The sequence below is a fragment of the Vibrio sp. 1978 genome, assembly GCF_033344345.1.
On record NZ_JAWPOP010000033.1, the window covers coordinates 1 to 50,280 of the forward strand.

Genomic DNA, 50,280 nt, shown 5'->3' on the forward strand with positions numbered 1-50,280 from the left:
GGTGGCTACGACGGGATTCGAACCTGTGACCCCATCATTATGAGTGATGTGCTCTAACCAGCTGAGCTACGTAGCCAAAACCATATTTTTTGTTCTCAACGCTTTGTTGCCTTGTCGTTGGGAACGGCGCGCATTATGCGAAGTTGAGTGAGATCCGTCAACAGTTTTTTTTAATAAATTTCGGAAAAAACCTCGTTCGCTTCCTTTTTAAACAAAGAGGCGTGTTTATGATCTAAAACTGGAAATAAATTAGCTTGCAGTTGCGTAATTTATTTTTGTTCATTTACTTAAGGTATTAAAAAAGCCAGCTTAACAGCTGGCTTTTAGTGTAAATGAAGTGTTTAGAATTCATTCATTTAATTAAACATTGAAGCGGAAGTGTACAACATCGCCATCTTTTACGATGTAGTCTTTACCTTCTAGACGCCATTTACCTGCGTCTTTTGCGCCATTTTCACCATTGAATTGGATGAAATCGTCGTAACCGACTACTTCTGCACGAATAAAGCCTTTCTCGAAGTCAGTGTGGATCTTACCTGCCGCCTGAGGCGCAGTTGCACCAACAGGGATTGTCCAAGCACGTACTTCTTTAACACCTGCTGTGAAGTAGGTGTGTAGAGTCAGTAGTTCGTAACCAGAGCGAATTACACGGTTCAGGCCCGGCTCTTCGATCCCCATATCTGCTAGGAATTCTTCGCGATCTTCATCTTCTAGTTCAGATAGTTCAGATTCGATAGCTGCACATACAGGTACAACGACATTGTTTTCTTTTTCTGCGAACTCACGAACCGCATCTAGATATGGGTTATTTTCGAAGCCATCTTCGTTTACGTTTGCAATGTACATAGTTGGCTTCAGTGTTAGGAAGTTTAGGTAGCCGATTGCTGCTAACTCTTCTTTAGATAGCTCAACTGTGCGTGCCATGCCGCCTTCAGTTAGTACTGGTAACAGTTTTTCTAGGACGGTTAGTTCAAATTTTGCGTCTTTATCGCCGCCTTTTGCCTTCTTCGCGTTACGTTGAATCGCTCGCTCACAAGAATCAAGGTCAGCCATTGCAAGTTCAAGGTTGATCACTTCGATATCTTCGATAGGTGAAACTTTACCTGAAACATGAACAATGTTTTCGTTTTCAAAACAACGTACAACGTGGCCAATCGCGTCTGTTTCACGGATGTTAGCTAGGAATTTGTTACCTAAACCTTCACCACGTGATGCACCAGCAACAAGACCAGCGATGTCCACGAACTCCATCGTCGTTGGAAGAACTCTCTGTGGGTTAACGATCTTAGCTAGTGCGTCTAGACGTAGATCTGGCACAGGAACCACACCAGTGTTTGGTTCAATGGTACAGAACGGGAAGTTTGCTGCTTCGATACCCGCTTTAGTTAGTGCGTTGAACAGAGTTGATTTACCTACGTTAGGTAGACCAACGATGCCACATTTAAAACCCATGATAGTAACCTTATTCAGCTTTGAACGTGTGGAGGCGATTTTGTGCTTTAGATAGGCCATCCTTAATCAGGATATCTAGACAACGAACAGCCTCATCAGCTGCTGCATCTAAAAGCTCTTGCTCTTTAGCTGGCGCTTTACCTAATACAAAACCCGCCACTTTATCTTTGTGTCCCGGATGACCAATGCCAATACGAAGACGATAAAAATCTTTGTTATTGCCCAGTTTGCTAATGGTGTCACGCAGACCGTTGTGTCCACCGTGCCCCCCACCTTTTTTAAACTTAGCGACACCTGGCGGTAAGTCTAGCTCGTCATGAGCGACCATGATCTCTTCAGGTTTAATTTGATAAAATTTCGCAAGCGCTGCGATCGATTTACCTGATAGATTCATGAAGGTGGTTGGGATAAGCAAACGGAGATCCTGGCCATTGACCATAATGCGTCCTGTTAGACCAAAAAACTTTGGTTCGTTCTTCAGTGTAACGTTGTGAACGCGTGCTAATTCTTCTACAACCCAAGCGCCCGCATTGTGACGAGTTCTGGCGTATTCTGGTCCTGGGTTAGCAAGACCAACAAGAAGTTTGATTTGTTGACTCAAGGTTAGGATCTCTCTGGAATCTCAAAAAGCGCAGTATGATAGCACAGAAAACTCGCGGTGGGCGACCAAGGGATTTTCTAGTTATCAGTACAAATAAAAAAACACCCCAAAGAGGGGTGCTTTTTAAATCAGTGTAACTGAAATGTTCGTATTAGTTGAACATTGCAGAGATTGACTCTTCATTGCTGATACGACGAATCGCTTCAGCCAGCATGCGAGATAGGCTTAGTGTTGTCACTTTACCTGTTGCAGCCATCTCTTTAGACAGAGAGATAGAGTCAGTTACTATAACTTGGTCAAGAACTGAGTTCTTGATGTTATCCGCAGCGTTGCCTGAGAATACTGCGTGAGTAGCGTAAGCGAATACACGCTTAGCACCGCGCTCTTTTAGTGCTTCAGCTGCTTTACATAGTGTGCCACCTGTGTCGATCATGTCATCAACGATCACACAGTCACGACCTTCAACATCACCGATTAGGTTCATTACTTCAGAAACGTTTGCACGTGGACGACGCTTATCTACGATTGCGATGTCGATGTCGCCTAGTGCTTTTGCTGTTGCACGAGCACGAACAACGCCACCTAGGTCAGGAGATACCACTACAGGGTTATCTAGACCGCGAGCCTGCATATCTTCAAGTAGCACTGGCGTGCCGAAGATGTTGTCTACAGGTACATCGAAGAAGCCTTGAATTTGCTCTGCGTGTAGGTCGATAGTTAGAACGCGGTCAACACCAACGTTAGATAGGAAATCAGCAACAACTTTTGCAGTAATTGGCACACGCGCAGAACGTACACGACGGTCTTGGCGAGCGTAGCCGAAGTAAGGGATAACTGCAGTGATACGGCCTGCTGAAGCACGGCGCATTGCATCAATCATAACAACCAATTCCATTAGGTTGTCGTTAGTCGGTGCACAAGTGGATTGAATGATGAAAACATCGCTACCACGAACATTCTCATTGATTTGAACTGCAACTTCGCCATCAGAAAAGCGAGAAACAGATGCATCACCAAGAGAGATGTAAAGACGATCAGCAATACGTTGGGCTAGTTCAGGTGTTGCGTTACCAGCAAATAGCTTCATATCAGGCACGGTGGAAACCTCGGGTTTGCGTCCAGTTTAAATAGGTCGGTGTGAGGCTGATTGGTATTCAGCCAAAGTCTCTTTTAATGGCGAAATATTGCGCCCTTGAGCGACAAATGCCGAGACTTTATCAGAGAGTTGTGCAAGGATAGTTTCTGCTTCAGATTTGCTCGAAAATTCAGCAAAAACGCAAGATCCTGTCCCCGTCAATCTTGACGGCGCGTATTGTAGCAGCCAAGAAAGTTGCTTATCAACCTCTGGGTAGAGCATTCGTACAATTTTTTCGCAATCGTTTACGCTTGGCGTATTTAAAAGTGTTTCTAGATCTCGTTTTGGGGTGTTTCGCGTTAGATCTGGATGACAAAAAACGTCGACGGTTGCGATAGATACATTCGGTCTGACGACTAAATACCACTTTTCTTCGGGATAAGCAGGAGAGAGTTTTTCACCAACACCTTCAGCAAAAGCTGCAAATCCGCGCACAAATACGGGCACGTCTGCGCCTAGTTTTAAACCTATTTCAGCCAGTTCGTCGTCAGTTAGATTCAGTTGCCATAAGTAATTCAGTGCCACTAATGCTGTAGCTGCATTCGATGAGCCCCCACCAATGCCTCCACCCATAGGCAGCACTTTCTGTAGCTCAATATGCGCGCCAAAAGGGCAGTTTGAGTAAGCTTGAAGCGCGGTTGCTGCTTTCCAAATTAAATTGTCTTGAAGAGGCACACCTTCTATCTCTGGAGAAATCGTAATATCACCAGAATGGTTCGCTTGAATGGTGAGCTCATCGCCGTGATCGACGAATTGGAATAAGGTTTGTAACTCGTGGTAGCCATTCTCTGTACGGCCGTTGATATATAGAAAGAGATTCAATTTCGCTGGTGATGGCCAGCGTGTTGAAAGTTCAATCATTGGGTGATGTTCCATTTTGTGATCACTAGATTTATTTTGACATCAGCTGTGGTGAGTTTCAGCTTATTTGGCAGAGGGAGAGACTGTTCATGCCATTGAACGTCGCCATATCGTTGATAAGCGATACTCCAATCATTTAAACCAATTTGTTTGTTTAACGCTTGCAGTGTATTGGTTGGAGACAGTTGGAATTTGTCGGCATCGGTCGGTAGACCTAATAGCCAGTCAGGCATGTGATCGACGGGCATCATCAACCCTGTAAGACGGTAAATCAGCTGGTTAGCACTGCGAGAAGAAAGGACCTGATCATCGTAAGTTTCTACTGTGGCGCCTTGTGGGGTGATGGTGAGCTTTAATGCCGTTTGTCCGAGAATCGTTGTTAAACGCAACTGGCTTAGTGCTGAAGAATGTTTCCAGTAGAAGTTTAAATTTTGTCTTTGGTCTGGGCCAATATAACCAAGTTTCCCCGTTGCTTGAAAATCTTGGATGGTTTCGAGTCGCTGCTCATGAGCTTGCCATTCAACGCTGGTAACACTTTCAGGAACGGACGAACAACCAGCGAGCAGTAAGCTCGACAAGAAAAAAAGAATAAAGGAGCGTAACGTCATGTTTGATGGCTTATTAATCAGTTTCATCGGGAATCGCTCACAACTATAGCATTGAAAAGTCGCACTTAGGAAAACAAATCCGGCTTACCCTTTCAATAAATGCGTGCTTACAGTAAAATTCTGGACCTATTTTATAACCTATCCCAGAGATACCACGTTAGATGTCCTTGCTTGCTATTGGAATTAATCACAATACAGCGTCTGTCGACTTGCGAGAGAAGGTGGCGTTTGGTCCGGATAAACTCGGCCCTGCACTCGAGCAACTTAGAGAGCACGAAGCGGTTAACGGCAGTGTGATTGTTTCAACCTGTAACCGAACTGAGTTGTACTGCGATGTTAAGCAAGGAGCGCGAAACAAGTTGATCGATTGGCTTGCTCAATTTCATCAAGTGAGCCGCGAAGATTTAATGCCGAGTTTGTATGTTCATGAAGAACAAGCTGCAATAAAGCATTTGATGCGCGTATCGTGCGGTCTTGACTCTCTGGTGTTGGGTGAGCCTCAAATTTTAGGGCAGGTAAAGCAAGCATTTTCTGACTCGCGAGATCATCAAGCCGTCGATGCCTCGATTGATAAACTGTTTCAAAAGACGTTCTCAGTCGCCAAACGGGTGAGAACAGAGACAGATATTGGTGGTAATGCCGTGTCCGTGGCTTATGCGGCATGTACACTGGCAAAACATATTTTTGAGTCGTTATCAGATTCAACCGTGCTTTTAGTTGGTGCGGGTGAGACGATTGAATTGGTCGCGAAGCATTTAGCGTCCAACGGTTGCACAAAAATGATTGTCGCGAACCGCACTAAAGAGCGCGCGCAAGGCTTAGCGGACCAATTTGGCGCAGAAGTGATCAGTTTGAACGAAATTCCTGAACATTTGGCGAAAGCGGATATTGTGATTAGCTCAACGGCGAGCCCATTGCCTATTATTGGCAAAGGTATGGTCGAAACGGCTCTAAAGCAGCGCCGACATCAACCTATCTTGTTAGTCGATATTGCGGTGCCGCGAGATGTAGAGTCGGAAGTCGGTGAACTGAACGACGCATATCTGTATTCTGTTGATGACTTGCAATCTATCATCGACAGCAACATTGAGCAGCGTAAAGTCGAAGCGATTCAAGCTGAAGCGATTGTTAGTGAAGAAAGCGCTGCGTTTATGACATGGTTGCGTTCACTGCAAGCCGTCGATAGTATTCGCGACTATCGCAAATCAGCCAACGAAATTCGTGAAGAGTTACTGAGCAAAAGTTTGCAATCTTTAGCGGCAGGCGCAGATCCGGAGAAAGTGCTGCGCGAGCTGAGTAATAAACTCACCAACAAACTGATTCACGCTCCAACTCGCGCATTGCAAAGTGCAGCAGAGCAAGGCGAACCAGCAAAATTAACGATTATCCGCCAAACACTTGGCTTGGATGATCTATAACTCACGCTTTTTATTAAGAAAACGACACTATGAAAGCCTCTATTCTGACTAAGCTAGAAACGCTAGTAGAACGTTACGAAGAAGTTCAACATCTTCTTGGTGATCCTGATGTAATTGGAAATCAGGACAAATTCCGTGCTCTATCAAGAGAGTACTCTCAGCTAGAAGAAGTAACCAAGTGCTTCCAAGCTTATCAACAAGCACAAGAAGATCTTGTCGCCGCTGAAGAGATGGCAAACGAAGACGACGAAGAAATGCGTGAAATGGCGCAAGAAGAAATCAAAGAAGCGAAAGCGACGATTGAGCGTCTTACTGATGAGTTACAGATTCTTCTTCTGCCAAAAGATCCGAACGATGATCGTAACTGTTTCCTAGAAATTCGTGCAGGTGCGGGTGGCGACGAAGCGGGTATCTTCGCGGGTGATCTATTCCGTATGTACAGCAAGTACGCAGAAAAGCGTGGCTGGCGCATCGAAGTCATGTCTTCAAACGAGGCAGAGCACGGTGGTTACAAAGAGATGATCGCGAAAGTAAGCGGCGACGGTGCGTACGGCGTGTTGAAATTTGAGTCAGGCGGTCACCGTGTACAGCGTGTTCCAGCAACAGAGTCTCAAGGTCGTGTGCATACTTCTGCTTGTACAGTAGCAGTAATGGCGGAAATCCCTGAAGCGGATCTGCCAGAAATCAAAGCAGCAGACCTGAAAATCGATACGTTCCGTGCATCTGGCGCGGGTGGTCAGCACGTTAACACCACGGATTCTGCAATCCGTATTACCCACTTACCAACGGGTACGGTAGTAGAGTGTCAGGATGAGCGTTCACAGCACAAGAACAAAGCGAAAGCAATGGCGGTTCTTGCTGCTCGTATCGTTCAAGCGGAAGAAGAGCGTCGTGCCGCAGAAGTGTCTGATACACGTCGTAACCTTCTAGGTTCTGGTGACCGTAGTGACCGTATTCGTACATACAACTACCCACAAGGTCGTGTGTCTGATCACCGTATCAACCTGACCATCTATCGTTTGAACGAAGTGATGGAAGGTGACCTGCAGAGCTTGATTGATCCTGTGATTCAAGAGCACCAAGCAGACCAACTTGCGGCGCTCGCAGAGAACGGCTAATCGATGAGCCAAGTTCAATCGATTGAGCAAGCACTGAAAAGTGCGACGGCGAAACTGGCAGAAGGCGGCAAAGAGTCGCCTTCTCTCGATGCAGCTGTACTCCTTTGCCATGTCCTTGGCAAACCACGAACTTACCTGCTGACCTGGCCAGAAAAAGCGTTAGAAGCAGAGCAAAAATCTCAGTTTGATGCTCTACTTGAACGACGTTTAACTGGTGAACCCGTCGCTTATATTATTGGTGAGCGAGAGTTTTGGTCTTTACCGTTTAAAGTTTCTCCTTCTACCCTGATACCTAGACCGGATACAGAACGTTTGGTCGAGGTTGCACTCGATAAGACCTACGAGCAAACTGGGCCTATTTTAGATCTTGGAACGGGGACGGGGGCAATTGCTATCGCACTCGCATCTGAAATGCCAAAACGTCAAGTGATGGGCGTAGACCTTAAGCAAGAAGCGAAAGCACTTGCAGAGTACAATGCTGAGCAGCTAAACATCAAAAATGTGACCTTTGCTCAAGGCAGTTGGTTTGAGCCTATTACAGAAGGTACGAAGTTTGCTTTAATTGTCTCCAACCCGCCATATATTGATGAAAAAGATCCACATTTATCCCAAGGTGATGTGCGCTTTGAGCCAAAATCTGCATTAGTTGCTAAAGAGAATGGCTTAGCTGATATTCGTCATATCTCGGATCTTGCTCGTCAGCATCTTGAAGTGGGCGGTTGGCTGGCATTTGAACATGGTTATGATCAAGGTGAGGCGGTGCGTGAGATAATGCGTGGCTTTGGTTACCAACAGGTCGCTACGGAAAAAGATTATGGCGGTAACGATCGAGTAACGCTTGGTTGTCTGGCCAGTTAATCATGGAAGTCAGCAAACACTAACTAAAAAGAGAAGAAAAATGTACGTAGCTCTAAAACACATACACTTAGTGACGATCGCTCTCAGTGCGACGCTACTATCGATCCGATTCGTGTTAATGATGATGAACTCACCGAAGCGAAATAATCGCTTTTTGAAAGTGTTTCCCCACATCGTTGATACTGCATTGCTAGTGTCAGGTATCGCGCTTATTTTCATTACGGGTTTCATCCCGTTTACCGATGCCGCACCGTGGTTAACAAACAAAATCACCTGCGTACTGGCGTACATTGCGCTTGGATTCTTCTCATTGAAACTTGCGAAAAACAACCTACTGAAGATATTTGGCTTTTTCGGCGCATTAGGTTGGTTGGTCATGGCTGCAAACATTGCTGTGTCTAAGAGCCCTACGTTATTTGGATAGACGTCATGTTAGAGTTTTTTGACGAAGATTTTGACAATATACCGTTGGTGGAAGGTGCGCTTGAGCTAAACAAAGCGATTAACCCAGAAACCAAAGTACATTGGGCGAAACAAGAGTTAGAGCGTCTTTACAAAGATGCAGAAGCCACGCTTGTTCATGAAACCGATGAAGAGCAACGATTTGATGCATTCCTACGACTGTTTTTCCACGAGTGGGGATTCAAAGGCGACGAGCAGGAATACTTTATTTCGGACAACAGCTTCATCGATAAAGTGTTGGAGCGCAGAAAAGGTATTCCTGTGAGCTTAGGTTCGATTTTGTTATACCTAGGCAAAAAGCTGGGGTTCCCGTTGAAGGGAGTTACTTTCCCTACTCAGTTCCTGTTAAAAGTCGACTGGATGCATAAGAAGCCAGACTACATCAACCCATTTAATGGTGAGTATGTAGGTGAAAGGATTCTTCAAGCTTGGCTTATTGGCCAGGAAGGACCGCTAGCTCAGCTAAAGCCTGAACATTTTGAGGAAGCTGACAACCCAACAATTATTGGTCGCTGGTTGGCGTTGATTAAAAGTGCGATGTTGCGCGAAGAGCATTATACGCTGGCATTACGTTGTACGAATCTTGCTCTAACGTTTGTGCCAGATGACCCATACGAAATTCGTGACCGTGGTTTTATTTTCCAACAGCTAGAGTGCCCTCAAGTAGCGGTATCAGATTTTCAGTACTTTATTGACCAATGCCCTGACGATCCGGCTTCTGAGCTACTAAAATCACAAGTTAATGTGATGAGTGAAACGCACGTCACACTTCACTAATTTTATCGATGTGCCGAACTGTGGCGTATCGTGGACAGAAAAAGAGAATCAAAATGGAACAGAAAATCGTTAATATCGGCGACATTCAGGTTGCTAACGACAAGCCATTCACCCTATTTGCAGGTATGAACGTTCTTGAGTCTCGTGATCTTGCGATGCAGATCTGTGAGCACTACGTAAAAGTAACGGAAAAACTTGGTATTCCTTACGTATTTAAGGCGTCGTTTGACAAAGCAAACCGCAGTTCTGTTCATTCATACCGTGGTCCAGGTCTGGAAGAAGGTATGAAAATCTTTCAGGAGCTGAAAGACACTTTTGGTGTAAAGATCATCACGGACGTTCACACTGAAGCGCAAGCTCAACCTGTCGCTGACGTGGTAGACGTTATTCAGCTTCCTGCATTCCTAGCTCGTCAAACTGACCTTGTTGAAGCTATGGCCAAAACAGGTGCGGTTATCAACGTGAAGAAACCTCAATTTATGAGCCCTGGTCAAGTGGGTAACATCGTTGAGAAGTTCGCAGAATGCGGTAACGACAAGATCATCCTATGTGAGCGCGGTTCTTGCCACGGTTACGATAACCTAGTTGTAGACATGCTTGGTTTTGGTGTGATGAAAAATGCTTCGAAAGGTAGCCCAATCATCTTTGACGTAACGCACTCACTACAAATGCGTGACCCATCAGGCGCAGCATCTGGCGGCCGTCGTGAGCAGACAGTTGAGCTTGCAAAAGCGGGTCTAGCGACAGGCATCGCAGGTCTATTTATCGAAGCGCACCCAAACCCAGACCAAGCGCGTTGTGATGGCCCATCTGCACTGCCTCTAGACAAGTTAGAGCCATTCTTAGCACAAATGAAATCGCTTGATGATCTAATCAAGAGCTTTGCAGATATCGATATCAAGTAAACGCCAGATGACTGGTGGTAACAAATACTATAGCCAACCGAGTGTTGGCTATTTTTTTATCTGAAAAACTGTAAATTCTCAAACTTGTTACTGATGAATTTGTTATTGCTAAACAATGCATCATAATTATTAAATCAATGTGTTAGGGTGCACGTGGTTTTCAAATAGATCGAATGCTTAAAATGTGCGTCAGTAATCCCAATAAGAAAAAGGTAAATAAATGAATCAGCGTCTGATGATCAAAACTGTTTTGAGTGCCGCTATCTTGGCCTCGTTAGCTGGGTGTGCTACGCAACCTGCACCAGAATGGAATGCCGATACAACCTATAAATTGACCGTGTTGCACACTAACGATCATCATGGTCGCTTTTGGCAAAATCGATACGGTGAATATGGCATGGCGGCGCGTAAAACGTTAATCGATGATTTGCGCGAAGAAATACAGGCTGAGGGGGGGAGCGTGTTATTGCTTTCTGGTGGTGACATCAACACAGGAGTACCTGAGTCTGATTTACAAGATGCCGAGCCGGATTTTAAAGGCATGAGCAAAATTGGTTACGATGCGATGGCTCTAGGTAATCATGAGTTTGATAATCCATTGGACGTGCTATTCAAGCAGCAAGAGTGGGCAAACTTTCCGATGTTGTCTGCCAATATTTACGATAAAAATACTGGCAAGCGTTTATTCCAACCATACGCGATGTTTAACAAGCAGGGCATTAAAATTGCGGTCATTGGTCTTACAACCGAAGACACAGCGAAACTTGGCAACCCTGAATTCATTGAACAAATTGACTTCCGTGACCCAAAAGAAGAAGCCAAGAAGCTGATTGCAGAACTGAAAGAAACAGAGTATCCAGATCTGATTTTTGCTGTCACGCATATGGGACACTATGAAAATGGTAATAGAGGCATCAATGCTCCTGGCGATGTGGCGTTAGCTCGTTATTTGAATGACGGCGATCTCGACATGATCGTTGGAGGACACTCACAAGAACCTGTGTGCATGGAAGGTCCAAACGTTATCAAAAAGAACTTTAAACCAGGTGATGAATGTCAGCCCGATAAACAAAATGGTACCTTTATTGTTCAGGCACACGAGTGGGGGAAATATGTGGGACGCGCCGATTACGAGTTTCGTAATGGCGAACTCTCGATGGTGAGCTACGATCTAATCCCTGTAAACTTGAAAAAGAAAGTTAAAGTTGATGGTCAGTCGCAACGAGTCTTGATCCAAGAAGAGATTAAACAAGACGAAATGATGCTTGAGTTTCTTCGTCCTTATCAAGAAAAAGGTCAGGGCAAACTAAACGTGAAGATTGCAGAATCTAACGGTAAGCTTGAGGGTGACCGCAATGTGGTTCGTTACCAGCAAACAAACTTAGGCCGATTAATTGCAACGGCTCACATGGAACGTGCGAAAGCAGATTTCGCCGTAATGAATTCTGGTGGTGTTCGAGATTCGATTGCTGCGGGTGATATTACTTATAAAGACGTGCTCACTGTTCAGCCATTTGGCAATATGGTTTCTTACGTTGATATGACGGGTAAAGAGGTATTAGATTATCTAAATGTCGTTGCAACTAAGCCTGTTGACTCTGGTGCTTATGCACAGTTTGCCGGCATTGCGATGAGTATCAATAATGGTGAGGTAACCAATGTGTTTATTGGTAATAAGCAACTTCGCTTAGATGGTAATTACCGCTTTACCGTACCAAGCTATAATGCTGCTGGTGGAGATGGTTACCCTAAAATCGACGATCATCCAGGGTATGTAAATACAGGTTTTACCGATGCTGAGGTTTTGAAGGATTATTTAGAAACACATAGCCCTATTGATGTTAATGAGTATGCCCCTTCAGGTGAAATCACGTATTTAGTTGATACGGCGATTGATCAGTAACCCAACAGAGAAAAAGCGATTGACTCAAACTCGCTGATATCATTAACTAAAAGCGCAGATCCAATTCAATCTGCGCTTTTTGTTTTTATGAGGAGAATCTTGATGACTCCGGCCATTAATCTTGCGAAAAAGAAAAAAATTCCACACACGATTCATCAGTATGAGCATGACCCTAGAGCCGATAGTTATGGCTTGGAGGCTGCTGAAGTACTGGGGCAGGATCCGAAAACAGTATTTAAAACCTTGCTGTTCTGCTTGAACGGGGAGCCAAAGAACCTTGCGGTTGCGATTATCCCTGTTGACCAAAAGCTGAACCTAAAACTGGCGGCGAAAGCAGCGAAGGGCAAAAAGGCCGATATGGCTGATCCGGAAATCGCCCAAAAGACCACAGGTTATGTCGTTGGTGGAATTAGCCCACTAGGGCAGAAGAAAGCCTTACCTACTTTTTTGCACGAAAGCGCAGCAGAGCAAGACAAAATCTGTGTGAGTGCTGGTAAACGTGGTTTAGAAATTGAGTTAGCCCCGAGAGATTTGCTGAGCTTAACTCGTGGTCAGTTTGCACCTCTTTGTTTGTAAACTCATGACAAATAAAAAGGACGCTCATGAGCGTCCTTTTTTGATCTTGCCTGTCAGTGAAGCGTTACTTCTTCAGACTCAATGTACCACCAGTGCGTTTAGCTGGTTTGCTTGGTTTCGCGGCATTTGGGTTCATGTAATGCTGCTTAGGCTTACTCAGTGATTGAGGCTTGTTTGCTGAATGCGTATTGCTCGATGCATCTGGTTTACGGTGCGATTTACCATGCTCGCCTTGCGGTCTGCTGCGTTCACCTTGTGATTTCGCTTTGTAATGTTCTTTAGCTGGACGTCCGCCTTCATCATCACGCTGACGACGCTTTTGTTGACCTTTTTTCGAGTTTGGTGCATGACGGAATTCATCAGCATTGTTACCGCGGAAAGTTCGTGTCTTCTGGTTACGACGAGCAGTAGAATCTTGGTTTTCTTCACGGCTATCAAACAGCTTCGCGTCGGTCGCTTTACGAATGTTGCGACCTCTAGAGTCTGTTTTTGATGCTTCTTCTGTACCTACCGAGCCTTCACACATTGCTAGGATCTCTGCCACTTCTTCGTCACTTAGATAACGCCATTTCCCATTGGGAATACCATCAAGAGAGATATTCATGATGCGTACGCGACGCAGCTTGAATACTTCATAGCCCAGCGCTTCACACATGCGACGGATCTGACGGTTAAGTCCTTGAGTGAGCACAATACGGAAAGAGAATTTAGTTTCTTTCGTTACCTTACAAGGTAGGGTGACTGTGTCGAGAATCTTAACGCCACTCGACATCTGTTTGAGAAACTCGCCTGTAATTGGCTTGTCCACGCGTACGACGTACTCTTTTTCGTGGCTGTTGCCTGCGCGAAGGATTTTGTTCACGATGTCGCCATCGTTGGTCAAAAAGATCAGACCATCAGAGGGTTTGTCTAAGCGGCCGATCGGAAAGATACGTTTTTGGTGGCCGATGAAATCAACGATGTTTCCAGGGACGTCTCTCTCAGTTGTACAGGTGATGCCTGTTGGTTTATTGAGAGCGATATAAATCGGCTTCTCTTTTGCTGCCACTGGCTTACCATCCACACAAACATCATCACCAGGTAGCACTTTTGTCCCCATTTCAGGTTTGTTGCCATTAATGGTGACACGGCCTTGCTCAATCAGTCTGTCTGCTTCACGGCGTGAGCAAAACCCCGTTTCACTGATGAATTTATTTAATCGTTTAGCGTTGTCTTGTGACATTTTTGTCTCCTAACGTTTCACAACGGCGAATGAAGCTCCCTTCCTTTAAGGGGAAGGAAGAATAAGGGCGGGCATTCTAGCATTAGGGTGAAATTTAGCCTAACCGTTTTTGGTGACGTTCGCGGGTTTCTAATTTCTTTTCCGCACTTTTTCTAAGTAGGACGTAAACGGCTCCAGTTCCACCGTGAAAGCGTTGCGCACTATGGACGCATTGGACTTCCTTTATTTGTCGTAGCCAACTGCTAACAAAGCTTTTCATCATTGCAGGTGGATTTGAGCGTTCTCCTCGACCATGGACGATAACGACCGTTCTAATGTCCATTGATAGGCATTGCTTTAAAAACGTCACGACTTCATCACGTGCTTCTTTCAATGTTTTACGGTGCAAATCCAAGCGAGCTTGGATTGGATACTTACCAAGGCGAAGTTTGCGGTAAACCCCGTCCTGTACACCATCACGTTTGAACTCAACAAAGTCCTCTGGCTTGAGCATTTCAGCGTGATCAAGTGATAGGTATTCTGGGTCATCTTCCGTTAACCAGATTGCTGCTTCGCGTTTTGCGAGCTGTGCTTCTGTTACTTGGTGTACTTTTTTGTGTTCGGTGGTGTCTTGAGTGATTGGCTTTACATCGCCCATCATCTGTTGAAATAGATCAAAATCGTCGTCGTGAGACATAGCAGTAATCTCATTAAGAACAGGGAAGAATAATAGGATTATATCAATGAGTGGTGCATTGAGATCAAATAAAAAACCGGAGTAGGCAAGTAACCGACTCCGGTGCAAAGCGTTTCTAGAGCTAAGCGAGATCTAGTGAGGAGATTTGTCGTTCATGATCTTGTATATGAAGAAACCGCCGTAAAATAACATCAGACCAATTGCCCCAAAAATTACTATCATTGACGATAGACCCACTGCATTACCAAATAGGAGATCAAGCCAAAAGTCCATACGTTTCCTCCAAGATGTTCCCGACAGGAATAAACTAAATGGCGGTGTCTTGTTGCACACTGATCTGGATCAATTATGTTGCTAAGGTTAATAAACTGTATTTTGTTGTGAGTTATCAGTCACATTTTACGTGCTAGTGTTCAGTTATTCATCAAACGAATTAAGACCTAAGGTTTTTTTGTAAAAAGCACTTGCGCCACAGTTCAGAATCCGTAATATACGCATTCGTTGACGGGGACAATTCCTCAGTTAAACATCTCGGTGAATAGCGCAGCTTGGTAGCGCATCTGGTTTGGGACCAGAGGGTCGGGGGTTCGAATCCCTCTTCACCGACCACTTTTAGAAAGCCTGCTCAATGAGCAGGCTTTCGTCGTTTTTAGCGCTAGTAATTTTAGACTTCAATAGTATCGAATCAAATTGGGGTTCGCCTGATGTTCGAATATGGCACTTCACCGACACGTATTGAGAGGAAGGCTCTACAGAAATGTAGGGCCTTTTCATTTTTTAGAGTGAGTAAATTTATTACTTGATGTCACACGAGATAGTATTGATAGGAGTTTCAGAAGTAGTGAAGCAGACATAAGCGGTCTTTGGGTGATTTGGACCAATCTTGACGTAACCCGCTTTTAAATCGTCTTCATCAAACGTTACTGAGTGAGATTTGCTTGTATTTCCATCATAGTAAACCGCTTCAAAGCCTTGGTTCATCATATGTGCAACGCGATTTCGAGTGTGGGCTGTTGAAAACGTGATGTTCGCGCAACGCATCATTGGTTTTTCGGTAATAAGAAATTGACCACTCTCTTTATCTAAAACACCGCCTTTTACTTCCGGAGTTATATCAATAGCTTGAAAAGATTCTACGTTGCATGGCGGTTTAGCATAAGACAGCGAAGAAGTGAGCATAATTCCAATCGTGTATAGGAATAAATATTTAAATTTCATATGAGTTGTTTTGTATCCACTTAGCTTAACGGCGTTTTATAAGAAAGTTTGAATGAATTTTAAATGGTTGTATTTAAATAATTATATTTAAATGGCATTTTTCAAACAATCACTAGATATCACAATTTGCTTGGCGCGTCTTACCCAGTGGTTTGATGTTAAATCCCCGATTTTTAAGCAGTTCAATCAGGTTATCTTTACCTACTAAATGCAAGCCACCAACAACAACGGTGTAACGACCCGATTGCTGAGGTAGAACACTGCCAGTGTCGAGTTTTTTAGCCCAATCTCGATTACGCTCGTATAAAAAGGCTTGGTTAAACTCTTCTGTTGTATGATCGGTCAAAGAGGCTTCGACCAACATGCTACCATCACCACTCTTCCAACTCTCTATCAAGCATTGAACCAACTCTTCTCCGCCATCATATTCTTCAATTGATGAGAGAAGTATCTCTTTACCGCCTTCTGATTGACCTGCGATTAAATCGATTTGGAATTGCACGGACTCTAGTGGAATGACCGGGATTTGCTTTTTATCAGCGAGTCCTATTAAGTGCATGTCGACCCCTTTATCAGAGACATACCCCAGTTTGTTGACTAAAGCGAGTTGGATGGTGAATGCGGCCATCCAAGGTGGGGAATTTAGGAGTTGAGTTTCTGGCAAACCTAAATCTTGGGCAATTTCAATTAAGTGGCGACGTTGAGCTCTGTCTAAAACATCTTTAGAAAGAATGGTTGTTTGTGGGTAAACCAAGCCTTCAGAATTCCTGACGTCTGCTTCAATAATCAACCCTGTGCTTTGGCTTAAATGCTGGATGACCGTTCTAGGGAGTGGGTACATCGTTTTATCCCCCACATGTACCGAGCCAATAATCATAAGTTCGGTTTCCCCTTTTTTTGCTAACCAATGCTGTGGCTCTGCATAAGATGAAAAAGGAGTCAAAGTAACAAGTAGAGATGATATGAGCGTCAAGAGACGAAACATAGAATGGTCCTCAGATAAGATACCTTTAAACTTTATACGCAAAATAGCGTGAGGTTAAGTGCAATTTCTCCAGTGGGGTATTCGACAAAATCGTCATTTCTAAAAATATTGACGAGTTTTGACGACGAATAAATGAGAGTCACTTCACGAAAGGTAAATAGGTAATTCGCTTACTAATGGCTCACAAAATAATTAGGCGTGATCCAAATCTTACAAAATCAGTCGTAACTCATGAATATAAGTGACCTAGATCGCAGCAAACTCGTCAAAACAAGTTGTTCGATTTTGACGTGTATTGTAACTCCATGAAAATTAGGTTTTTATTATTTTTTCTGAGTGTCATTTTTTGAACTGGATCACTTCCTATTTCTATTTATTTTACGCTTAGAAATAACAGGTTGTATGTTGAATGTAACGGTTAGGCACCTCGCATTTGAGGGGCCGAGATTTTTATCATTGTCGTTTTGAACCACTGACTTTTTTGGGGAAGTAAGATGTTTAAACCTAGTCTGATTGCTGTTTCTGTTATCACTACATTAGCAGGTTGCTCTGCGCTGCAAAGCTCTGAACAACAAGTTGTAAATTCGTTGGCTAATAATCTTGATATTCAATACCAAGTGTTGACTAACCACGGTGCAAACGAAGGTCTTGCTTGTCAGGACTTAGGGGCTGAGTGGGCGTCTTGTAACAAGGTAAACATGACGCTGGTTAACCAAGGTGAAGCGGTTGACTCAAAAGATTGGGCTATTTACTTCCATAGCATTCGTCTGATTCTGGATGTTGAAAACGAACAGTTTAAAATCTCTCGCGTAACGGGTGATCTACACAAACTAGAACCAACAGATAAGTTTGATGATTTTGCTGCGGGTGAAGAGGTTGTGCTTCCTCTTGTTGCTGAATACTGGCAGCTATTTGAAACTGACTTCATGCCAGGCGCTTTCGTTGCTGCACCAAATGCAGAGCCTAAGATGATCGCTTCTCTTAACACAGAAGACGTTGCATCTTTCGTGACTGGCCTTGAGGGTAACAACCTAAAACGTACGCCAGATGACAACAACGTATTTGCGAGCGCTGTGTCTCGTTTCGAGAAGAACGAAGATCTAGCAAAACAAGACGTATCAACCACGTTACTACCAACGCCAATGTCTGTTGAAGCAGGTAAAGGTACGGTAGATATCGCGGCGGGTATTGCGCTGCCTAAAGACGCATTCGATGCGGCTCAATACGCAGCAATTCAAGGTCGTGCAGAAGTGGTAGGTGTGGATGTTCGTGGTGATCTTCCTGTAAGCATCACTGTTGTTCCTGCAGACTTCACCGGTGAATTGGCAAAATCTGGTGCTTACGAAATGAGCATCAAAGGCGACGGTATTGCGATTAAAGCGTTTGACCAAGCAGGTGCTTTCTACGCAGTACAATCTATCTTTGGCCTGGTAGATAGCCAAAATGCTGATTCTCTACCACAACTGTCTATTAAAGATGCGCCGCGTTTTGATTACCGTGGTGTGATGGTGGACGTGGCTCGTAACTTCCACTCTAAAGACGCGATTCTTGCAACGCTTGACCAAATGGCCGCGTACAAGATGAACAAACTACACCTTCACCTAACGGATGATGAAGGCTGGCGTTTAGAAATCCCGGGTCTGCCAGAGCTGACTGAAGTGGGTGCTAACCGTTGTTTCGATTTGGAAGAGAAAAGCTGTTTACTGCCTCAGCTTGGCTCAGGTGCAACGACAGACAACTTTGGTTCTGGCTTCTTCAGCAAAGCAGACTACGTGGACATCTTGAAGTACGCGAAAGCGCGTAACATCGAAGTGATTCCTGAAATCGATATGCCAGCACACGCTCGTGCAGCAGTGGTATCAATGGAAGCACGTTACGACCGTCTAATGGAAGAAGGTAAAGAAGCAGAAGCGAACGAGTACCGCCTGATGGATCCTCAAGATACATCGAACGTAACGACGGTTCAGTTCTACAACAAGCAAAGCTTCATCAACCCATGTATGGAATCTTCAACTCGCTTTGTTGATAAAGTGATTTCAGAAGTAGCAGCAATGCACCAAGAAGCGGGCACGCCGCTAACAACATGGCACTTTGGTGGTGACGAAGCGAAGAACATCAAGCTAGGCGCTGGTCTGCAAGACATCAACGCAGAAGACAAAGTAAGCTGGAAGGGTAACATTGATTTGTCTAAGCAAGACAAGCCATTCGCACAGTCACCACAATGTCAGACGTTAATTGCAGACGGTACGGTAAGCGATTTTGCTCATCTACCAAGCCACTTTGCAGAAGAAGTGTCGAAGATGGTGGCAGAGAAAGGCATTCCAAACTTCCAAGCTTGGCAAGATGGCCTTAAGTACAGTGAAGGTGAGAAAGCGTTCGCAACAGAAAACACGCGTGTTAACTTCTGGGACGTTCTTTACTGGGGTGGCACATCATCAGTGTACGAATGGTCTAAGAAAGGTTACGACGTTATCGTTTCTAACCCAGACTACGTATACATGGACATGCCGTACGAAGTTGACCCGAAAGAGCGTGGTTACTACTGGGCGACGCGTGCAACAGATACTCGTAAGATGTTTGGTTTTGCACCAGAGAACATGCCTCAGAACGCAGAAACCTCTGTAGACCGCGATGGTAACGGCTTCACTGGTAAAGGTGAAATCAAAGCGAAACCTTTCTATGGTCTATCAGCACAGCTGTGGTCTGAGACAGTACGTAACGACGAGCAATACGAGTACATGGTATTCCCTCGCGTACTGGCAGCCGCTGAACGTGCATGGCACCGTGCTGATTGGGAAAACGACTACAAAGTGGGTGTTGAATACTCGCAAAACTCTAACCTAGTAAACAAAGCTGCGCTAAACCAAGACTACAACCGCTTTGCGAACGTACTTGGCCAACGCGAACTGGCTAAGCTAGAAAAAGCGGGTATCGACTACCGCCTACCTGTACCAGGCGCGAAAGTTGAAGAGGGTAAACTGGCAATGAACGTTCAGTTCCCGGGTGTGAAGCTTCAATACTCTCTAGACGGCAAGAACTGGCTAACTTACGCAGATAGTGCTCGTCCAAATGTGAAAGGTGAAGTGTTTATCCGTTCCGTGTCAGCAACCGGTGAGAAAGCAAGTCGAGTGACCAGCGTGAAATAACTCAATTCTTGTAAGTTAATTTTTTGGCAAAGCCTCAACATCATGTTGGGGCTTTCTTTATTTTTTGAGGAAATTAAGCGTGATCGATGTCTAATTATTTTTCATTGATAAATAAGTTTTTGGTTGCAATGGTCAAGGTTATTGTGAACTGGATCGACTTAATCTGCTAAATATCAATAAACAACCTGTTTATGATCACACTTCTATTTTTTGAATAATTTTATAAAAATACGATAAGTGCCTGTATTTCCCATGTTTTTATCAGGGTTGTTGAGCTTCGGTTTGAACAAGATCACTTTTTAAAATGTTTTATTTTCCATCGCGAATTAATTAAAACAATATTGCGAACGCCAAGGAGGCACATTCCAAAGTTTGCGATAAAAGGGAAGAGATGCCCTCTAAAACTATCGCATAACGTGAATAAATAAAGGCAGTAATTATGAAAAACATTTTTGCACTGAGTGCTCTTTCTCTCGCTTTCGCTTCTAGCGCTTTTGCTGGTTCTTCTTACGTAACAGGTAATGTTCAATTCCACGATGATGGTCGAATTCATGGTTCGGACGTTACGTCTACACTGGAAGCTGGTCATACTTTTGATAACCAATTCGGCGGCTTTACGGTTTACACCGAATTTGATGGTATTCAGTTGGGTAAACTGGAAACAGAAAACGGTGGCGCAGGTAACACAACACCAGCAATCACTGTGGGTGGTGAGCAGTCATTTAATATTACCGATCATTTATGGGTTGCCGCGGGTTACCAACACCTGTTCTCTGCTGGCGAGAATGTACAGTACCGTCCATTGGTTAAGATCGGTTACAACTTCGATAACGGCATCTCCTTAAGTAACCGTACTCGTGCGCACATTGATGCGACAGACGCAGATGCGGATACAGATTACCGCATGGACAACCGCATCGGTTACGTGATGAATGAGGATGTGACGCTAAGCTACAACAACGTCTACATGATTGAAGCGGAAACCATGGACCACGAGCTTCGTGCAACGTGGACTCGTAAAGGTGTTCAACCTTACTTTGAGTTCCGTAGTCAAGCACACGGTGCAGAAAACGCGAGTGGTGACAGCCTAGTGAATAACGCTTTTGTATTTGGTGCCTCTTACGGCTTCTAATTTTATATTTGTCTTAACTGTCCATTAAGAAAAAGCCCAGCGGTTTATCTCGCTGGGCTTTGTTTTTATTGGTCGTTGCCTTCGTGGTGGCTATATTCGAACACTTGGCCTTTTTCGTTAAAGGCGTAAACGGTGTAGCTGTCTTTTTTGTCGCCATATTCCATACCAGGGGAGCCCATTGGCATGCCCGGTACTGATAGGCCTTTTGCGTTACGTGGTGGATTTTTCAAAAACGCTTTAATGTCTTCGGCTGGAATGTGACCTTCGAACAGATAGCCGTTGATCTCTGCCGTGTGGCAAGAGTAAAGCTGTTCGTTCTTGATGCCTAGATCGCGTTTGATGGCGTTCATGTCATCGTGCAATTTTTCTTCGACCGTAAAGCCGTTCTCTTCCATGTGTTTTGTCCATTCTCCACAACAGCCACAGTATGGCGATTTATGGTTAATGACATCGGCTGCCAATACGTTGGCGGACACGGTCGCAAGCATTGCAAAGGTCAATAGTTTCAACTTCATAATACCCTCAAAAAGAAGTGGTTATTTTACTGAAAACAGTCGTAGTCGATTTGCATTACTAACGACAGTAATTGAAGACAGTGCCATTGCCGCTCCTGCGACAACAGGACTGAGCAAAAATCCAAACGCTGGATAAAGCACACCAGCGGCAACTGGAATACCCAACGAGTTGTAAACAAAGGCTCCAAATAGGTTTTGCTTCATGTTCTTAAGTGTAGCGCGAGAGAGTTCAATCGCATGTACTACCGCCATTGGTGACGTGTTCAGGATGGTCATTTGCGAACTTTCAATGGCGACATCACTGCCGCTACCCATAGCAATACCGAGGTTGGATAACGCGAGAGCAGGGGCGTCGTTAATGCCATCCCCCACCATTGCCACGACATGTCCTTGAGATTGAAGTTGCTCAATGTGCTGAGCTTTCTCATCTGGCATTACTTGGGCAATCACTTCATCAATACCAAGTTCTTGGCCGATAGCATTGGCAACGTGTTGGTTATCGCCCGTCAGCATTACCGTTTTGATGCCTTGCGATTTTAATGCAGAGAGCGCTTGTTTCGCATCTGATTTGATCGGGTCGGCAATGGCGATCAGACCGATCAGTTCGCCGTTCAATGCCACAGCTACCGGAGTCCACGCATTTTTTGCGCATTCATCGATGGCAGATTTTAGTGCGCTAGTCTCGACGTTCTCTGCTTGCATAAATTGAAGCGAACCAATGAGCAGCGGTTTATCTTGATACGTCGCCAAAATGCCGCGCCCGCGAACGTTCTCAAACTTGTCTAATGAGACATCCTTTGCGTCGTGTCGTTTGGCGTAATCACATACCGCTTTTGCCAGTGGGTGCTCAGACTGACGCTCTGCTGCATACGCTAAAGCCAATAGATCTTCTTGGCTGGTGGCGTGAGTAAACACTTGCTGAACGCTAGGTTTACCTTGGGTAAGCGTGCCAGTTTTGTCGAATACAATCGTGTCGACTTTGCTTGCCAATTGAAGGGCGTCGGCGTCTTTGATCAGAATGCCGAGCTCTGCGGCTTTACCCACTCCCACCGTGACAGAAAGTGGGGTTGCTAAGCCTAGAGCGCAAGGGCAGGCGATGATCAGGACGGTTGTGGTGACCACCAGCATATAACTCGCTTTTGGCTCTGGGCCAACGGCAAACCAAACGAGTGCGGCCAGTATTGCTATGCCAACAACGACAGGGACAAACACCGATGAAATCTGGTCTGCCAGTTTCGCGATGGCTGGCTTACTGCTTTGCGCTGTGCGCACCATGCGGATGATACGAGCCAGCATGGTATTTGCGCCAATGCCCGTTGCCTCAATGACTAATCCACCATCGGTATTTAATGTCCCAGCAGACACTTGAGCCTCTTGCGCTTTTAACACTGGTACTGGTTCACCAGTGAGCATCGACTCATCAATGTATGATTCACCTTGAATCACAACACCATCAACAGGCACTTTCTCGCCTGGTTTGATACGCAGTTTCATGCCTAGCGTGATTTGCTCAACCGCGATTTGTTGATCGCCTTGTTCCGTGATTACCGTAGCTTGCTGAGGTTGCAGGTTAATCAGAGCTTGCAATGAGCGTGTTGTGTTTGCTTTGGCTTTTGCTTCTATATAGTGACCAAGAGAAATTAAGCCGATGATCATTGCACTCGCTTCAAAGTACACGTGGCGTGAAGCAAGAGGGAACCAGTCTGGGAAAATCACCACAAGCATCGAATAGAACCACGCTGCGCCAGTACCGAGCGCGACTAACGTGTCCATGGTGGCGCGCTTGTGAGTAGCTGCTAACCAAGCGTTACTGAAGAAGTGTTTCCCCGCTGTGGCAAGAAGGAGTAAACATACGATACCGATCGCGCCCCAAGCTAATTGGTCGTTGGTGTTGCGAATCATCATATTGCCGCCAGCAACGCCCCAAATCATTAAAGGGGCACCGACGACAAGGCCAGCAATAGCATCCAGTTTGAAGCGTTTTTGCTGCTGACGTTGTTGCTGAGCTTGCTTTTCTTGCTGGGTTGCGGCGCCTTGTAGGATCTCTGCTTGGTAACCGGCTTGTTTTACCGATTCAACAATTGCGTTAAGGAGGTCATCAGAGTCTTGGCTTGCGAATATTAGTGCGCTTTGTTCTGCAAGGTTGACCTGTGCTTTCTCAACGCCTTCTACGTTAGTAAGTGCTTTCTCTACTGAAGATACGCAACTCGCACACGTCATGCCTTGAATCAGCATTTGCAATTGAATACTCGCTGGTGGCACCTGCGTATCTTTAATATTGCTTTGCTTTTCTACCTGTTCGGTCTCTGGTGAGCTTTCGTTCTCTACTTCAACAGAATCAAGGTTGGCGGTATAGCCGAGTGTTGCTATTAAGTCGATCACTTGTTGCTCGGAGAGGAGGGTACGAATCTCTAAGTGCGTTGTTGAAGCCTCAAAAGAAATAACGTCTTGATTAGATTCTAATAAAGATGAAAGTTTTTTGACGCAACCGCCACAGCTTAAGCCTGAAAGGTTTAGTTCGTAGTGATTTCCTGCTTGGTAACCAAGAGATTCAATCGACGAGACGAGCTCTTTAAGAGAAGACTCGGTTTTGACCTCTACTTGCGTCGGGGACAAATTGAGGATCTCCACATCGTGATTCGCATGTAAAGCATTCTCAACTTTTCTCGCACAGCCCATGCAGTTGAGCCCTGATAAAGGTATAACTAACTGATACATAATCTGCACCTCAATAGTAGTGATGCTATGAGCTTAAACCTTCCTGCAAGGGTAAGGTCAATACCCATTTGCTACTCACAACAATTTCGTCAAAATCTCTCGAATCCCACAAGTGCACGGTCATTTTACTTGCGAGTGATCTCAAGGTTTTTTCTCTTTGAATATAAAGTTCCGTTAAAACACCTAAAAGATGAATGAAGTCGCTCACGTTTTTTAGATGCTCTCAATGTCAGTTCAGTGTCAAAACGTACTTTTAACGTTTTTTATTTTTTATATTTGATTTTAACTAATTGTTTTTTATTGATTTATTTTATTTTTGATCTTCTCATTTTGAAGCCGCTCAGATTGCTGTAGGGAAAGTTTTTTAGTGCGAAAAAAGTTTGTCATATTTGCCCCGTCCAAACACTGTTTCAAGTTCCTGCCATGTCCTAGTTAGTGAATTTGAAAATGGAAAAAACTAAAAATATAGGGGTTTATAATGTCTTACCTAAAGAAAAGCCTACTTGCCACGGCAATTACCGGCATGATGTTCAGTGGTGTTGCATTTGCTGATGGTGCAAACAGTGACGCAGCAAAAGAGTTTCTAACCAAAGATTCATTTTCTTATGAAGTTTACGGGATCATCGCGATGCAGGCCGCGTACCGCGATTACGATTCTGGCAGCAAAGCAACGGACGATGACTTGGGTGGCATGCAGCTAAACAACGAATCTCGTATCGGTTTCCGTGGTAAGAAACAATTTGCTAACTTCGACCCTACTTTTATTTGGCAAATCGAAGGCGGTTATGTAGACCCTAGCTTTGGTGGCGAGGGCGCAGGTCTTGGTGAACGTGACACATTCGTCGGTTTTGAAAGTGCATCTTGGGGGCAAATTCGCCTGGGTCGCGTTTTGACACCTATGTACGAATTGGTTGACTGGCCAGCATCTAACCCTGGCCTGGGCGATGTATACGACTGGGGTGGTGCTATTGGTGGCGCCAAGTACCAAGACCGTCAATCAAACACTATCCGCTGGGACTCTCCAATGTTTGCTGACAAATTCTCCCTAGATATCGCAGCTGGTGCAGGTGATAAAGCAGGTCTAGGTGAAGGGGATGACTACTGGGGTGGTATCGCTGCACACTACAAAATTGGTCCTATCCAGTTAGATGCGGCATATGAAGGTAACCGTAATATCAAGATGGAAAGCCAAACGTGGGAAAACAACACGTACTTGGTAGGGGCACAAGGCTGGTTTGATAACGGAATCTCTTTCTTCGCGCAATACAAATACATGGAGGCGGACGCAAGCAATGGTGTGAGTGAAAAGCAAGATGCAATGTCTGCCGCTATCATGTACACCACGGGTGATTGGCAATACAAACTGGCTTACGCCGCTAACTTTGATCTAGAGCGTGATGGTAAGAAAATTAACGATACAGCGGATGATGTGTTATCAGCACAAGTTATGTATTTCGTAGACCCATCGGCAGTGCTGTACGTGCGTGCTCGTACTCTAGATTTTGGAGACGGTGCGTCTCAATTAGATAAACCAACAGAAGCACGTTGGAAGTCTGCTGACTACGACGAGTTCTCTGTAGGTGTTGAATACTACTTCTAATTAAAGAAGCAGCTAAAAGGGCGGAAACGCCCTTTTTATCTTGATACTTATTCAAATAAGCCTTTGAAATGACTGGCCTGTAAATTTTAGAGGCTTATCTAAATTGGTATAAAGTGAGAAACCATGATGAAAAAAACAACGACACTTCTCGGACTTTGCGCAATGCTTTCAGCGCCAGCTTTTGCTGCTCAACTCACTCTGCAATCTGAATTAGTTCCTCGCGTTCTCAACGGCGAGTTCGTCTACCCTGAGTGGATATCCAAGAACAACAGCATCGAGTTAAAGGATGGGGAAAACCAATTGGCGGTAACGGTTGGACAAATCGTATTTGAAGATGGAAAGCGCCGTAAATTCGATTCGCAGCCGCTGGTATTAGAGTTTGATGCAGAAAAAGACACCGAGCTTTCTCTGACTTATCAAACATTCCGTACTATTGAAGAGGCGAGAGCCTTCGAACTCGATCCTAAAGTGGTATTGAAAGACAAAAACGGAAAAGAAGTGGCATTCTCTATGGTTCAACTTCGTAAAGGTGGTTTGCAAGGTTTTCGTGATTACGAACGAGAAGTTGCCGACTATAATAACGCAATGAATAAAGAATCGACTAAGGCAAGCATTGCGTCTTCTCCAGCGGAAACCAAAACAATCAAAGCATCGTTTAATGAATTGAGCCGTGAAGAGCAGCAAGAATTTATGCAATGGGCAATGCGTAACCTGAAGTAATTTCGTCTCGTGCTTTAACAGTAAATAGCAGGGCTGTGCCTTTTTGGTTCTGCCCTGTTTTTATTTCTGTTGTCAAACCGATTGTAGAATTGACTTACGGTGGTAAAATGTCGCCACTTTTATCCTTGACATTACAACGAGAGATCTCTCGTTGCTCATTACCCCTAAGGAACTCAAATGACGGTTAAAACTCGTTTTGCTCCTAGCCCAACTGGCTATCTACACGTTGGTGGTGCGCGTACTGCACTTTACTCTTGGCTATACGCTAAAAACCAAGGTGGTGAATTCGTTCTACGTATCGAAGATACAGACCTTGAGCGTAACTCTCAGGAAGCGGTTGATGCAATTCTTGAAGGCATGGAATGGCTAGGCTTGGAGTGGGATGAAGGTCCTTACTACCAAACTCAACGTTTTGACCGTTACAACGAAATGGTTGATAAGCTTCTTGCTGAAGACAAAGCTTACAAATGTTACGCGTCTAAAGAGCTGCTAGATGAAATCCGTGCAGAGCAAGAAGCAAATAAAGAAATGCCTCGCTACGATGCTAACCATCCAAAAATCAAAGCAGCAAACGAAGCGGCAAAAGATGGCGATCCATGTGTTATCCGTTTCCGTAACCCGAAAGAAGGCAGCGTAGTATTTGATGATCAAATCCGTGGTCGCATTGAAATCCGCAACGATCAAATGGATGACCTAATCATTCGTCGTACAGACGGTTCACCTACTTACAACTTCTGTGTAGTAGTGGATGACTGGGACATGGGTATCACTCACGTTGTTCGTGGCGAAGACCACATCAACAACACGCCTCGTCAAATCAACATCTACGAAGCACTAGGTGCGCCAGTACCAACATTTGCACACTGTGCAATGATCCTGGGTGATGACGGCGCGAAACTGTCTAAACGTCACGGTGCTGTATCAGTCATGCAATACCGCGATATGGGCTACCTGCCTGCGGCACTAAACAACTACCTAGTGCGCCTTGGTTGGTCTCATGGTGACCAAGAAATCTTCTCTCAAGAAGAGATGATCAATCTATTTAGCCTAAACGCAGTATCTAAGTCAGCGTCTGCTTTTAACACTGACAAACTGCAATGGTTGAACAACCACTACATCAAGAACTCAGATCCTGCGTACGTTGCTGAGCATCTGCAATGGCATCTAGATCAACAAAAACTAGACGTAACGAATGGTCCTGCTATCACTGACGTGATCAAGCTAGTGGGTGAGCGTTGCAACACGCTAGTTGAGCTAGCTGAGCAAATCCGTTACTTCTATGAAGATTTCTCTGAGTTTGAAGCGGGCGCAGCGAAGAAACATCTACGTGGAGTGGCTAAAGAGCCTCTAGAACTTGCATTAGCGAAAGTGGAAGCACTAACTGAGTGGACGACAGCGAACATCAAAGATGGCGTTATCGCAGCAGTATGTGAAGAGTTGGAAATCGGCATGGGCAAAATCGGTATGCCATTACGTGTTGCTGTAACAGGCGGCGGTCAGTCTCCTTCTGTCGATGCAGTAATGGAGCTGGTTGGAAAAGAGCGTTGTAATGCTCGCATTAAGATGGCGCTTGAGTTCATTGCTGAGCGTGAAGCAAACGCATAATTGCTTTGAACTGAACGTTCTTTTGAATAAATAGTCACAAAGCCGCGGTGAGCAACCGCGGCTTTTTTGTATCTTCAATTTAGATAACGAGAAACTTTCTCTCATATTGGTGAATGAAGAGATGGTTTCACCTGTAATTTACCTCAATATGGATAAGATTTTTTAATCCAAATATCGTTGGCATGAATAAAAAACGAGCGATTATATATCAAATATCTGATTGATTTTTATCCATGTTCTTTAAAGTTCCATTTTGTTTGTCTCATTTTTAAGAAAAATCTTTGCTTTAGCTATGTTGTTCCAAAAAATAAAGCAAACGTTTGCGTAGTGATTGCGTGGGGATTTTTTTGCTTAAGATCACATGTTGTCGAGATTTTTGATGACAATAAATTGACAGAATTGGGATTTTTCTCGCGATTTCTTAGCGTTATAGTTCATCCCGTCAGCGATACCGAGATGGCGATATGTATCACTGAGCAGGAAATGTACGTAAGTTGCTTCCATAAAAAAAATGCATGTGCATAAAAAGAAGCTGACTAAGTATCTCACTCAAGGAATGAATAAAAAGAATTGAAATACAATGTCAGTCAGACGGCGCATTTCGGCATCTAACAAAAGAACTTCTTTAGAGGAATCAATAATGAAAAAATTAGCAGCGGTAATTTCAGCGTCTCTACTTATGGCTTCAGCAGCACAAGCAGAAGTATACGTTGGTGGTAAGATGGGTAAGTCATGGATGGAAGACGCGTGTGTAGCGGGCCAGGCTTGTGACAAAGACGATTCTACTCTTGGCGCTTTTGTTGGTTACGAAATGAATAAATACTTCGCAGTAGAAGCGGGTTTCGACAACATCGGTGATTTTAACCAAACTTCTTTCGGTGGCCACGTAGAAGCAATCACTCTTGCTCCTAAATTTAGCCTACCAATCACTGAAGACATCGCACTTTACGGTAAAGTGGGTGGCGCTTACGTAATGTTTGATGGCAAAGATGATTACTCTTACCTAGGCGCGGCTGGTCTTGAATTCAACCTAAGCCAAAACGTAACAGCTCGTGCGGAATACCAAACACTGACTGACATCAGCAACGATGTAACTCGTGCGACAGGTAACACTGCAACACTAGGTGTTTCTTTCAAATTCGGCGGCAACGATGAGCCAGTAATCGTAGAAGAGCCAGTTGTTGTTGAAGAAGTGGTTGTAGAAGAAGTGGTAGAAGAGCCAGTTGTAGTTACGAAAACATTCGAAACTCAAACAATTGGCACAGGTAGCTTCGATCTAAACAGCACAACTCTAAAACCAGAGAGCGCTGCAAAACTTGATAACCTAGTTGCTTTCCTAAACGAGCACCCACAAGCGAACGTTGAAGTTGTAGGTTACACAGATACGTCTGGTCCAGCAGCTTACAACCTAAAGGTTTCTGAAAAACGTGCTGAGTCTGTTGCTAACGCGCTCGTTGAAAAAGGTATTGATTCATCACGTATCCAAGCTCGTGGCGAAGGTGAAAACAACCCAATCGCTTCAAACGACACTCGTGAAGGTCGTCAACAAAACCGTCGCGTAGAAATCGTTGTTCCAGAATTTGAATACCAAGTTCAGCAATAAGCTCCTATTCGACCGTAGTATAGAAGACTGAAGCTGAAAGCCCCAAAGAGTTCGCTCTTTGGGGCTTTTTATTTCTCTTTAAAAACTGACTGAAATGTTCAAAGTGGCTAGGTATTACTTAAGATCAATGCTGTTTAAACGCCCCATAAATGTCAGGATCTCCAAGTTATCTTTATGTGCTTCTAACAACGCTTTTTTGGTTTGCATGTAGGCGGCAAGTTTGCCGTACTTACTAATAGAGCGAACCACCGTTTTATATTTATACTCACCGTCATCATTGAACTCTCGCCACTTGGCGATGTAACACGTATCTCGGTTGTCAGGGTTTTCAAGAGTAGGGTTAGGCTTGTGAACGATTTTAGGCTCAACGCTATGTGGAAGCCTGGTCATTAAGTAAGGGTCTTTCAAAAGACGTCGCCAGAATTTGCCCCACATTTGCCGGCCTAACTCGTTTCTCAGCTTAATGGCTTTTTGTAAGCCTTTCTTTTCTCCAATACGAACAAATCCTACCGAGCGGTGTAGTACCGTATCCTCGGGGGTATGGATATGTATCTTAAAGGCTGTCTTGCCTTTAGAAATAAAGCGGTGTCCAGTGTTAGTTATTAAATTGCTCTTAGACATAGTGCTAACTAATAATTTTATTAATAGCTAAAAGGGTAAGCAAAACTCATAGATAATTAAAGTAATAAAATACAAAACTGTAAATAGGGCTTGTTGAAATGATTTCAAGGGGAAGAAGTCAGATCAGTAGAAGGGTTTATCCCGTAACCGAAACACCCGATCCGATCATATTGATTACTGGGAAGATTATCTAACACGGTGTACTAGGGGGAGCAGTGCGAGGCTTGAAATTGAAGATACAAAAAAGCCTTAGCTCAAGTGGGAGCTAAGGCTATGATATGGCGCCCCCAGTAGGATTCGAACCTACGACCTGTCCCTTAGGAGGGGACTGCGCTATCCAGCTGTGCCATGGGGGCGTAATACCAATAGTTGCAGTTCATTGCACTGTTTTACTGAGTTCAAATCTAGCAATCTACCAGATCTGTATCAGCATCACGTTGAACGATTCGCTACGGTCATTGGTATAATCAAATAAGATGCGCTGCCTATGATATTCAAAAGTGAGCATATCTCAAGACTTAATGTTTGCTTTTATAGGATCTTGTTCATTACGTCGCCAATTTGAACGCTAGACGCTAAATTTGGCTGATCAATCGTCAGTTCCGCTTCGTGTTCGTATATGCGTGATACCGTTAATGTAATTTCGCTTTGCGAGACTTTGTTTCTTGGCAATCCATTTTGGTCGATAAACGACGCGGTGTGCCAAAGCTGTAATTTGTCTCCCTCTTTTACGCCGTGCATACGGCCGAGATCCATCGTTACGGTATTACCGAAGACTGCCACAACCTCTGGCAGTGTAATTTTGCAAGATAGCTCCGACTCCAGATCCAACATAATATTGCGACTAACGCGAAGCATCATCTCGCCATAGGTCGATGCCCAAAAACGTGCACTACGAGTGTCCACTTGACTCGTCTTAGCAAATGGCCAACGCGCGACCTCACGGTAGGCTTTGTTGAAGATTTCATGGCCAGTTTTACCATCAAATACTTTCATTTCTAACGCAAACTGACGATTGATGATGTCATCTTGCAATAGTTGAGATTCGACCGTTGCAGTGAGATCGGTAATGACCCCTCCAATGATGTATTGTGCGCCATTGTCTTGCGCGATCATTTGAGTGCGAGCAGGATAGTTGCTGCTTATTGAGTAGTCCGTTGTACCAACAGACACAAAGCTGCGTGAGGTTTGATCAAGTTGACGGTTCACTACGTGGCTAAAATCGTCACCAACTTGATAAATTTGTCCCATCACTGCTTGTTGTGGTGATGCGACCTCAATATTGCCGACCAGCATTGTCTTTTTGTATTGATCGGTGTGGCAACCCGTTGCCGATGGATAAATATCAACGCGGATTTTTACCTCGACTTTACCGCGACGTTTGCGTTCAGACTCGACCAAAATGTAACGGACTTCATGATTGGTAAACTGGTATTCGTTGCGGCTTTCTTCTAATAGCGGCATCAAGTTGCTAATACTGCCAATATCTGCGCCCGAAAAATTGACGGCTTTGAACAGCGCGTCTTCCAACGCATGGAGCCTTGCCGTCTCTTCTGAAGAAACGATGGTGGCAACGCCTGTGACTTCATACCAAGATGCCATGACCTTAAAAGGCACAAGCATCACTAAAGTGATTGAAAACAGACTGTTTAATATTTTTTTCATTGGTTACAACCGTTCGGGTATAAATATTGCTTTAACAAATTCAGTGAAGTTTGGTGGGTTTTTCTTCGTTAGGCAAACAAAGAAAAGCAAAGACTGTTCCAATATTCACTTTCTTGGAAAGGAATTAATAAAGAACGGTATCACCTAAGATTATCTGGAGAATCAAACCATGAAAAAGTGGCTTGTCGCCGCATCGATGATGACGCTTCTGACATCGTGCGCGTACTCACCGATTTACAATGGTAAAGAACCGTACTCGGGAAGCCAGTTCATGCTGATGGATAGTCCGCGTCATACGATGGACTTTTTCATTGAGAGCATGACAGAAGACCTGATGGTTTCTAATGTGGCAGTATCAGCGCGGACACCGATTGCGATTACCTCGTTTGTTGATCTACAAAATATGGATGCAACAAACTGGTTAGGTAACTCGGTCTCTGAAGGTTTTATCCATCAGTTTCAGCGCCGAGGGTTTAAAGTGGTTGATTTCAAAACTACGGGCTCTATTCAAGTGACGCAGCAGGGCGATTTTGCTTTAAGTCGTGATTGGCAAGATTTAGCTCAAGAGCAGCAAATTCAGTATGTACTGACCGGAACAATGCTGCGTCAAGAGGGTGGAGTGCTTGTCAATGCACGCGTGGTTGGCATGCAAAGCCGTGTAGTTGTAGCGACAGCGCAAGGTTTCCTTCCGGCTGACCGTATTGGGCGTGACTTAGATACGTTAAATAGCATCCGCACACAAGATGGTGTGTTGATTCGTTCTGACCCTACCATTCGTCAGCCGTACACTGTGATTCTCCGTCCATAGGATAGAAGCATGAAGAAGTTATTATTTATTGTTGCCACACTGATATTGGTGGGGTGTCAGCCATTACAACAGATGCGTCAAGATGAAATCTTAGTGGCGGTGGGTTACGCCAGCGTCAGTGAGCAGACAGGCCGCACAGTAGAAGAAAAGCGTGTACGAGCAATGCGCGCATCAAAAATTGATGCTTATCGTGAGCTAGCAGAGCAAGTTTATGGCATGCGTGTAAGTGGACGAGCAGAGCTGCAAGACCAGCGTTTGGGTATTGAAAGCACCACTGGTGCCGTCGATGGTGTAATTCGTGGTGCAGAAGTTGTGCGTAGTTATCTTGTTGAAGACAGTTATGTGACTGAGCTGCGTCTGGATATCCGTAAGATGGATAAGCTACGTGATTATGGAGAAGTTCAGCAGGTGCCTGAGAAGCGTCAGCAAACCTTGTTTTAAACCATTTCACTAGACAGATAATCTTTTTGAGCGGCTGATTGGTAACAATGAGTCGCTTTTTTATATCTACGTGAGCGCGGGAATTGAGGGTAAGAGTGACGTTTAAGCTTTTATATTGGTGCCAAGCGTCGAGATGGTGTGGGTTTTTCCGCCCGCATTGTAGGTCATGCCAACTTTGCCATGAGTTCGCTGAAGCATGTTGTTGAGTTTATTGAAGCTCAGCTGTGCGCGACTAAGCGATTCGCCATTTACTTGGTTAACTTGTTGACAGTCGAGGACGATCGATTGGATCTGAGCAGCAACCTGACTTAGGTGCTCATCTTCAGTAAGTTGATTGACGTGCGGGTGAGAGGCGATTCGCTGATCAGTTGTTCTGAGCTGATCAATGAGCGTCATCTTCTGTTTGGCAATGTTCTCAATCTCGGTAGAGACACGCGCCGTTATTGCTTGTGTTTCTTGGCGTAAAACAGCGGAAAGTGCCTTAGCATTTTCTAGCTGGAAATTAACGAGATCGACTAATGCTGCCATAAAATACTTACCTTCGGCCTAAGTCAGTTAGCTTTTGCCTTGCAATTCGTTTTCAAACTTAATCATGTTGTCAGCCAATTTTTCAGGATCGACTTTGTATGAACCGTTTGTGATAGCTTCTTTGATTGCTGCAACTTTGGCGCTGTCATATGCCGGAGAAGCTGCCATATCCTTCTGGAGTTTACTGACGGCTTTACTTTGCTGGCTGAGTGATACTGCGTCTTGTTGCGCTGGCGCCTTTTTTGATTCTGTCGTGCTGGTAGCATTGGAATCGTTACGTGCAGGTGCGCGACTTGTTGTCGTCATCATTTGCCCTGAACGTATATTATCTATACCTGCCATGTTTAACCTTTGCCTTGTATCGTAATACTGGTATCCAGACTATCGACCAGCGCAAAAATAACTTTAGTCATTTTTTGCATTTTTATTGATCAGTTTAAACACGCTACCAGTGGGTATTAAAAATTAACAGTGATTTCCGCAATGTCAGTCACTATGCCTTCTATTATACGTTGTGACTTATCATTTTTCACTCTTACTTGATCGCCAGCTGAACCATCCTGCAATGCTGTGCCTTGCGTTGTGATCGTCATGCCAGAATTCACCGCTTTGATAATGACCTTTTCATTTCGGCATACCACACAAACATCATTTCTCTCTACGACATCGCCTAAACGAACATTACGCTTTAGCTTTGCCCCAACCACTTGATCGTAGCTAGAAAATCCATCTTTACGAAAGCGCTGTAGCTCGATCATGGAAGTGGTAACATCCGATGCGCTGACGATTTCTCCTCTCCCTAATGTTCGTGTCGCGACGATCATTGGTACTGATACCGAGATCCTCACAGGGACATAGACTTTCCAGTCATCCGGTTGGCATTCCACTAACACATTGATGTTACTTCTCGTGCTGCTGGTGGAAGAGGCAGATGTATCTAACGGAACAGGGCAATCCGTTGCTTTTATTCTCGAGTCGATCTCTGCCGCATTAACAGATAGCTCGCCACCATCAGGCTGATCAACCGTAGCAAGAATATGTTGTTCTGCTGCTGTTTTTATTTGCTCGATCTGATTATCTAAAGCTGAATGAACAAAAAAGCTAAACATACTGAGCAAAATGCCGATAGACTTAGCGTACTTTGTAATTAGCGCTCTACATATTGTCATAGTCAATGGTGTCGAAGTGAAAGTGAAATACGCCATACTGTCTCCCTGGTATCGTGCTTGCCAGTGGTAGAGTATCATTTAAAAACAAAAAGTTTGAGATGGAGATGAGCATATGACGGGGATTCTTGACTCGGTGAATCAGCGTACGCAACTCGTCGGTCAGAACCGATTGGAATTATTGACCTTTCGACTGATGGGCCGACAGCGCTACGGCATTAACGTATTCAAAGTGAAAGAAGTACTACAGTGCCCTAAGCTGACTTCAATGCCAAATCTACACCCTCTGGTTAAAGGTATCGCTCATATCCGCGGCCATACCGTGTCCGTTATTGATTTGAGCCTGGCAATTGGTGGCCGCCCAACCACTGATTTAGATAAATGTTTTGTTGTTATTGCAGAATTTAACCGTACGATCCAAGCATTTTTGGTATCATCGGTTGAGCGTATTATCAATATGCATTGGGAAGCGATTTTGCCACCGCCAGACGGCGCAGGTAAAGCGCACTGCTTGACTGCCGTGACAAACATTGACAATGAGCTGGTTGAAATCCTTGACGTTGAAAAAATCCTGGCAGAAATTGCGCCAGTTGATGAAACGATGGATTCCGCTATTGGCGAAGAAATCGCACAAGCAGAACAAGAAAAGCCTATTGTACGCCGCATACTAATTGCTGATGACTCGACGGTCGCGCGTAAACAGGTAGAGCGTGCGATTACATCCATCGGTTTTGAGGTCGTATCTGTCAAAGACGGCAAAGAAGCGTACAATAAGTTGATTGAAATGGCTCAAGAAGGCAATATCTACGATCAAATTTCGTTGGTTATTTCCGATATTGAAATGCCAGAAATGGACGGCTATACCTTAACGGCTGAAATTCGCAGACATGCCGATTTGAAAGACCTTTATGTTATCCTCCATTCTTCATTAAGTGGTGTATTCAACCAAGCTATGGTTGAGCGTGTAGGTGCCAACACCTTCATTGCGAAATTTAACCCAGATGAGTTGGGTAACGCGGTTAAATCTGCATTAACACAATAAAAGAGACATTAATGACTGCTATTACAATCAGTGATCAAGAGTATCGTGACTTTAGCCGTTTTCTAGAATCGCAATGTGGCATCGTGTTAGGTGATAGCAAGCAATACCTCGTGCGTAGCCGACTGAGTCCTTTAGTGACGAAGTTTAAGCTCGCATCGTTATCAGATTTGCTACGTGATGTTGTTACAGGGCGTAATCGAGAATTACGAGTCGCCGCTGTGGATGCGATGACGACTAACGAAACTTTGTGGTTTCGAGATACTTATCCGTTCACGGTTTTAGCTGACAAATTATTGCCAGAAGTAGCGGCAAGCAAGCGCCCAATTAAGATCTGGTCTGCTGCCAGTTCATCGGGCCAAGAACCGTATTCTATTGCAATGACGATCCTGGAAACGCAACAGCGCAAGCCGGGCTTGTTACCAAACGTGTCCATTACAGCCACAGACATTTCGGCAAGTATGCTCGAGATGTGTCGTGCAGGGGTGTACGACAACTTGGCTTTGGGTCGCGGGCTTTCACCAGAACGTCGTCGCACCTTCTTTGAAAATGCGGACGGTGGTCGCATGAAAGTCAAAGATAACGTCAAGCGTTTGGTGAACTTTCGTCCACAAAACTTGATGGACAGTTACGCACTGATGGGTAAGTTCGACATCATTTTCTGTCGTAACGTATTGATTTACTTTTCTCCAGAAATGAAATCTAAAGTGCTTAACCAAATGGCGAGCAGTTTAAACCCTGGTGGTTACTTGCTGTTAGGGGCATCAGAGTCGCTAACTGGTCTGACTGATAAATTTGAAATGGTGCGCTGTAATCCGGGCATCATTTACAAGCTTAAATAGCGGTATCTCTTCATTGATAGAAAAGCCTGACTTCGTGTCAGGCTTTTTTGTTTGTTACTGTGCCGAGCGCTTCATGTATCACTCAATTAGTTGAAGCGCGTTTTTGCCTTGTGCCCTCAACACGGTGTATCTTTATTAAGTGAGCAAAGTGATACGACATGACATTCCAGTTACTTTGGCTCACTTATTGCTATTTCAATTCACGGTAACCACTAGGTTGGTGTAATGCTTTAGGTCTTGGCATGCTAATTGCTTTTTGGTTATCAATCACGGTCAGTTCTTAATTGTAGAGGCAAACATGGCTATATCTTTTGACAATGCACTAGGCATCCACCAGCACACGGTGGGCGTACGTGAGCGCAATGCAGAGGTGATTTCCACCAATATCGCACAAGCAAACACGCCTGGTTACAAAGCAAGAGGTTTAGACTTTGCGAAGGAATTGCAAGCGGCAACATCTGGGGCAAGCATTGGTCTTAGTCGCACAGATGGTCGGCATATTCCTGCCACTACGACGTTGGTTGGGGACAAGTTATATCGTCTTCCTACGCAACCAGATACGGGAGATGGCAACACGGTAGACTTGGATTTAGAGCGTAACTTGTTTATGCAAAACCAAATCAGACACCAAGCATCACTCGACTTTCTAGGCAGCAAATTCAAGAACTTAACCAAAGCAATCAAAGGGGAATAATTTAGATGAGCTTATTTAACGTTTTCAATGTGACAGGTTCCGCAATGAGCGCTGAATCCGTTCGTCTGAATACTACCTCAAGCAACTTGGCGAATGCCGACAGTGTCAGCAGCTCTGCGAAAGACACTTACAAAGCGCGTCATGCCGTGTTTGGTGCAGAGTTAAGTAACGCCATGCGTGGCGGTGATACAGTGCCAGTGAAAGTGATGGGTATTGTAGAAAGTGATAAACCGCTGAGTGCGGAGTACAACCCAGACCATCCCCTTGCAAACGAAGAAGGCTACATTTACAAGCCTAACGTCAATGTAATGGAAGAAATGGCAAACATGATTTCAGCTTCTCGTGCATACCAAACTAATGTACAGGTCGCTGATTCTAGTAAACAAATGCTGCTGCGTACGCTGCAGATGGGTCAATAAGGATAAGGGGGTAGCGTATGGCCGGAATTAACAACGTTGGTCAAAGCGGCTTGTCCTATATCGACCAGCTTAAAAGTCTACAAGAGAGTAACAAGAAAGCGGAAGAGAGCACGGGTAAGCAGGACCTAAAACAGGAAGACTTCTTATCATTGCTCACGAAGCAACTGTCTCAGCAAGACCCTTTTAAGCCGGTAAGTAATGACCAGATGATTGCGCAAATGGCTTCATTTGCGACCGTTGATGGCATTGGCAAGATGAACACTCAGTTTGAGAGTTTGAATTCGTCAATGACATCAAATCAAGCGTTACAAGCTTCCTCTTTGGTAGGGCGTGACGTATTGGTCCCAGGAGCAGCAGGTGTGAAGCAGGACGACGCACCAATGGCGGCAATGGTTAAGCTTTCACAATCTATCGATAATCTGTTTGTTCGTGTAGAGGATGAAGCTGGCCAACTGGTTCGTACCTTTGAGGTAGGGGCGAAACCAGCCGGCGACACGCGTGTGCTTTGGGACGGTAAAGATGAAAGCGGAAATCCACTGCCAGCTGGCAAATACAAAGTGAAAGCGTCTGGCTTAGTTGAGGGGGAGTCGCAAGAGTTCCCAGTATCGACGTATGCCAACGTAAACAGCGTATTGCTTGGCAAAGGTGACGGAAACGTATTACTCAATCTGGCTGGTTTTGAATCGCCAGTTCGACTTGCAGAAGTATTGGAAGTCGGCAAAGCGTAGTCATAGCTCGCTAGATTAGGAGATTTTGGAATGTCATATGTATCTTTAAGCGGTTTGTCCGCCGCCCAACTGGATTTGAACACCACCAGTAACAACATTGCGAACGCCAACACTTACGGCTTTAAAGAGTCCCGTGCTGAGTTTGCTGATGTCTACTCTAACTCTTTATTTACTAACGCAAAAACCACACCGGGTGGTGGTGCACAAGCAAGCCAAGTGGCACAGCAGTTCCATGAAGGCTCTAGCATTTACACCAACAACCCAATGGATTTGCGTGTTTCGGGGACAGGTTTTTTCGCTGTAGCGAAAGAGCGTCTAACTCCACAACAGAATGAACTGACACGTAATGGTGCATTTCACTTAAATAAAGAAAACTACATGGTGACCGCGAACGACGAGTTCTTATTAGGTTACCAAGTGGACCCAAGCTCTGGTGAGGTTTCTTCATACGAGCCACAACCCATCAATATTCCTGCTGAATTTGGTAAGCCAAAACAAACAGCAAACATTGAAGTGGGTGTGAACTTGCCAGCGAACGGCGATTTGAAAGATCCAACGCAGTTTGATTTTTCAGACCCAGATACATACAACCGTTCAACCTCTTCGACAATTTATGACTCGATGGGTCAGTCTTACAAGCTAACGACGTATTACTTGAAAGATCAGACTCAGCCAAATACATGGAACACTTACTACACCGTGACAGATAAAGAAGGTGAAAAGCCTTTAAATGTTGCGGCTGGTGATGCGCAAACGCCAACAGGTCATGTGGGGCATACCATGAAGTTCAACAACGATGGTACGTTGGCGAGCTTGAACAATGGTCAGCCAATCACTTCTGTGGCTCTGGGCGATCCGGCGACGAACACGACACCAGTCGATATGAATGGTGCCGATCCTGCGCAGACGCTTAACTTCGGCTTAGGCTCAGCAACACAGTTTGCGGCTCCGTTCGAACTGACTAAGTTTGACGAAGACGGTGCAACAACGGGCTTCCTAACCAAAGTTGACTTCGATGAAAACGGCAGCGTATTGGGAACTTACTCAAACGGTGAAAACGTTACATTGGGTCGTGTTGCTCTCGTACGTGTTCCAAATGAGCAAGGCCTGGATAAGAAAGGCGGCACTCAATGGGATTCAACGCAGTTCTCTGGTGACAAGATCTGGGGTGAATCAAATAAAGGCTCTTTCGGCACCATCAATAACGGTATGCTGGAACAGTCAAACATTGATATGACGCAGGAGTTGGTGGACCTGATCTCTGCTCAGCGTAACTTCCAAGCAAACTCACGTTCGCTAGAAGTACACAACCAACTACAACAGAATATCTTACAGATCCGCTAGAGCACTAGCTGGGTCATTCGATACTCTGCTTGAGTAAGCAATGGCGTGTGATTGCTTCTTAGTAATTACCGCTTTGTTCACTTTCATCATGACATTCATCTGATGCTTAGCCTGAATACACCTCACTCAGGCTAAGCATGCTTTGATCTACGATTTGCCGCTGTTGCCGCCGTCTGGATCAAAACCTTGCCTCTCGTTACAGTTTTCTGCCTCTATTGACCTCTTTTAATAGTTTGTTATTAATTCAAGGTATTGATTAATAAGTCTATTTTTATTTTGGCATAACTATTGCTTTTACTCCGTGTTCAGAGAGATTTTTGGAGTAATTTATGGATCGCGCACTGTTTCTCGCAATGAGTGGCGCCAAGCAAAATATGCAGGCACTACAATTGCGCGCTAATAACTTGGCTAACGTAAGCACGACCGGATTTCGGGCTGATTTAGCACAGGCTCGCTCAATGCAGGCTTATGGTGAAGGCCATCCTTCACGTGTATTCAGCATGACAGAGCGTCCAGGGCATAACTTTGCTCAAGGTAGCGTGATTACAACAGGGCGTGATCTGGATGTGACGATTGAAGGCCGCGGTTGGATATCGGTACTCGATCACACAGGGAAAGAAGGGTTGACTCGTAACGGCAACCTAAAAGTCGATCAAAATGGCATGCTTACCAACGCAAGTGGTCATTTGGTGCTGGGTGAAAACGATGCGCCGATTACTTTGCCTATTCCTCTCTCCAAAATTGAAATCGGTCGGGATGGCACCATCTCTGTGCTTCCTCAAGGTGCCCCGGCAGAAGAATTCCAAGCGGTTGATCGCATTAAGCTTGTTAAGCCTAATGACCAAAGCTTGTTTAAAGACACCAATGGCTTATTTCGCCATAAAACTCCAAACCAACCTTACGAAGCAGACGCGACTGTTAGCCTCCAGACGGGAGCGATAGAGGGCAGTAACGTGAATGCCGTAGGTGAAATGACCGCATTGATTGACTTACAACGTCAGTTTGAAATGCAAGTCAAGATGATGAGCACAGCTGAAGAAATGGATAAATCTTCAGATTCACTGCTTCGTATGAGTTAACAGAGTTAGAGGTTCACTATGCATCCAGCACTATGGGTAAGTAAAACAGGTTTAGACGCCCAACAAACCAACATTGCCACAATTTCGAACAACTTGGCGAATGCCTCTACTGTCGGCTACAAAAAGAGCCGTGCAGTATTCGAAGATTTGTTCTATCAGAACATCAACCAGCCTGGCGGCCAGTCATCTCAGAACACGGAACTGCCAAGTGGCTTGATGTTAGGTTCGGGTTCTAAAGTGGTTGCGACGCAAAAAGTGCACACGCACGGCAATGCACAGACAACGACTAACGCACTGGACATGATGGTGGAAGGCGACGGTTTTTTCCAAGTGACATTGCCGGACGGCAACATCGGTTATACCCGTAACGGTCAGTTCACGCTCAATGGTGAAGGCACGTTAGTCACGTCGGGTTCTGGCTACCCTGTAGAGCCTGAAATTGTGATTCCAGAAGATGCGATTTCTATTACTGTTGGTACGGATGGTGAAGTGTCGGTTCGCGTCCGAGGTCAGCAAGACAACCAAGTCGTTGGTCAGCTAACCATTACAGATTTTGTTAACCCGGGTGGCCTAGAGCCAATTGGTCAGAACCTTTACTTACCAACGGGTGCCAGTGGCGATCCACAAGAGGGTGTTCCTGGTTTGGACGGTTTGGGGGAAATTCGTCAATCCATGCTGGAAGCGTCCAACGTGAATGTAACGGAAGAGTTGGTCAACATGATCGAAGCCCAGCGCGTTTACGAAATGAACTCAAAAGTGATCTCGTCAGTCGATAAAATGATGAGCTTCGTTAACCAGCAATTGTAACGATTAAGAGCAAGATTTGAGGAGCTCACGATGAAACGTATTTGCCTACTCGCTTTGATTGCTACGATGTCGGGCTGTGCCATGTTGGAACCGATTGAAACGGATGAAGTGACACAAGCAACCACTGTGGTCGACGCAGTAGAAGGCGATAAATCGAAAGAAGAGAGCAGCGGTATTGTAGATACTTTACGTGGTAGAAGTGATCCGGTTGCTGGCGACCCTGCTTGGGCTCCAATTCATCCGAAAAACAAGCCTGAGCATTACGCTGCTGCAACAGGTTCGTTGTTTAGCGCCGAGCACATTACCGATCTCTACGACGATTCTAAACCACGTGGTATTGGCGACATTATTACCGTAACACTGGATGAGACAACCAGTGCGACGAAAAGCGCAAATGCCGATTTATCGAAAACCAATGAAGCGCAAATGGACCCGCTTCAAGTGGGCGGAGAAGAGCTGCAAATTGGCGGAAAATATAATTTCTCTTATGACTTAAACAACTCCAACTCATTTGCAGGTGACTCTTCTGCAAAGCAGAGCAACAGCATCAGTGGTTACATCACTGTTGAGGTGATCGAAGTACTGGCAAACGGCAACCTCGTGATCCGCGGTGAGAAGTGGATGACGCTAAATACGGGTGATGAGTACATACGTTTAAGTGGCACTATTCGTCCGGATGATATTAATTTCGACAACACCATTGCATCAAATCGCGTTTCTAACGCAAGAATTCAGTACTCTGGCACTGGTTTGCAACAAGATATGCAAGAGCCAGGCTTCTTGGCACGATTCTTTAATGTAGCGCTATAACACGCCGTGCTGACGGCAATTTGACTGCAAGAGATAAGTAAGCATGAAAAAACTCCTTTTAGTACTGATGAGCGTTGCTCTGTTTTCTACCGTAGCCCAAGCCGCACGTATCAAAGACGTCGCGCAAGTGGCAGGTGTACGAAGCAACCAACTCGTGGGTTATGGTTTGGTTTCAGGCTTACCTGGTACGGGTGAAGCGAACCCGTTTACAGAGCAAAGTTTCGCCGCCATGCTGCAAAACTTCGGCATTCAGATGCCGCCGGGCACAAAGCCAAAAATTAAAAACGTTGCCGCAGTCATGGTTACGGCAGAATTGCCGCCTTTCTCTAAACCGGGTCAGCAAGTGGACGTGACTGTCTCTTCCATCGGAAGTGCTAAAAGTTTGCGTGGTGGCACCTTGCTGCAAACGTTCCTCAAAGGTCTCGACGGTCAAGTTTACGCGGTTGCTCAAGGTAACTTAGTAGTGAGCGGCTTCAGTGCTGAAGGCGCTGACGGTTCTAAAATCGTAGGTAACAATCCAACCGTTGGTCTTATCTCTAGTGGTGCGACAGTAGAGCGAGAAATTCCAAACCCATTTGGTCGTGGTGATTACATCACGTTCAACTTGCTTGAGTCAGACTTCACAACGGCTCAACGTATGGCGGATGCTGTAAACAACTTCCTTGGCCCACAAATGGCGAGCGCTGTTGACGCGACATCAGTGCGCGTGCGTGCTCCTCGTGACGTCAGCCAGCGTGTTGCGTTCTTATCGGCAATCGAAAACCTAGAGTTCGACCCAGCAGATGGTGCAGCCAAAATCATCGTTAACTCACGAACGGGCACCATCGTAGTTGGTAAGCATGTGCGTCTTAAACCTGCAGCAGTAACGCATGGCGGCATGACGGTTGCGATCAAAGAAAACCTGAATGTTAGCCAACCTAACGGCTTTTCTGGTGGGCAAACCGTTGTCGTACCAGACTCGGATATCGAAGTCAGCGAAGAGCAGGGCAAGATGTTTAAGTTTGAGCCAGGCTTAACGTTGGATGATTTGGTCCGTGCAGTGAATCAAGTCGGCGCAGCGCCGTCGGATTTGATGGCTATCTTGCAAGCATTGAAACAAGCTGGTGCCATTGAAGGCCAGTTGATCATCATTTAATGGTTAGGAGGTAGGTATAATGAACAATCCTAACGACATTGGTTTTATTCATGACATCAGTTCGCTGGATACCTTGCGTCAAAAAGCAGTGAAGGAAGGTAAAGATGGCGAGCAAGAAGCACTGCGTGCAGCAGCTCGTCAGTTCGAATCTATTTTCACCTCCATGATGTTGAAATCCATGCGAGAAGCCAATGAGGGCTTTGAGTCCAACATGATGAACAGCCAAAACGAGAAGTTCTATCGACAAATGTTGGATGAACAGATGGCGAGTGAATTGAGTTCGTCTGGTTCAATGGGACTGGCCGATATGATTGTTAAGCAATTAACGGCTGGGCAAGGGAACGACAAAAAAGAAACGGCTATGCGTGATGCGGCAAACAATGCTGCGGAATATCGTCGTGTTGACCCGAAAAAAGCGCGCGAGATTGAACAGCGCTTGATTGAATCTGGTCAGCTATCTCGACCAAGCAATGAACCCACTCGATTCGATTCACCAGAATCCTTTGTTAACTCGATGAAGCCATACGCGGAGAAAGCTGCGAAAGCCTTAGGTGTCGAGCCATCTCTGCTACTTGCGCAAGCCGCTTTGGAAACGGGGTGGGGACAAAGGGTCGTGAAGAACGCGCGTGGCAGCAGCAACAACTTATTTAATATCAAAGCAGATCGAAGCTGGCAGGGTGACAAAGTGACGACTCAAACTTTAGAGTTCCACGATAACACGCCAGTGAAAGAGACGGCAGCGTTTCGCTCCTACTCAAGTTACGAAGACAGCTTTAATGACTTTGTACGATTTTTGAATGACAACCCACGTTACGAGACAGCATTGCAGAAACGCGGGAATTCAGAGTTGTTTATTCGCGGTATCCACAGTGCGGGTTACGCGACCGATCCGAATTACGCAGATAAAGTCCTGCAGGTGAAGGATAAAATCGAAAGTATGTAATGTCTCTGCGACAATTTATGACGTTCTCGAAGGCTTGCCATAGTGCAAGCCTTCACTTTATCTGAACATCTACGCCTTTCTATCACTTGGCACATCTTTTGCTTTTAATGTGTCTAGGTGATCGGTTTTGCCGATTTATATTTCGTTTTCGGGGGCATGTATGGCGTCAGATCTTCTGAATGTAGGTACTCAAAGTGTGCTTACTGCTCAGAGACAATTAAACACCACTGGTCATAACATTTCTAATGTTAATACAGAGGGTTATAGCCGTCAGTCTGTTATCCAAGGCACGAATGATCCGCGCATGTTTGGTGGTTCTACCTACGGCATGGGTGTGCATGTGGAAAATGTTCGCCGCTCGTGGGATCAGTTTGCCGTGAATGAACTGAACCTGTCGTCGACCAACAATGCCAACAAAACGGATACCCAAGACAATCTTGATATGCTCTCTAGCATGTTGAGTTCAGTGGCATCGAAGAAAATTCCCGAGAACCTGAATGAGTGGTTCGATGCGGTAAAAACCATGGCAGATACCCCGAACGATTTAGGGGCACGAAAAGTGGTATTGGAAAAGGCAAAAATCTTCTCTGATACATTAAATGATTTCCACGAAACCGTGCGACTGCAATCTGATGTCACCAATAAAAAATTGGATATGGGCATTGAGCGCGTTAATCAACTTGCGTTGGAAATTCGCGATATTCATCGACTGATGATGCGTACTCCCGGTCCACATAATGACCTGATGGATCAGCATGAAAAGCTGGTTACTGAGCTGTCAGAATACACCAAAGTTACCGTAACCCCACGCAAAAATGCGGAAGGGTTTAATGTTCATATCGGCAATGGACACACTCTTGTTTCTGGCACGGAAGCAAGCCAGCTCAAAATGATCGATGGCTATCCGGATGTTCATCAAAGACGATTAGCAATGGTGGAAGGGAATGGCATTAAAGCGATCAAGTCTGATGATATGGATGGCAAAATCGGCGCTTTACTTGAAATGCGCGACAAACACATCCCACAACTGCAAGATGAAATGGGCCGTTTAGCGACGGGTTTCTCCTACAAAATTAATCAGCTGCAATCTCAAGGTCTGGATCTCAACGGCAAGATAGGTAAAGACGTATTTACCGACGTGAACTCTGAGCTGGTGGCAAAATCTCGAGTTTTTGCTGCACCTGACTCACAAGCTGATGTTGCGGTTTACATCGAGGATATTTCCGCGATCAAAGGTGGTGAATATTCGCTGCGTTATGATGGCGACCAATACAGCGTGACAACACCGAAAGGTGAGCAAATGTCGTTGAACATTGATCAATCAGATTCTTCGTTTGTTCTGGATGGTATGAAAGTGCAAATCGGTGAAGGTCTTGCCGCTGGTGAGCGCGTATTATTGCGCCCAACACGAAGTGGCGCAGCCATCATCAAGATGGAAACCAATGATGCAAAAGCCATTGCCGCGCAAAGTTATGAAGCTTCAACCACTTTTGCTCAAGGTAACGCCAAGTTCAAAATTCGTGAGGCGGGGGATGTTAAAGAGTTTGAGGTCACCGTACAACCAGCCGACGAGAAACATGATAAGCCATGGTTAAAGATCACGGACAACAAAGGCAATTTGCTATCGGACAAATACTCATACCCGCTAGACAAAGATAACCCGATGATTGAAATCTCAGTGCCGAAAAGTCATCCGCTGTATAAAAATGGCGATGCGACTGTATTTGAGCTGAGCGAAGGTGCGCTGATGAATGACAAGTTCACCGCGAACTTGGTGCCTTCGGAAGGTGGTAATGGCAACTTGAGAAAAATGCAGAAGATCCAAACAGATAAGATGATGGACGGAAAATCCAGTACTTTGATCGATGTTTATCACAACCTCAATACCGAAGTCGGATTGAAATCTTCTACAGCAAACCGATTAGCCTCTGTCGCTCGCTTAGAGCATGAGGCGGCACAAGAGCGCGTTGCTTCTATCTCTGGCGTTAACCTCGATGAAGAAGCGGCCAACATGATGAAGTTTCAACAAGCGTACATGGCTTCATCACGTGTGATGCAAGCGGCGAATGATACCTTCAATACCATTTTACAACTGAGGTAAGGAGAAGAGATAAGTGCTAACCCGAATTTCTAGTTTCCATAACTATCAGTCCGTACAAAATGATTTGCGTCGTCAAGAGAATAAGGTTCACCATAACCAAGAGCAACTTGCTTCAGGGAAAAAGTTACTGAAACCTAGCGACGATCCCCTTGCGTCGCATTACATTCAAAATATTAGTCAGCAACAAGAACAGCTACAACAATATCTTAGCTCGATAGTGTTGGTGCGTAATCGTCTAGAAAACCACGAAGTTAATATCGCCAATGCGGAGAATTTTGCCGACGAGTCGAAGCGTTTAACGATGGAGATGATTAACGGTGCGTTTTCTGCGGAAGACCGACAAGCAAAGAAGCGTGAGCTAGAGGAGATTGCGAACAACTTCCTTAACTTGGTGAACTCGCAAGATGAATCTGGTAACTACGTGTTTGCTGGCACTAAGCCAAAAAGCCAACCATTTTATCGCGATAAAGATGGTAGCGTGCAATACGCTGGGGACGATTATCAGCGCAAAATGAAAGTCTCCAGCATGCTTGAGATGCCAATGAACGATCCCGGCAGCAAGCTGTTTATGGAGATACCAAACCCATTTGGCGACTATCAGCCGAATTACGATCTACAAAACGGCTCTGAGCTGTTGCTAAACAAAGCTACTAACGTTGACGCTAAGGATGATGCGGCGTATCGCGTGACATTTGTCGATATGAATAACGGCAAATTTGGTTACCAATTAGAGCGTAACGGCAAAGTAGTGGATGCCGATGAGTTTTCTCCAGAGAAAGGGGTTGAATACAAAGGCCTGAAAGTGCACGTAAAAGGCCAAATTACGCCTGGTGACAGTATTGAGATCGAAAAGCGGGCAGAGTTCAGCATTTTCGATACCTTCAAGGATGCAATGGCATGGTCAGACAAATCGGTTTCGGATACGTCGGCGACTGCTAAATTGCACCAAATGACAGAAGAATTCCACGCTGCTTTTATCCATTTGAATAAAGCGCGTACAGATGCCGGTGCTCGATTGAGTACGCTGGATATCCAAGAGCAAAATCATGAAGACTTTAATTTGTCTCTGGCAAAAGCGAAGAGCAACTTTGAGGACTTGGATTACTCCAAAGCCGTGATCGAGTTCAGTGAAAACTCGCGAGCGTTACAGGCATCGCAACAAGCATTCGGTAAGACCAAAGATCTAACGTTGTTTAACTACATCTAGTATGACACTCATACACATTGTCTGATTTTGATGCCTTATGTGCAAAGCCTTAAGCGCGATAAGTCGACGTAACCTGAGAGTCTGAGATGTCATGCGGCACGATTTTACCCAAAGCGGCAATGATGCGGGAGGCAAGTCGGGCGGCAACAGGGCAGCGTTCAATACCCTTGGGCTAAGATGAGTCTGACAAACCGGAAATAGCTTAATGATAAAGCTAACTTATTGTTTATTTGATTCTTTTAAAAGTGGTTAAATAATTTACGAAAGTTGGCACACAAATTGTATTGAAAATATCAGAACAGATTTAGAGATTCTAAACCCTGCGTTTAAGGCAGATTTAGCAAGTAACTTTTACGGTCAGTGCTTATCCAAATGAGAGTAAAGCTGGCCGCTTCGCAAAAGCTTGCGAACTCAACAGGAGAGCAAAATGGCTGTAACAGTTAGTACTAACGTCTCCGCGATGACCGCGCAGCGTTACCTAAACAAAGCGACTGATGAATTAAACACGTCGATGGAGCGCTTATCTTCAGGACATAAGATTAACAGTGCAAAAGATGATGCGGCAGGTCTACAGATCTCTAACCGCTTAACTGCACAGTCTCGTGGCCTAGATGTCGCAATGCGTAACGCGAACGATGGTATCTCGATTGCACAAACCGCTGAAGGTGCGATGAATGAGGCAACCTCTGTCATGCAACGAATGCGTGACCTTGCGATTCAATCATCGAACGGTACTAACTCTCCGGCTGAGCGTCAGGCGATCAACGAAGAGTCAATGGCATTGATTGACGAGCTAAACCGTATTGCAGAAACCACTTCATTTGGTGGTCGTCGTCTATTGAATGGCTCATTCGGTGAAGCAGCATTCCAGATTGGTGCGAGCTCAGGTGAAGCCATGATCATGGGACTCACCAGCATTCGTGCGGACGATACTCGCATGGGCGGTGTGACCTTCTTATCTGAAAATGGTAAAGATAAAAACTGGAGCGTTGACCCAGCTAAATCTGACTTGAAGATCACGCTACCAGGTATGGGTGAAGACGAAGACGGCAATGTTGATGATCTAGAAATCAACATTAATGCCAAAGCGGGCGACGACATCGAAGAGCTTGCCACTTACATTAATGGTCAGTCTGATATGATTAATGCGTCTGTAAGTGAAGATGGCAAGTTGCAAGTTTTTGTCGCGCATCCAAACGTTCAGGGTGAGATTTCTATTTCTGGTGGATTAGCATCTGAGCTTGGCCTGAGTGATGAACCTATCAGAACGTCAGTACAAGATATTGATATGACCACGGTACAAGGTTCTCAAAACGCGATTTCTGTGCTGGATTCGGCACTGAAATACGTAGACTCGCAACGTGCAGACTTAGGTGCGAAGCAAAACCGTTTGAGTCACAGCATCAACAACTTGGCGAATATCCAAGAAAACGTTGACGCATCGAACAGCCGAATTAAAGATACAGATTTTGCGAAAGAAACCACGCAAATGACCAAAGCACAAATTTTGCAACAAGCAGGTACATCGATTCTTGCTCAAGCGAAACAGTTGCCAAACTCTGCAATGTCACTATTGCAGTAGTTTACTTAGCCTGTACTCAATACATTCAGACGTGGATGGGAATGCAGGCTTTTGGCAAGCAACTTTACAATAGAATGAGCGGCTCTCTCATCTCTCACCTGCCAATCATTTTCAATGTAAAGTTGCACTCGGTATGCCGGAAATGTGTTCATTTCTCTTGATCTCCACATAGGCTCTGGCGACCAACCTAGCCCCAGTTCTCTCAAAGGAAAAGGGGCTTTTTCTTTTCTAATTTTCACGTCTATCGTCTGCGAACTAACCTTTAATTGTTTCCTTTTGCTGGTTTTCTATACAATTTGGCCCTCTCGGCTCGATTTGTGGAAACTTGAGTACTCTTTCTTACTTTTCTTCAATTTTATTAGCTAAATCTCGCAATGTTATTTTTTTAAACTTTTTTCTAAAGCTTCTGAATTTGGTGTCGTTAATAGAGGTAACTTTGAGAGAACTACTTGGTTTTCCGAGACGTCGGAAACCGCTACACCGGAAAATCAATTGGAGAAATCACCA

General features: G+C 44.9%; 47 protein-coding genes and 3 tRNA genes. 31 read left to right on the forward strand and 19 right to left on the reverse strand.

What is annotated here, in order from left to right; genetic code table 11:
- Nucleotides 1–2: 2 nt before the first annotated feature.
- The 6 genes from R8N49_RS21860 to lolB all read right to left on the reverse strand — a co-directional run bounded on the left by R8N49_RS21860 (nucleotide 3) and on the right by lolB (nucleotide 4,684).
- A tRNA-Met gene (locus R8N49_RS21860) sits at nucleotides 3–76 on the reverse strand.
- A gap of 284 nt (nucleotides 77–360) precedes the next feature.
- On the reverse strand, nucleotides 361–1,452 hold the full coding sequence (gene ychF, locus R8N49_RS21865; RefSeq protein ID WP_005393178.1) for a redox-regulated ATPase YchF: 1,092 nt from the start codon (nucleotides 1,450–1,452) through the stop codon (nucleotides 361–363).
- Between the two features lie 10 nt (nucleotides 1,453–1,462).
- A complete protein-coding gene (gene pth / locus R8N49_RS21870; protein ID WP_005384112.1) occupies nucleotides 1,463–2,053 on the reverse strand; it encodes an aminoacyl-tRNA hydrolase in 591 nt (196 codons plus the stop codon).
- A 151-nt stretch (nucleotides 2,054–2,204) separates the two neighbouring features.
- Nucleotides 2,205–3,149: a ribose-phosphate pyrophosphokinase gene (locus R8N49_RS21875; RefSeq protein WP_005393176.1), complete on the reverse strand. Its 945-nt coding sequence runs from the start codon at nucleotides 3,147–3,149 to the stop codon at nucleotides 2,205–2,207.
- A 27-nt stretch (nucleotides 3,150–3,176) separates the two neighbouring features.
- Entirely contained in the window at nucleotides 3,177–4,049 is an 873-nt protein-coding gene (gene ispE, locus R8N49_RS21880) for a 4-(cytidine 5'-diphospho)-2-C-methyl-D-erythritol kinase (protein WP_005384108.1), read from the reverse strand.
- Nucleotides 4,046–4,684, reverse strand: a complete 639-nt coding sequence (gene lolB, locus R8N49_RS21885) for a lipoprotein insertase outer membrane protein LolB (protein WP_017634843.1) — start codon at nucleotides 4,682–4,684, stop codon at nucleotides 4,046–4,048. Before lolB ends, ispE begins: the two co-directional genes overlap by 4 nt.
- Nucleotides 4,685–4,818: 134 nt before the next feature.
- On the opposite strand from lolB, the gene hemA reads away from it, so the two are divergent.
- From hemA to ybaK, 8 genes are all read left to right on the forward strand, one after another.
- On the forward strand, nucleotides 4,819–6,075 hold the full coding sequence (gene hemA, locus R8N49_RS21890; RefSeq protein WP_005384104.1) for a glutamyl-tRNA reductase: 1,257 nt from the start codon (nucleotides 4,819–4,821) through the stop codon (nucleotides 6,073–6,075).
- 29 nt (nucleotides 6,076–6,104) lie between these two features.
- The gene (gene prfA, locus R8N49_RS21895) at nucleotides 6,105–7,193 is read left to right on the forward strand and encodes a peptide chain release factor 1 (RefSeq protein ID WP_005382222.1); all 1,089 of its coding nucleotides are present in this window, start codon (nucleotides 6,105–6,107) and stop codon (nucleotides 7,191–7,193) included.
- 3 nt (nucleotides 7,194–7,196) lie between these two features.
- Nucleotides 7,197–8,051 (forward strand): peptide chain release factor N(5)-glutamine methyltransferase, encoded by an 855-nt coding sequence (gene prmC, locus R8N49_RS21900; RefSeq protein ID WP_169629013.1) that lies wholly within the window; start codon nucleotides 7,197–7,199, stop codon nucleotides 8,049–8,051.
- A gap of 40 nt (nucleotides 8,052–8,091) precedes the next feature.
- The gene (locus tag R8N49_RS21905) at nucleotides 8,092–8,475 is read left to right on the forward strand and encodes a SirB2 family protein (protein ID WP_005382225.1); all 384 of its coding nucleotides are present in this window, start codon (nucleotides 8,092–8,094) and stop codon (nucleotides 8,473–8,475) included.
- Nucleotides 8,476–8,480: 5 nt separating this feature from the next.
- Entirely contained in the window at nucleotides 8,481–9,290 is an 810-nt protein-coding gene (locus R8N49_RS21910) for a SirB1 family protein (protein ID WP_005384098.1), read from the forward strand.
- A 53-nt stretch (nucleotides 9,291–9,343) separates the two neighbouring features.
- Nucleotides 9,344–10,195: a 3-deoxy-8-phosphooctulonate synthase gene (gene kdsA / locus R8N49_RS21915; RefSeq protein ID WP_005384095.1), complete on the forward strand. Its 852-nt coding sequence runs from the start codon at nucleotides 9,344–9,346 to the stop codon at nucleotides 10,193–10,195.
- Nucleotides 10,196–10,415: 220 nt separating this feature from the next.
- Nucleotides 10,416–12,098: a bifunctional UDP-sugar hydrolase/5'-nucleotidase UshA gene (gene ushA / locus R8N49_RS21920; protein WP_132937040.1), complete on the forward strand. Its 1,683-nt coding sequence runs from the start codon at nucleotides 10,416–10,418 to the stop codon at nucleotides 12,096–12,098.
- Between the two features lie 102 nt (nucleotides 12,099–12,200).
- A complete protein-coding gene (gene ybaK / locus R8N49_RS21925) occupies nucleotides 12,201–12,674 on the forward strand; it encodes a Cys-tRNA(Pro) deacylase (RefSeq protein ID WP_005384092.1) in 474 nt (157 codons plus the stop codon).
- A gap of 64 nt (nucleotides 12,675–12,738) precedes the next feature.
- Here the strand turns inward: ybaK and rluF are convergent, their stop codons facing one another.
- From rluF to R8N49_RS21940, 3 genes are all read right to left on the reverse strand, one after another.
- Nucleotides 12,739–13,896, reverse strand: a complete 1,158-nt coding sequence (gene rluF, locus R8N49_RS21930) for a 23S rRNA pseudouridine(2604) synthase RluF (RefSeq protein ID WP_017634839.1) — start codon at nucleotides 13,894–13,896, stop codon at nucleotides 12,739–12,741.
- Nucleotides 13,897–13,990: 94 nt separating this feature from the next.
- On the reverse strand, nucleotides 13,991–14,572 hold the full coding sequence (smrA, locus tag R8N49_RS21935) for a DNA endonuclease SmrA (protein ID WP_005382233.1): 582 nt from the start codon (nucleotides 14,570–14,572) through the stop codon (nucleotides 13,991–13,993).
- A gap of 132 nt (nucleotides 14,573–14,704) precedes the next feature.
- Nucleotides 14,705–14,845 carry a DUF3149 domain-containing protein gene (locus tag R8N49_RS21940; RefSeq protein ID WP_005382236.1) on the reverse strand — a complete coding sequence of 47 codons (141 nt, stop codon included), beginning with the start codon at nucleotides 14,843–14,845 and terminating at the stop codon, nucleotides 14,705–14,707.
- A gap of 259 nt (nucleotides 14,846–15,104) precedes the next feature.
- Between R8N49_RS21940 and R8N49_RS21945 the strand changes: the two genes are divergently transcribed.
- Nucleotides 15,105–15,181: transfer RNA gene (locus tag R8N49_RS21945), tRNA-Pro, on the forward strand.
- A 186-nt stretch (nucleotides 15,182–15,367) separates the two neighbouring features.
- On the opposite strand, the gene R8N49_RS21950 is transcribed toward R8N49_RS21945, so the two are convergent.
- Together R8N49_RS21950 and R8N49_RS21955 are read right to left on the reverse strand one after the other, a co-directional pair.
- Nucleotides 15,368–15,751, reverse strand: coding sequence for a hypothetical protein (locus tag R8N49_RS21950; RefSeq protein WP_372009610.1), 384 nt, complete (start codon nucleotides 15,749–15,751; stop codon nucleotides 15,368–15,370).
- 151 nt (nucleotides 15,752–15,902) lie between these two features.
- The gene (locus R8N49_RS21955; protein WP_054576682.1) at nucleotides 15,903–16,775 is read right to left on the reverse strand and encodes a TraB/GumN family protein; all 873 of its coding nucleotides are present in this window, start codon (nucleotides 16,773–16,775) and stop codon (nucleotides 15,903–15,905) included.
- A gap of 494 nt (nucleotides 16,776–17,269) precedes the next feature.
- Here R8N49_RS21955 and R8N49_RS21960 point away from each other — a divergent pair, with 494 nt between their 5' ends.
- Both R8N49_RS21960 and R8N49_RS21965 read left to right on the forward strand, forming a co-directional pair.
- Nucleotides 17,270–19,921 carry a beta-N-acetylhexosaminidase gene (locus R8N49_RS21960; protein WP_318190091.1) on the forward strand — a complete coding sequence of 884 codons (2,652 nt, stop codon included), beginning with the start codon at nucleotides 17,270–17,272 and terminating at the stop codon, nucleotides 19,919–19,921.
- A 439-nt stretch (nucleotides 19,922–20,360) separates the two neighbouring features.
- Entirely contained in the window at nucleotides 20,361–21,053 is a 693-nt protein-coding gene (locus R8N49_RS21965; RefSeq protein WP_005382004.1) for an oligogalacturonate-specific porin KdgM family protein, read from the forward strand.
- Nucleotides 21,054–21,118: 65 nt separating this feature from the next.
- On the opposite strand, the gene R8N49_RS21970 is transcribed toward R8N49_RS21965, so the two are convergent.
- On the reverse strand, nucleotides 21,119–21,568 hold the full coding sequence (locus R8N49_RS21970; RefSeq protein WP_005382005.1) for a DUF411 domain-containing protein: 450 nt from the start codon (nucleotides 21,566–21,568) through the stop codon (nucleotides 21,119–21,121).
- Nucleotides 21,569–21,589: 21 nt separating this feature from the next.
- Nucleotides 21,590–24,286 carry a heavy metal translocating P-type ATPase gene (locus R8N49_RS21975; protein ID WP_186584435.1) on the reverse strand — a complete coding sequence of 899 codons (2,697 nt, stop codon included), beginning with the start codon at nucleotides 24,284–24,286 and terminating at the stop codon, nucleotides 21,590–21,592.
- Between the two features lie 478 nt (nucleotides 24,287–24,764).
- Between R8N49_RS21975 and chiP the strand changes: the two genes are divergently transcribed.
- The 4 genes from chiP (at nucleotide 24,765) to R8N49_RS21995 (ending at nucleotide 29,814) form a co-directional block, all read left to right on the forward strand.
- A complete protein-coding gene (gene chiP, locus R8N49_RS21980; protein WP_017819978.1) occupies nucleotides 24,765–25,886 on the forward strand; it encodes a chitoporin in 1,122 nt (373 codons plus the stop codon).
- Between the two features lie 123 nt (nucleotides 25,887–26,009).
- Entirely contained in the window at nucleotides 26,010–26,606 is a 597-nt protein-coding gene (locus R8N49_RS21985) for a DUF2057 domain-containing protein (RefSeq protein WP_005382008.1), read from the forward strand.
- Nucleotides 26,607–26,783: 177 nt separating this feature from the next.
- A complete protein-coding gene (gene gltX, locus R8N49_RS21990; protein ID WP_186584434.1) occupies nucleotides 26,784–28,211 on the forward strand; it encodes a glutamate--tRNA ligase in 1,428 nt (475 codons plus the stop codon).
- 640 nt (nucleotides 28,212–28,851) lie between these two features.
- Nucleotides 28,852–29,814 carry an OmpA family protein gene (locus R8N49_RS21995; protein ID WP_006743033.1) on the forward strand — a complete coding sequence of 321 codons (963 nt, stop codon included), beginning with the start codon at nucleotides 28,852–28,854 and terminating at the stop codon, nucleotides 29,812–29,814.
- Nucleotides 29,815–29,928: 114 nt separating this feature from the next.
- On the opposite strand, the gene R8N49_RS22000 is transcribed toward R8N49_RS21995, so the two are convergent.
- The 3 genes from R8N49_RS22000 to R8N49_RS22010 all read right to left on the reverse strand — a co-directional run bounded on the left by R8N49_RS22000 (nucleotide 29,929) and on the right by R8N49_RS22010 (nucleotide 32,100).
- Nucleotides 29,929–30,435, reverse strand: coding sequence for a hypothetical protein (locus R8N49_RS22000; protein WP_005382011.1), 507 nt, complete (start codon nucleotides 30,433–30,435; stop codon nucleotides 29,929–29,931).
- Nucleotides 30,436–30,714: 279 nt separating this feature from the next.
- Nucleotides 30,715–30,791: transfer RNA gene (locus R8N49_RS22005), tRNA-Arg, on the reverse strand.
- A 175-nt stretch (nucleotides 30,792–30,966) separates the two neighbouring features.
- On the reverse strand, nucleotides 30,967–32,100 hold the full coding sequence (locus tag R8N49_RS22010; RefSeq protein WP_005382012.1) for a flagellar assembly protein FlgT: 1,134 nt from the start codon (nucleotides 32,098–32,100) through the stop codon (nucleotides 30,967–30,969).
- A 169-nt stretch (nucleotides 32,101–32,269) separates the two neighbouring features.
- On the opposite strand from R8N49_RS22010, the gene R8N49_RS22015 reads away from it, so the two are divergent.
- Together R8N49_RS22015 and flgP are read left to right on the forward strand one after the other, a co-directional pair.
- A complete protein-coding gene (locus tag R8N49_RS22015; RefSeq protein WP_005382013.1) occupies nucleotides 32,270–32,908 on the forward strand; it encodes a FlgO family outer membrane protein in 639 nt (212 codons plus the stop codon).
- Nucleotides 32,909–32,917: 9 nt separating this feature from the next.
- A complete protein-coding gene (gene flgP / locus R8N49_RS22020; RefSeq protein WP_005382014.1) occupies nucleotides 32,918–33,349 on the forward strand; it encodes a flagellar assembly lipoprotein FlgP in 432 nt (143 codons plus the stop codon).
- Between the two features lie 102 nt (nucleotides 33,350–33,451).
- Here flgP and R8N49_RS22025 read toward each other — a convergent pair whose 3' ends face one another.
- The 3 genes from R8N49_RS22025 to flgA form a co-directional block, all read right to left on the reverse strand.
- The gene (locus R8N49_RS22025; protein WP_318190092.1) at nucleotides 33,452–33,877 is read right to left on the reverse strand and encodes a flagella synthesis protein FlgN; all 426 of its coding nucleotides are present in this window, start codon (nucleotides 33,875–33,877) and stop codon (nucleotides 33,452–33,454) included.
- Between the two features lie 27 nt (nucleotides 33,878–33,904).
- On the reverse strand, nucleotides 33,905–34,219 hold the full coding sequence (flgM, locus tag R8N49_RS22030) for a flagellar biosynthesis anti-sigma factor FlgM (protein WP_005382018.1): 315 nt from the start codon (nucleotides 34,217–34,219) through the stop codon (nucleotides 33,905–33,907).
- A gap of 116 nt (nucleotides 34,220–34,335) precedes the next feature.
- Nucleotides 34,336–35,082 carry a flagellar basal body P-ring formation chaperone FlgA gene (gene flgA, locus R8N49_RS22035; RefSeq protein WP_258489530.1) on the reverse strand — a complete coding sequence of 249 codons (747 nt, stop codon included), beginning with the start codon at nucleotides 35,080–35,082 and terminating at the stop codon, nucleotides 34,336–34,338.
- A gap of 76 nt (nucleotides 35,083–35,158) precedes the next feature.
- Between flgA and R8N49_RS22040 the strand changes: the two genes are divergently transcribed.
- The 14 genes from R8N49_RS22040 (at nucleotide 35,159) to R8N49_RS22105 (ending at nucleotide 49,773) form a co-directional block, all read left to right on the forward strand.
- On the forward strand, nucleotides 35,159–36,085 hold the full coding sequence (locus R8N49_RS22040; RefSeq protein WP_318190093.1) for a chemotaxis protein CheV: 927 nt from the start codon (nucleotides 35,159–35,161) through the stop codon (nucleotides 36,083–36,085).
- Between the two features lie 11 nt (nucleotides 36,086–36,096).
- Complete coding sequence (locus tag R8N49_RS22045) at nucleotides 36,097–36,924, forward strand: CheR family methyltransferase (protein ID WP_005382024.1); 828 nt, start codon at nucleotides 36,097–36,099, stop codon at nucleotides 36,922–36,924.
- Nucleotides 36,925–37,222: 298 nt separating this feature from the next.
- Nucleotides 37,223–37,618, forward strand: coding sequence for a flagellar basal body rod protein FlgB (gene flgB, locus R8N49_RS22050; RefSeq protein WP_005382026.1), 396 nt, complete (start codon nucleotides 37,223–37,225; stop codon nucleotides 37,616–37,618).
- A 5-nt stretch (nucleotides 37,619–37,623) separates the two neighbouring features.
- A complete protein-coding gene (flgC, locus tag R8N49_RS22055; protein ID WP_005393132.1) occupies nucleotides 37,624–38,037 on the forward strand; it encodes a flagellar basal body rod protein FlgC in 414 nt (137 codons plus the stop codon).
- A gap of 17 nt (nucleotides 38,038–38,054) precedes the next feature.
- The gene (gene flgD, locus R8N49_RS22060) at nucleotides 38,055–38,765 is read left to right on the forward strand and encodes a flagellar hook assembly protein FlgD (RefSeq protein ID WP_005382029.1); all 711 of its coding nucleotides are present in this window, start codon (nucleotides 38,055–38,057) and stop codon (nucleotides 38,763–38,765) included.
- A gap of 30 nt (nucleotides 38,766–38,795) precedes the next feature.
- A complete protein-coding gene (gene flgE, locus R8N49_RS22065) occupies nucleotides 38,796–40,109 on the forward strand; it encodes a flagellar hook protein FlgE (protein WP_005382030.1) in 1,314 nt (437 codons plus the stop codon).
- 329 nt (nucleotides 40,110–40,438) lie between these two features.
- On the forward strand, nucleotides 40,439–41,188 hold the full coding sequence (gene flgF / locus R8N49_RS22070) for a flagellar basal-body rod protein FlgF (protein ID WP_258489529.1): 750 nt from the start codon (nucleotides 40,439–40,441) through the stop codon (nucleotides 41,186–41,188).
- Between the two features lie 18 nt (nucleotides 41,189–41,206).
- Nucleotides 41,207–41,995: a flagellar basal-body rod protein FlgG gene (gene flgG, locus R8N49_RS22075; RefSeq protein ID WP_213903853.1), complete on the forward strand. Its 789-nt coding sequence runs from the start codon at nucleotides 41,207–41,209 to the stop codon at nucleotides 41,993–41,995.
- A gap of 30 nt (nucleotides 41,996–42,025) precedes the next feature.
- Nucleotides 42,026–42,805: a flagellar basal body L-ring protein FlgH gene (gene flgH / locus R8N49_RS22080; RefSeq protein ID WP_005382033.1), complete on the forward strand. Its 780-nt coding sequence runs from the start codon at nucleotides 42,026–42,028 to the stop codon at nucleotides 42,803–42,805.
- A gap of 43 nt (nucleotides 42,806–42,848) precedes the next feature.
- Nucleotides 42,849–43,940: a flagellar basal body P-ring protein FlgI gene (locus tag R8N49_RS22085; protein WP_005393118.1), complete on the forward strand. Its 1,092-nt coding sequence runs from the start codon at nucleotides 42,849–42,851 to the stop codon at nucleotides 43,938–43,940.
- A gap of 16 nt (nucleotides 43,941–43,956) precedes the next feature.
- Nucleotides 43,957–44,883 carry a flagellar assembly peptidoglycan hydrolase FlgJ gene (flgJ, locus tag R8N49_RS22090; protein ID WP_182016997.1) on the forward strand — a complete coding sequence of 309 codons (927 nt, stop codon included), beginning with the start codon at nucleotides 43,957–43,959 and terminating at the stop codon, nucleotides 44,881–44,883.
- Nucleotides 44,884–45,043: 160 nt separating this feature from the next.
- The gene (flgK, locus tag R8N49_RS22095) at nucleotides 45,044–46,984 is read left to right on the forward strand and encodes a flagellar hook-associated protein FlgK (RefSeq protein WP_186584433.1); all 1,941 of its coding nucleotides are present in this window, start codon (nucleotides 45,044–45,046) and stop codon (nucleotides 46,982–46,984) included.
- Nucleotides 46,985–46,997: 13 nt separating this feature from the next.
- Complete coding sequence (gene flgL / locus R8N49_RS22100) at nucleotides 46,998–48,191, forward strand: flagellar hook-associated protein FlgL (protein WP_186584432.1); 1,194 nt, start codon at nucleotides 46,998–47,000, stop codon at nucleotides 48,189–48,191.
- 427 nt (nucleotides 48,192–48,618) lie between these two features.
- Complete coding sequence (locus R8N49_RS22105; protein WP_005382038.1) at nucleotides 48,619–49,773, forward strand: flagellin; 1,155 nt, start codon at nucleotides 48,619–48,621, stop codon at nucleotides 49,771–49,773.
- Nucleotides 49,774–50,280: the final 507 nt, after the last annotated feature.

Excerpts from the sequence above, each read along its gene's own strand:
- ychF (WP_005393178.1), bottom strand. The coding sequence starts at position 1,452 with ATGGGTTTTAAATGTGGCATCGTTGGTCTACCTAACGTAGGTAAATCA.
- ispE (WP_005384108.1), bottom strand. The coding sequence starts at position 4,049 with ATGATTGAACTTTCAACACGCTGGCCATCACCAGCGAAATTGAATCTC.
- lolB (WP_017634843.1), bottom strand. The coding sequence starts at position 4,684 with ATGAAACTGATTAATAAGCCATCAAACATGACGTTACGCTCCTTTATT.
- hemA (WP_005384104.1), top strand. The coding sequence starts at position 4,819 with ATGTCCTTGCTTGCTATTGGAATTAATCACAATACAGCGTCTGTCGAC.
- prfA (WP_005382222.1), top strand. The coding sequence starts at position 6,105 with ATGAAAGCCTCTATTCTGACTAAGCTAGAAACGCTAGTAGAACGTTAC.
- prmC (WP_169629013.1), top strand. The coding sequence starts at position 7,197 with ATGAGCCAAGTTCAATCGATTGAGCAAGCACTGAAAAGTGCGACGGCG.
- R8N49_RS21905 (WP_005382225.1), top strand. The coding sequence starts at position 8,092 with ATGTACGTAGCTCTAAAACACATACACTTAGTGACGATCGCTCTCAGT.
- R8N49_RS21910 (WP_005384098.1), top strand. The coding sequence starts at position 8,481 with ATGTTAGAGTTTTTTGACGAAGATTTTGACAATATACCGTTGGTGGAA.
- kdsA (WP_005384095.1), top strand. The coding sequence starts at position 9,344 with ATGGAACAGAAAATCGTTAATATCGGCGACATTCAGGTTGCTAACGAC.
- ushA (WP_132937040.1), top strand. The coding sequence starts at position 10,416 with ATGAATCAGCGTCTGATGATCAAAACTGTTTTGAGTGCCGCTATCTTG.
- ybaK (WP_005384092.1), top strand. The coding sequence starts at position 12,201 with ATGACTCCGGCCATTAATCTTGCGAAAAAGAAAAAAATTCCACACACG.
- rluF (WP_017634839.1), bottom strand. The coding sequence starts at position 13,896 with ATGTCACAAGACAACGCTAAACGATTAAATAAATTCATCAGTGAAACG.
- smrA (WP_005382233.1), bottom strand. The coding sequence starts at position 14,572 with ATGTCTCACGACGACGATTTTGATCTATTTCAACAGATGATGGGCGAT.
- R8N49_RS21940 (WP_005382236.1), bottom strand. The coding sequence starts at position 14,845 with ATGGACTTTTGGCTTGATCTCCTATTTGGTAATGCAGTGGGTCTATCG.
- R8N49_RS21950 (WP_372009610.1), bottom strand. The coding sequence starts at position 15,751 with ATGCTCACTTCTTCGCTGTCTTATGCTAAACCGCCATGCAACGTAGAA.
- R8N49_RS21955 (WP_054576682.1), bottom strand. The coding sequence starts at position 16,775 with ATGTTTCGTCTCTTGACGCTCATATCATCTCTACTTGTTACTTTGACT.
- R8N49_RS21960 (WP_318190091.1), top strand. The coding sequence starts at position 17,270 with ATGTTTAAACCTAGTCTGATTGCTGTTTCTGTTATCACTACATTAGCA.
- R8N49_RS21965 (WP_005382004.1), top strand. The coding sequence starts at position 20,361 with ATGAAAAACATTTTTGCACTGAGTGCTCTTTCTCTCGCTTTCGCTTCT.
- R8N49_RS21970 (WP_005382005.1), bottom strand. The coding sequence starts at position 21,568 with ATGAAGTTGAAACTATTGACCTTTGCAATGCTTGCGACCGTGTCCGCC.
- R8N49_RS21975 (WP_186584435.1), bottom strand. The coding sequence starts at position 24,286 with ATGTATCAGTTAGTTATACCTTTATCAGGGCTCAACTGCATGGGCTGT.
- chiP (WP_017819978.1), top strand. The coding sequence starts at position 24,765 with ATGTCTTACCTAAAGAAAAGCCTACTTGCCACGGCAATTACCGGCATG.
- R8N49_RS21985 (WP_005382008.1), top strand. The coding sequence starts at position 26,010 with ATGATGAAAAAAACAACGACACTTCTCGGACTTTGCGCAATGCTTTCA.
- gltX (WP_186584434.1), top strand. The coding sequence starts at position 26,784 with ATGACGGTTAAAACTCGTTTTGCTCCTAGCCCAACTGGCTATCTACAC.
- R8N49_RS21995 (WP_006743033.1), top strand. The coding sequence starts at position 28,852 with ATGAAAAAATTAGCAGCGGTAATTTCAGCGTCTCTACTTATGGCTTCA.
- R8N49_RS22000 (WP_005382011.1), bottom strand. The coding sequence starts at position 30,435 with ATGTCTAAGAGCAATTTAATAACTAACACTGGACACCGCTTTATTTCT.
- R8N49_RS22010 (WP_005382012.1), bottom strand. The coding sequence starts at position 32,100 with ATGAAAAAAATATTAAACAGTCTGTTTTCAATCACTTTAGTGATGCTT.
- R8N49_RS22015 (WP_005382013.1), top strand. The coding sequence starts at position 32,270 with ATGAAAAAGTGGCTTGTCGCCGCATCGATGATGACGCTTCTGACATCG.
- flgP (WP_005382014.1), top strand. The coding sequence starts at position 32,918 with ATGAAGAAGTTATTATTTATTGTTGCCACACTGATATTGGTGGGGTGT.
- R8N49_RS22025 (WP_318190092.1), bottom strand. The coding sequence starts at position 33,877 with ATGGCAGCATTAGTCGATCTCGTTAATTTCCAGCTAGAAAATGCTAAG.
- flgM (WP_005382018.1), bottom strand. The coding sequence starts at position 34,219 with ATGGCAGGTATAGATAATATACGTTCAGGGCAAATGATGACGACAACA.
- flgA (WP_258489530.1), bottom strand. The coding sequence starts at position 35,082 with ATGGCGTATTTCACTTTCACTTCGACACCATTGACTATGACAATATGT.
- R8N49_RS22040 (WP_318190093.1), top strand. The coding sequence starts at position 35,159 with ATGACGGGGATTCTTGACTCGGTGAATCAGCGTACGCAACTCGTCGGT.
- R8N49_RS22045 (WP_005382024.1), top strand. The coding sequence starts at position 36,097 with ATGACTGCTATTACAATCAGTGATCAAGAGTATCGTGACTTTAGCCGT.
- flgB (WP_005382026.1), top strand. The coding sequence starts at position 37,223 with ATGGCTATATCTTTTGACAATGCACTAGGCATCCACCAGCACACGGTG.
- flgC (WP_005393132.1), top strand. The coding sequence starts at position 37,624 with ATGAGCTTATTTAACGTTTTCAATGTGACAGGTTCCGCAATGAGCGCT.
- flgD (WP_005382029.1), top strand. The coding sequence starts at position 38,055 with ATGGCCGGAATTAACAACGTTGGTCAAAGCGGCTTGTCCTATATCGAC.
- flgE (WP_005382030.1), top strand. The coding sequence starts at position 38,796 with ATGTCATATGTATCTTTAAGCGGTTTGTCCGCCGCCCAACTGGATTTG.
- flgF (WP_258489529.1), top strand. The coding sequence starts at position 40,439 with ATGGATCGCGCACTGTTTCTCGCAATGAGTGGCGCCAAGCAAAATATG.
- flgG (WP_213903853.1), top strand. The coding sequence starts at position 41,207 with ATGCATCCAGCACTATGGGTAAGTAAAACAGGTTTAGACGCCCAACAA.
- flgH (WP_005382033.1), top strand. The coding sequence starts at position 42,026 with ATGAAACGTATTTGCCTACTCGCTTTGATTGCTACGATGTCGGGCTGT.
- R8N49_RS22085 (WP_005393118.1), top strand. The coding sequence starts at position 42,849 with ATGAAAAAACTCCTTTTAGTACTGATGAGCGTTGCTCTGTTTTCTACC.
- flgK (WP_186584433.1), top strand. The coding sequence starts at position 45,044 with ATGGCGTCAGATCTTCTGAATGTAGGTACTCAAAGTGTGCTTACTGCT.
- R8N49_RS22105 (WP_005382038.1), top strand. The coding sequence starts at position 48,619 with ATGGCTGTAACAGTTAGTACTAACGTCTCCGCGATGACCGCGCAGCGT.